The following is a 55519-nucleotide window of genomic DNA, read 5'->3' as shown; positions in this document are numbered from 1 at the left end:
ATTCCGCGGTGGGGGGATGTCAGGTTAGATGTGGGGCAGAGCGTGGAATTAGCTTCGAAGTACCAATGGGTTCAGGGTTCAAGTCCCTGGGGGTGCACGGACAGGCTCCGGATACTCTCGCCAGTATCCGGGGCCTTTCTGCTTCTTCGGCTCAGAGGCCTTGCGCCATGAGTGCAGCGGCATCCTCCACGGTGTCGACCAGGTGCACGTGCGGCTGCATGGCACGGCCACGGGCGAGCGCCTTCAGCAGCGGCCAGGCCGGGTATGTCCGCGTCCAGTACTCCTTGCCCACCAGCACCATCGGCGCGGTGGAGGACTCGTCGGCGTAGTAGTTCTCGCAGGCGTCCTGGAAGATCTCCTGCACGGTGCCGCCCACGCCGGGCAGGAACACGATGCCCGCCTGGCAGATCTCCAGCAGGATCGCCTCGCGCTGCGCGTTGCGGAAGAACTTCGCGATCGCGCTCGCGAACGCGTTGGGCGGCTCGTGGCCGTAGTGCCAGGTGGGAATGCCGAGCGAGTCCGCGCCGTGCGGGAACAGTTCGCGCACGGAGAATGCCGCCTTCACCCAGTCGTCGATGCTGGGCCTGAAGGCCGGCGCCCGGGCCAGCACGCGCAGGGCCTCATCCACGGCATCCGGGCTCTCGCGCGCCAGATAGGCGCCGAGGTTCACCGCCTCCATCGCGCCGGGGCCGCCGCCGGTGGCGACCGTGTGGTTCTGCGCGAGCATCCGCCCCAGCCGGGCGCCGTCGGCGTAGCCGACGCCGCCGCGCACCGCGTCGTGCCCGCCCATCACTCCCACCAGGCGCCTGCCGTGGATCCACCGCTCCAGCGACAGGCCGATGCTGTGGTCGTGCAGGGACTCCGCCAGTGCTCCATCGCCGTCGGCTCCCACGCGCTGCGACCAGGCGTAGACGCGGGCGTCGAAGCTCTGCGCGTAGTCGGCTGCGTCGTACAGCTCGTCGGGCGTGTACAGCGCGGCGCGATACGTATCCACGGGGGAGTCGGGCACGGTGGGGAAGACCACCGCGCCCCGCGCACGCACGAAGTCTTCGTCGTCGTCCTGCAGCCTGCACCCCAGGAACAGGGCGCCGGCCACCTCCACCGAGCGCAGGGCCCGACCACGGGCGCTCAGGTCCAGGGATCGCAGCCGCCAGCCCGACAGCGATCGCGCACCCGAGGAGAGCCGTCGGTCGAAGTCCTGCAGGGAGTCGACGTTGATGACCTGGCCGCGTGTACGCCTCATGCCTCGAGATTACGGGCGGGACTCTTCCGCCTGCCGCGACGCGGTGACATCATGGCGAAGAGGAGGTTGTCATGATCGAGCTCGAGGATGTCGACACCGACGAGGACGGCGCGCTGACCGCCGACGTCGAACTGCCCGGTGGCCGCCGCGTCACCGTCGAGTACGAGTTCGACGAGGAGTTCGAGCGCGACGACGATGACGACGAAGGCGACGACGAGGAGGACGACTACGTCGAGCGCGAGGACCTGCCGGACCTCGAGACCATGCGCGCGACCGTGCAGCACGCGCTGTCGCGCCTGAGCAGGGAGATCCTCGACGCACGAGAAGGCGAGGTCGTCGACGAACTGGTGGAGGCTTCGGCCGAGGACGACGACGAGGTGGACCTCGAGCAGGCCCGCCGCGCGCTGGCCGAGGACATCGCGCTGGATGGCGTGGTGGTGTTCGGAGACGGCGGCATGACGCTGCTGTACATCGCTCCGGAGGAGTACCCGGACCTGATCATCTACTGCCTGCTCGACGAGGACCTCGAGATCGACGACCTCATGGTCGAGTAGCGCTCATGCGACGCGGATGACTTCTCCGCCGGTCAGCGAGCACAGCTGCGCGAAGGTCAGCGGCATGACGGTGTGCGGCGTGCCACCGGCGGTCCACACCTCGTCGTAGGCTCGCAGGGCTTCATCCAGGTAGGTGCGCAGCGGAGCCGGATGCCCGACCGGTGCCACGCCGCCGATGGCCTGGCCGGTGGCCTCGCGGACCATCGAGGCAGACGCCATGGACACGGCATCCGCTCCCACGCTGTGCGCGAGCACCGCGAGGTCGACGCGGTGCGCGCCGCTGGTCATCACGAGGATCGGCTCGTCGTCGGCCGTCAGCACCAGGCTGTTGGCGATGGCTCCCACCTCGCAGCCGATGGCGGATGCCGCGAGCGCCGCCGTGCGGGCGGAATCCGGCAGAACCCGGATGCCGCTTTCGATTCCGGCTGCCACCAGGTGCTCCTGGACGATGCGACTGCGCGCGGGCAGCTCCTCGGCTGTGGTCATCTTCGACTCCTCGACTCGGGCGCCGCTCAGGCGGCGTCACCCACGAGGATAGCGGCGGCGTCGTCCACCTCGGGGGAGCCTGCGTCGTCGATGTGCGCGAGTGCCCGGCGGCCCAGCAGGATCGTGAGCGCCGCGACCAGCACGGATGCTGCGGCGAACAGGTACGGCACGGTGTCGCCGTAGGCGTGGGCGAAGGCAGCCGCCACAGGGGGTGCCATCGCCCCGCCGACGAAGCGCACGGCGGAGTACGCCGACGAGGCGACAGCGCGGGGCAGGTCGGTGGACTCCATCACGGCCTCGGTCAGCACCGTGTTCATCACACCCAGCAGCAGGCCGCCGACGATGATGCAGATCACCAGCGCCATGGCGCTCGCCACGACCAGCCCGGCGACGACGAGGTCGATGGCGAGCAGCGGGAGGACGACGAGCATGACGGCGGTGCGGGAGATCCGGCGCATGAGGGCGGGAGCCACCCACACGCTGGTGATGGCGAGTGCCACTCCCCAGCCGAAGAACGTGAAGCCGATACCCATGGCGCCGAAGCCCAGCGGGAACGGCGAGAACGCCAGCAGCACGAAGAAGCCGATGTTGTAGAACAGCGCGGCGACGGCCAGGATCGCCAGTGCAGGGCGGCCCAGGGCGCGGAACGGAGCGGAGAACGGCATCGGCTCACGCTTCTCGCCGTCGCCTCGGACCAGCGCCAGCACGGCGATGAAGCCGATGGCCATCAGCACCACCACGCCGAAGAACGGGCCGCGCCAGCTCATCTCGCCGAGGAACCCGCCCAGCAGCGGGCCGACCGCGATGCCCAGGCCGAGGGCCGCCTCGTACAGCACGATGGCCGCGCCGCTGCCGCCGGTGGCGGCGCCGACGATGGTGGCCAGTGCCGTGGAGATGAACAGCGCGTTGCCCAGGCCCCAGCCGGCGCGGAAGCCGATGACGCCGTCCACGCTGCCACTCATCGCGCACAGCAGGGCGAACACGACGATCAGGCCGAGACCGGCCAGCAGCGTGGCCTTGGCGCCGATGCGGCTGGAGACCCAGCTGGTGATGAGCATGGCCAGGCCCGTCACCAGCAGGTAGCTGGTGAACAGCAGTTCGGTCTGCACAGGGGTGGCCTGCAGCGACTCCGCGATGGCGGGGAGGATCGGGTCGACCAGGCCGATGCCCATGAAGGCGACGACGCAGGCGAATGCGACCGCCCAGACCTGTGCGGGCTGCTTCCAGACCGATCCCTGTGGTGTTCCGCTCATGCGGGTGCTCCTGTCGTGGTGGGTTCCTGTGCGTGTGCGGCGAGGATGCCGGCGGCGCGCCGCAGCACGGCCCACTCCTCCTCGTCGAGGTCTGCGAAGCGCGGTGCGAGCGTGTCGCGCATCTCGGCGCGCCATGCCCGCAGGTGGGCGAGGCCCCCGTCGGTCGCGTCGACGAGTGTCGCGCGGGTGTCGGCAGGATCGGTGGAGCGGGAGACGAGGCCCGCCTGCTCCAGCATGCCGACCAGCCGCGTCATGCCCGGCTGCGTGGTGCGGGCAGCCAGCGCCAGGGCGCCGATCCTCATCCCGCCCTGCCGCTCCAGGATGCTGAGGGCGCGCCACTGCGCGGACGGCGCGTCGTTGCCGGCATCCTGCGCGGCGAACCGCGCGAGAGCGTGGGCGGCCATCACGATCGAGGGGATCACATCCGCGTTTTGCATACCAACGAGTATATATCAAACGGTATGTATTGAGGTCGGGGAGTCGCGGCCTTCGCGACGTCCACCGCGCGGCCTCGCGTCGTATCCGACCGGGCCGGGACGGCCGGCGATGCTGGAACCGTGTCACCGGCGTATCGTCGATGGTGTCGGTAGCTGTCGCGCAATGCAGCGGGATCGCGAGGTCGCGGCTGAGCTGGACGCCGAGGTGGTCGCCGGGGAGCCGAAGAGCGCAGATGAGCTGATCGGCCTTCGGGACCTGCTCCGCGGAAGGACGGCCGCGCCGCCCGTGCGCCGAGATCGGCCCATCGTGCTCGACGGCACGCATCCATCACCCGGGCACTGCACCCGGACGCCACGGAAGGGGCCGCACGATGATCGAACAGGATCTCGCCGGACGGCGGGCCATCGTCACGGGAGGAGCGAGCGGAATCGGCCTCGCGTGCGCGCAGGAGTTCGCGCGCCGCGGCGCGCACGTGACCATCGCCGATCTGAACGCGCAGGCGGCCTCGACCGCGGCCGAGGAGATCGGCGGCAAGGTGTGGGAGGTCGACCTCTCCGACACGAGCGTGCTGGAGGGCGGCCCGCACGGTGTCACCAGCAACTGCATCAACCCCGGGTACGTGCGCGCTCCGCTGGTCGAGAAGCAGATCGCCGACCAGGCGCGCGTGCACGACATCCCGGAGAGCGAGGTGGTGGAGCGGGTCATGCTCACCGAGAGCGCCATCAAGCACCTGGTGGAGGCGACGCAGGTCGCGTCCCTGGCCGGCTGGCTGGTGTCGGATGCCGCAGGCATGGTCACCGGCGCCTCGTACACGATGGACGGCGGATGGAGCGCCCGGTGACTGGCGCACGTCCGTCGCGCGATCGGCATCCCGCCTGCGGCTGGTCGCGTACGCGGGCGACTGCCGGGTCGGCGGGATGGCGCCGCTGATCCGCGCCGAGCCGGGGCTGACTCAGCGCCGCGCGCCGGCGATGCGCGACGACAGCTGGTGCGCGTGCGCGAGCAGGGTGCGGCCGAGCTGCGGCATCCGGTCGGGGCCGAAGCGGAACTCCGCACCGGTCAGACTCAGAGCCCATTCGGCGCGGCCCTCCCGGTTGAACACCGCGGCGCCGATACCCCAAGAGCCCTCCACGATCAGGCCCGGGTTGATGGCGTAGCCGCGGGCCTTGGTCTCGGCCAGGCGCCTGCGCAGCGGGGCAGGGCCGTGCGGGGCTCCCCAGCGCTGTTCCAGCTCGGGGTGGCGCTCCAGATAGGCATCCATATCGTGGGCGGGCAGGAACGACAGGATCGCGATGCCGGCACTGGCGACGCCGAGCGGGAAGCGGATTCCCTCGCTGAGCACGAACGAGCGGATCGGGAACGGGCCCTCCTCGCGGATCAGGCACACGGTCTCGTCCGCCCGCCGCGCGGAGAGGAACGCGCTCTCCTCGGTCTGCACAGCCAGCGACCGCACGATGTCGCGGGCGAGCTCGGTCACGTCATAGCGCGAGGCCGCGACGGTTCCCATCAGGTACAGCTCCGGACCGGGGGTCCAGCGCGAGGTCACCGGGTCCTGGTCCACCAGCCCCTCCACGCGCAGCGCGGTCAGCAGCCGATGAGCCGTGGAGCGGCTGAGTCCGGCATCCGCCGCCAATCGGTGCAGGGCAGCGCCGTCGGCCGTGGCCGAGACCAGCCGCAGCAGCGACGATGCGCGGGCGATGGCCTGCGCGCCGGGTACCGTGCGGCGACTGGGGGAGGATGATTCCATAATGTGGACGCTAGTCGGATCTGTGACCACATCGCAAGCATCCGCTTGCCGCTCCCACGCGATGCGACGGATGCTGGAGGGGAACCATCACGAAGGAGTGACCTGTGATCGACAAACAGTTCGCAACAGCGGCCGAGGCCGTCGCCGACATCCCCGACGGCGCCTCTCTCGCCGTCGGAGGCTTCGGACTCTCGGGCAACCCGATGATCCTCATCGAGGCGCTGCTCGCCCAGGGGACCACGGGCCTGAGCGTCGTCAGCAACAACTGCGGCGTGGACGACTGGGGGCTGGGCGTGCTGCTGGGCGCGCAGCGCATCCGCAAGATGACCTCGTCGTACGTCGGCGAGAACAAGGAGTTCGAGCGGCAGTTCCTCGAGGGCGACCTCGAGCTCGAACTCACCCCGCAGGGCACCCTGGCCGAGAAGCTGCGCGCCGGCGGTTCCGGCATCGCCGCGTTCTACACGCAGACCGGCGTCGGCACGCAGGTCGCCGAAGGGGGTCTGCCGCGCCGGTACAACGCCGACGGCACGATCGCCGTCGCCTCCCCGGTCAAGGAGACCCGCACCTTCGACTTCCACGGCCAGCCGCGGGAGTTCGTGCTGGAGGAGTCCATCACCACCGACTTCGCGCTCGTGCACGCGCTGAAGGGCGACCGGCACGGCAATCTCGTCTTCAACATGGCCGCCCGCAACTTCAACCCGCTGGCAGCCATGGCCGGCCGCGTGTGCATCGCGCAGGTCGAGCAGCTGGTCGAGCCCGGCGAGCTGCCGCCGGATGCCGTGCACCTGCCGGGCGTGTTCGTGCATCGCGTCGTGGAGGTCGGCTCCGGCATCGAGAAGCGCATCGAACGGCGCACCGTCAAGGGAGGGAACTGATCATGGCACTCACCCGTGAGGAGATGGCGGTCCGCGCCGCGCAGGAGCTGACCGACGGCTCGTACGTCAACCTCGGCATCGGACTGCCCACCAAAGTGCCCAACCACGTGCCCGACGGCGTCACCGTCGTGCTGCAGTCCGAGAACGGCATCCTCGGCGTCGGGCCGTACCCGACCGAGGAGGATGTCGACGCCGACCTGATCAATGCGGGCAAGGAGACCGTCACGCTGCTTCCCGGCGCGGCGTTCTTCGACTCCGCCACCAGTTTCGGCATGATCCGCGGCGGCAAGATCGACACCGCCATCCTCGGGGCCATGCAGGTGTCCGCGACCGGCGACCTGGCCAACTGGATGATCCCCGGCAAGATGGTCAAGGGGCCCGGCGGTGCGATGGATCTCGTGCACGGGGCCGGACGCGTGATCGTCCTGATGGAGCATGTCGCCAAGGACGGCTCCGCCAAGATCGTGAACGAGTGCTCCCTGCCGCTGACCGGGCGAGGAGTGGTCGACCGCATCATCACCGACCTCGCCGTGATCGACGTCACCCCCGAGGGACTCGTGCTCATGGAGACAGCACCAGGGGTGAGCGTGCAGGATGTCATCGACGCCACCGAGCCGGCGCTGACCGTCTCGGAGAATCTGGAGGAGAAGTCATGAGCGACATCGTCATCGTCGCAGCAGCCCGCACCCCGCAGGGGCGACTCAAGGGACAGCTGGCATCGTTCACCGCGCCGCAGCTGGGATCGTTCGCGATCCGCGGCGCCCTGGAGCGGGGCGGAGTCGCGCCGGGCGACGTGGATGCCGTCATCATGGGTCAGGTGCTGGCGGCCGGCTCCGGCCAGAACGCCGCGCGCCAGGCCGCCATCGGGGCAGGCATCGGCTGGGATGTTCCCTCCAGCTCGGTGAACAAGGTGTGCCTGTCGGGCATGACCGCCGTCATCGACGCCTACCGGATGATCAGCCTGGGAGACGCCACGACGGTCGTCGCCGGCGGCATGGAGTCCATGACCCGCGCGCCGCACCTGCTGATGGGCTCCCGCGACGGGTGGTCGTACGGCACCGTCGAGGTGCTCGACCACATGGCGTACGACGGGCTCACCGACGCCTACGACCGCGAGAGCATGGGCGCCTCCACTGAGCGGCAGAACCCGCGCTACGAGATGACCCGCGAACTGCAGGATGCCGTCGCGGCGCTCTCGCACCAGCGCGCGGCCGTCGGGCAGTCCTCAGGGGCCTTCGACGCCGAGATCGTGCCGGTCACCGTGCAGCCCCGCAAGGGCGATCCGGTCGTGCTCACCAAGGACGAGGGCGTGCGGCCGGACACCACCGTGGAGACGCTCGCGAAGCTGCGCCCGGCCTTCGCCGAGGGCGGCACCATCACCGCCGGAAACTCCTCGCAGATCTCCGACGGCGCGGCTGCGGTCATCGTCACCACCCGTACGAACGCCGAGGCGAAGGGGTGGCCGGTGCTGGCGGTCATCGGCGCCAACGGACAGGTCGCCGGCCCCGACAACTCGCTGCAGGCGCAGCCGGCCAGGGCCATCGAGAAGGCGCTGTCCAAGCAGGGCATCACTGCCGCCGACCTCGACCTCGTCGAGATCAACGAGGCCTTCGGCGCCGTGGTCGCGCGCTCGCAGCAGGAGCTGGGGCTGTCGAGCGACATCGTCAACGTGCACGGCGGCGGCATCGCCATCGGTCATCCGATCGGCGTCAGCGGCACGCGCCTGATCGTGCACCTCGCGCACGAGCTCGCGAAGCGCGGCTCGGGCACCGCGGTCGCGGCCCTCTGCGGCGGCGGCGGCCAGGGCGAGGCGCTGGTCCTCACGCGCTGAGACGACTGCGACGCTTCGACGGGCTCAGCGACCCAGTCATAGCGGTCCCTGAGCCTGTTGAAGGGTCGTCGCCCCGTCAGTGCCTGGCGGCCTTGGCGGACTTCTCGGTCTCCTTGGTGGCCTTCTCCGCGGCCCTCAACTGCTTCTTCGCCCGCTTGGACTGCTTCGGAGCCAGCGGCGAGTCCGGCGCCACTGCGATGCCGTGTGCGTCGCGGCGGATGTCCACGGCGGCGCCGATGGCCAGGGCGAGGGTGATGCCCCAGCTCAGCCACGCCAGCACAGCGCGCCAGGTGATGGGGGCGTCGCGGGTGCCGCGCAGCAGTGACATTCCGGCCGTGATGGCGCCGATGAGTCCGGTGCTGAAGAGATACCGCATGGAATCACGTTAGCCGAGGTCCTCGCCCGCACGGGTAGACTGTCCGCAGTTCCGACTGTGTATCTACCGGCCGCCGGCTTCCCGGCGGACAGCGGCGGCACCCGACCCGGCGTCGGTCAGACGCCCGAGAGCCATGACACAGATCTCCTCCTCACCGAGCCTGCTCCGACTTGCGGGCCTGCCGTACTTCCTCATCGCGTTCGTCGCGAGACTGCCGTTCGCGATGATGGTCGTGGGCGTGCTGACGATCGTCGTCAGCGTGCGCGAGTCCCTCGCCCTGGGCGGTCTCACCTCCGCCGTCGTGGGTCTCGGCACCGCGCTGGTCGGCCCGTTCCTGGGCGCCGCCGCCGATCGCTACGGCCAGCGACTGGTGCTGGTGGCCGCGGCCGTGCTGAACTCGACGATGCTGGCAGCGTTCGCCCTGGTCGTCTACAGTCCGGCCGGCGACGCCCCGGTGCTGCTGGTGGCGTTCGCGATCGGCGCCACCGCGCCGCAGGTCTCGCCGATGTCCCGTTCGCGACTGGTCACCATCATCGACGAGCGGATGCCGGAGTCCCGGCGCGCGCGCACGACTTCGGCCACCATGTCCTACGAATCCGCCGCGGACGAGTCCGTGTTCGTGTTCGGCCCCTTCCTGGTGGGCGCGCTCGCGTCGTTCATCGCTCCCTGGGCGCCGATGGTGCTGGCATCCGCACTGACGCTGCTGTTCGTCGGCGCGTTCGCGCTGCATCCCACCGGCAGGCACGTGTCCATCACGCGAGCCGCAGACGGCAGCGCGCCCTCGGCGGCATCCGAGCTGTTCCGGCCGGTGCTGCTGGTGGTGGTCGCCGGCATCTTCGGCGTGGGGCTCTTCTTCGGCTCCACGCTCACCGCGCTGACCTCGTTCATGGCCGATCGGGGACTCCCCGAACAGGCGGGTCTCCTGTACGGCGTGATGGGCATCGGCTCCGCGATCCTCGCGCTCGGCGTGGCATGGCTGCCGCCCCGGTTCACGCTGCACGCCCGGTGGGTGTTCTTCGGCAGCATCCTGTTGATCGGCTCCGTGCTGGTGGCCACGGCATCCGAGGTCTGGATGATCGCGCTGGCACTGGCCATCCTGGGCATCGGCGTGGGCCCCGTGCTGGTCACGCTGTACAGTCTGGGCGCCGCACGCAGCCCGCTGGGCCGCTCCGCCACGGTGATGACCATGCTGGGGTCGGGCGTCGTCGTCGGCCAGGCCGCGGCAGCGGCCGTCACCGGCGCGCTGGCCGAGGGCGTCGGAACGTCCGCGTCGCTGCTCATGCCGTTGGCGGCATCCGTCGTGGTCGTGCTCTGCGGCATCCTCAACCGTTTCCTGTCAGCCGTCCGGCGCTGAGCATCGGATGCCTCTGTAGCCTGGAGGCACTGAGCAGAGGAGCCCTATGGTTGCCGCAGAATTCGTCGTCGTCGCCAACAGGCTGCCCGTCGACCGAGTCGTCACCGCTGACGGCGAGGAGATCTGGCGCACGTCGCCGGGCGGACTGGTGGCGGCATTGGAGCCGATGATGCACAGTGTCGACGGCGCATGGGTGGGCTGGGCGGGCATGCCCGACCTGGAACTCGCGCCGTTCACGGCCGACGGCATCCGCCTGCTGCCCGTGCCGCTGTCCGCGAGCGAGATCCAGCTGTACTACGAGGGCTTCTCCAACGACACGATCTGGCCGCTGTACCACGACGTGATCGCCCCGCCTCAGTTCCACCGGGAGTGGTGGGATGCGTACGTCACCGTGAACCTGCGCTTCGCCGAGGCCGCAGCAGCGGCCGTCGCGAAGGGCGGCACCGTCTGGGTGCACGACTACCAGCTGCAGCTGGTGCCGGAGATGGTGCGCAACCTGCGGCCCGACGTCACGATCGGATACTTCCACCACATCCCGTTCCCCGCGCACAGCCTGTACGCGCAGCTGCCGTGGCGGGATCACGTGCTGCGCGGCCTGCTGGGCGCCGATGTGATCGGCTTCCAGCGCGCGCAGGACTCCGCCAATTTCATCGCCGCCGTCAAACGCAGACTGGGATACGAGACGAAGGCGGCGCTGGTCGCCATTCCCGGCGGCCGCCACGTGCACGTGAAAGCCTTCCCCATCTCCATCGACACCACGCCGTACCGTGAGCTGGCGCGCCGCCCGGACATCCGCGCGCGCGCCGCCGAGATCCGTGCCGGCCTGGGCAACCCGAAGCACATCCTGCTGGGCGTGGACCGGTTGGACTACACCAAGGGCATCCGCCACCGGATCAAGGCGTACGGCGAGCTGCTGGATCAGGGGCGCATCTCGGTCGAGGACGCGACGTTCATCCAGGTCGCCAGTCCCAGCCGGGAGCGCGTGGACGCCTACGTGCACCTGCGCGACGAGGTGGAGCTGGCGATCGGACGCATCAACGGCGATCACGACACGCTGGGGCACACCGCCATCCGCTATCTGCATCAGGGCTTCCCGCGTGAGGAGATGGTGGCGATGTACCTGGCCGCTGACGTGATGCTCGTCACAGCCCTGCGGGACGGCATGAACCTCGTCGCCAAGGAGTACGTCGCCACGCGCGCCGACAACCGCGGAGTGCTCGTCCTCAGCGAGTTCACGGGGGCGTCCGACGAGCTCAAGCAGGTGGTGCGCGTGAACCCGCACGACATCGAGGGAATGAAGGACGCCATCGTCGCAGCGCTGGAGATGCCTCGAGAGGAACAGGCCAGGCGCATGCGATCGCTGCGCAAGCGCGTGCTCGAGCACGACGTCGACGCCTGGTCGCGCTCGTTCCTGAAGGCGCTCGAGCACGCCGCAGCCCACCGCCAACACCCCCATGAGCAGGAGCAGGCATGACCCGCCGCTGGATCGCTTCCACGCCTGATGCCGCCGTCAGCGCCATCGCCCGCACGCCCGTGCTGCTGGTGGCGCTGGACTTCGACGGCACCGCATCCCCGCTGGTGCCCGATCCGATGCAGGCCAGGGCGCTGCCCTCCGTCGCTGCCGCGGTGGCGCGGCTGGCCCTCCTGCCCGACACCGTGGTCGCCTACGTGTCCGGTCGCAGCCTGGTGCATCTGCGGGAGATCGCCGAGCACGACGACGACTCGCCGGTGATCCTGGCGGGCTCCCACGGCGCGCAGTACTGGTTCCCCGGCGAGGGCGAGGCGGATGCCGGTGAGACGACCCAGGAGCGCGAGCTGCGCGAGTCGCTGTTCGACGAGCTGGAGCCGCTGCTCGAGCAGTACCCCGGCGTGGAGCTGGAGCGCAAGACGTTCGGCGTGGGAGTGCACGGCAGACCCGCCGATCCGGCCGTGGAGCGGGCGGCGTTCTCCGCCGTCGATGAGGTGATGGCCCGCAGAGCGGCGCGGTGGCGGCGGCGCACCGGGGACCGCATCCTGGAGTTCTCCTCGAGGCAGGAGGGCAAGGACGCCGCGATCCGGGCGCTGCGCGATCGCACCGGCGCAACCGGCATCCTCTTCGCCGGGGACGATGTGACGGACGAGGACGCCCAGCGCGTGCTGGAGGACGGCGATCTCGGCGTGCGCGTGGGGGAGGGGCAGACCGCGGCGACGCTGCGCGTGGATTCCCCGCAGCAGATCGCCGAGCTTCTCGGCGTCATCGCGGCCGAACGCGCCACGGGGCGGGAATAGACTGCCGTCATGTCCACCCGAGAAGACCCCTCCGGCGCGCCCGGCGCGCATCCCGAAATCGACATCAAGCCGCGCAGCCGCGTCGTCACCGACGGCATCGAGGCCACCACATCCCGCGGAATGCTCCGTGCCGTCGGCATGGGCGACGCGGACTGGGACAAGCCCCAGATCGGCATCGCGTCGAGCTGGAACGAGATCACCCCGTGCAACCTGAGCCTGGACCGGCTCGCGCAGGCGGCGAAGGAGGGCGTGCACTCCGGCGGCGGCTACCCGTTGCAGTTCGGCACCATCTCCGTCTCGGACGGCATCTCGATGGGCCACGAGGGCATGCACTTCTCGCTGGTGTCGCGCGAGGTCATCGCCGACTCCGTCGAGACCGTGATGATGGCCGAGCGCCTCGACGGCAGCGTGCTGCTGGCCGGCTGCGACAAGTCCATCCCCGGAATGCTGATGGCCAGCGCGCGCCTGGGCCTGTCCAGCGTGTTCCTGTACGCCGGCTCCATCGCCCCGGGCTGGGTGAAGCTCTCGGACGGCACCGAGAAGGACATCACGATCATCGACTCCTTCGAGGGCGTCGGCGCGTGTCGTGCCGGCCGCATGACCGAGGAGGACCTCAAGCGCATCGAGTGCGCGTTCGCTCCCGGCGAGGGCGCCTGCGGCGGCATGTACACCGCCAACACCATGGCGTCGATGGCCGAGGCGCTCGGTCTCAGCATCCCCGGCTCCGCCGCCCCGCCTGCGGCCGATCGCCGTCGCGACTACTTCGCGCACCGCTCCGGTGAGGCCGTCGTCAACCTGCTCCGTCTGGGGATCACCACCAAGGACATCCTCACCAAGGAGTCGTTCGAGAACGCCATCTCGCTGCTGATGGCACTGGGCGGTTCCACCAACGCAGTGCTGCACCTGCTGGCCATCGCCAACGAGGCGGGCGTCGAGCTGAGCCTGCACGACTTCAACCGCATCGGCGACAAGGTCCCGCACGTGGGCGACCTCAAGCCCTTCGGCCAGTACGTCATGAACGACGTCGACCGGCACGGCGGCATCCCGGTGATCATGAAGGCGATGCTCGACGAGGGCTACCTGCACGGCGACGCGCTGACCGTCACCGGGAAGACGCTCGCCGAGAACCTGAAGGAGCTGGACCCCGACCCCATCGACGGCGAGGTCATCCGCACCTTCGACAACCCCATCCACGGCACCGGCGGCATCACGATCCTGCACGGCTCGATGGCTCCCGAGGGCGCTGTCGTGAAGACCGCAGGCTTCGACGCGGCGGTGTTCGAGGGCCCGGCACGCGTGTTCGAGCGCGAGCGCGCGGCCATGGATGCGCTGGCCGATGGCGACATCAAGGCCGGCGACGTGGTCGTCATCCGCTACGAGGGCCCCAAGGGCGGCCCCGGCATGCGCGAGATGCTGGCCATCACCGGAGCCATCAAGGGCGCGGGGCTCGGAAAAGATGTACTACTCTTGACGGACGGACGATTCTCAGGCGGCACAACCGGCCTGTGCATCGGCCACATAGCACCCGAAGCGGTGGACGCAGGTCCCATCGCCTTCGTGCGCGATGGTGATCTGATACGGGTCGATATCGCGGCTCGCTCCCTCGAGCTACTCGTCGAGGAGGCAGAGCTGAGCTCCCGCCGTGAGGGATGGGAGCCCCTTCCTCCGCGCTATACCCGTGGCGTCCTCGCCAAGTTCGCTCGCCTCGTGCGCTCTGCCTCGCAGGGCGCCGTCACCGGCTGATCCTCGGATCGGACCGGGTCGCTCTGCCTCGCAGGCTTGGAACTCATCAGATCATCTAGGAAAGACATGACTCCTCCCGATTCCGCAACCGCCGTGCCGCGGCCGCCGGCTCGTACCGCGTCCGCTCCCGAGATCTCGGGAGCGGAGGCGGTGGTCCGGTCGCTCGAGAACCTGGGCGTGACCGATGTATTCGGTCTGCCCGGCGGCGCGATCCTCCCCGTGTACGACCCGCTGATGGATGCCTCGAACCTGCGGCACGTCCTCGTGCGGCATGAGCAGGGCGCCGGTCACGCGGCGGAGGGATACGCGTCGGCATCCGGGAAGGTCGGCGTGTGCATCGCCACCTCCGGTCCTGGAGCGACCAACCTGGTCACCGCGATCGCCGACGCGTACATGGACTCCGTGCCGATGGTCGCGATCACCGGCCAGGTCTTCTCCACGCTGATGGGAACGGATGCCTTCCAGGAGGCCGACATCGTGGGCATCACGATGCCGGTCACCAAGCACTCCTTCCTGGTCAAGCGCGCGGCCGACATCCCCGGCGCCATCGCGGCGGCGTTCGAGATCGCCTCGACGGGCCGTCCCGGCCCGGTGCTCGTGGACATCACGAAGGACGCGCAGCAGGCGCTGGCGCCCTTCCACTGGCCGCCGAAGATGGACCTGCCCGGCTACCGCCCGGTGACCAAGGCGCACGGCAAGCAGATCCAGGCCGCGGCCGGCCTGCTCGCCGAAGCCAAGAAGCCGGTGCTGTACGTCGGCGGCGGCGTGATCCGCGGCCGCGCCTCCCAGGAGCTGCGCGTGCTGGCGGAGTCCACCGGTGCACCCGTGGTCACCACGCTGATGGCCCGCGGTGCGTTCCCCGACTCGCATCCGCAGCACCTGGGCATGCCCGGCATGCACGGCACCGTCCCCGCCGTGCTCGCGCTGCAGGAGGCCGACCTGATCGTCTCACTGGGAGCGCGGTTCGACGACCGCGTCACCGGCAAGGTGAAGCTGTTCGCCCCGCACGCGAAGATCGTGCACGTCGACATCGACCCGGCCGAGATCTCCAAGATCCGCACGGCCGACGTGCCGATCGTGGGCGATGTGCGCGACGTGCTGGTCGACCTGGACACCGCGTTCCGCGGCGTGATCGGAGGCGGCAGGCCCGACACCGAGGAGTGGTGGTCGTACCTCGACGGGCTGAAGTCGGAGTTCCCGCTGGGATTCACCGCCCCGACCGATGGCCTGATGTCGCCGCAGTACGTGATCCAGCGCATCGGCGAGCTGACCGGACCCGAGGCCGTGTATGCGGCGGGCGTCGGCCAGCACCAGATGTGGGCCGCGCAGTTCATCAAGTACGAGCGCCCCAACTCCTGGCTGAACTCCGGCGGCGCCGGCACCATGGGCTACTCGGTGCCCGCCGCGATGGGCGCGAAGGTCGCCGAGCCCGACCGAGTGGTGTGGTCGATCGATGGCGACGGATGCTTCCAGATGACGAACCAGGAGCTCGCGACCTGCGTCATCAACAACATCCCCATCAAGGTCGCCATCATCAACAACTCCTCGCTGGGCATGGTGCGCCAGTGGCAGACGCTGTTCTACAACGGACGCCATTCCAACACCGACCTGAACACGGGAGCAGGAACGGTCCGCATCCCCGACTTCGTCAAGCTCGCCGAGGCGTACGGCTGCCTCGCCATCCGCGTGGAGAGCGAGGACGAGGTGGATGCCGCGATCAAGCTGGCATTGGAGACGAACGACCGCCCGGTGGTGATCGACTTCGTCGTGAGCGCGGATGCCATGGTGTGGCCGATGGTCCCCCAGGGCGTCAGCAACAGCTACGTCCAGTACGCGCGCGACCACGCGCCGGCCTTCGACCAGGAGATCTGAATCATGGCATCGCATGTGCTGAGCCTGCTGGTGGAGGACACTCCCGGCATCCTGACCCGCGTGGCGGGGCTGTTCGCCCGCCGCGGGTTCAACATCGAGTCGCTCGCCGTGGGCGTGACCGAGGTGCCCGGCATCTCGCGCATCACGGTCGTCGTCGACGTCGAGGACCTGCCGCTCGAGCAGGTCACCAAGCAGTTGAACAAGCTGATCAACCTGATCAAGATCGTCGAGCTCGAGCAGACCTCGTCGGTGCAGCGCGAGCACATGCTCATCAAGGTGCGCACCGACAACAACACCCGCTCGAACGTGCTCGAGGTCGTCAACCTGTTCCGCGCCTCGGTCGTCGACTACGCGCCGGACGCGCTGGTGATCGAGGTCACCGGCGACCAGGGCAAGGCGCAGGCGCTGCTGCGCGCGCTGGAGCCGTTCGGCATCAAGGAACTGGCCCAATCGGGACTGGTAGCCATCGGCCGCGGCGGCAAGAGCATCACCGAGCGCGTGCTGCGCGGCTGACCGCACCGTTCAAGACAACTGAACTTCTGGGTCCCTGAGCTTGTCGAAGGGCCCCGAAAAAACCACAACCAAGGAGAAACAACACCGTGAGCACCGAGATCTTCTACGACGACGACGCCGACCTCTCGATCATCCAGGGCAAGAAGGTCGCCATCGTCGGCTACGGCTCCCAGGGGCACGCGCACGCGATGAACCTGCGCGACTCGGGCGTCGAGGTCGCCGTGGCCCTCAAGGAGGGCTCCAAGTCCATCGCCAAGGCGGAGGAGGCCGGCTTCCCGGTCAAGACCGTCGCCGACGCCGCCGACTGGGCCGACGTCATCATGATCCTCGCGCCGGACCAGACCCAGCGCACGATCTACACGGAGTCCATCAAGGATCACCTCAAGCCCGGCAAGGTACTGGCCTTCGCGCACGGCTTCAACATCCGCTTCGGATACATCGAGGCGCCTGAGGGAGTCGACGTCATCCTCGTCGCCCCGAAGGCCCCCGGCCACACGGTGCGTCGCGAGTTCGTCGCCGGCCGCGGCACCCCCGACATCGTGGGTGTCGAGCGCGACGCCTCCGGCAGTGCCTGGGCCCTGGCCCTGTCATACGCCAAGGGCATCGGCGGCACGCGCGCGGGCGTCATCAAGACGACGTTCACCGAGGAGACCGAGACCGACCTGTTCGGCGAGCAGGCCGTGCTGTGCGGCGGTGTGAGCCACCTGGTCCAGGCCGGCTTCGAGACGCTCGTCGAGGCGGGCTACCAGCCGCAGATCGCCTACTTCGAGGTGCTGCACGAGCTCAAGCTCATCGTCGACCTCATGTGGGAGGGCGGTATCGCCAAGCAGCGCTGGTCTGTCTCCGACACCGCCGAGTTCGGCGACTACGTGTCGGGTCCGCGCGTCATCGACGCCGGAGTCAAGGCGCGCATGAAGGAGGTGCTGGACGACATCCAGTCCGGTGCCTTCGCCAAGCGATTCATCGACGACCAGGACAACGGCGCCAAGGAGTTCCTGGCACTTCGCGAGAAGGAGCAGGGGCACCAGATCGAGGCCACCGGCAAGGAGCTGCGCGCGCTGTTCGCCTGGAAGCAGAACGACGAGGACTACGTGGAGGGCTCGGCCGCGCGCTGATCCACGCACCTCGCCGAAGGGCGCACCGGAATCCACCGGGGCGCCCTTCGGTGTTCTCGGAGCTGCGGATGCCGTGATGGGCTACTGCAGCACGACGCCCTCGCCGACCACGCGCAGCGCCACGCGGCGACCGGGGCGGGTGAGCGCCGTGTTCCAGTGCCTGATCGTGATGCTCGGCGCATCCGGAGGCAGTCGGGGATCGGCATCGGCGCGGGGCTCCAGATGGATGCGCACCGAGCTCTCCGCACCGAAGTAGATGCCGTCCTCGACGGTGCCGCGCACGGGCGAGTTCGCGACGATCTGCACCTGTTCGGGGCGAAGCATAAGCTGCACGTGCCCCTGTGCGGGAGGGTTGCGCACCGGTACGAAGCCGAGCGCGCACGACGCCAGAGAGCCGTCCAGCCACGCATCCAGCACGATGGCGTCGCCGAGGAACTCCGCGACGCCGCGATCGACGGGGCGGGTGTACACGACGAACGGATGCCCGGTCTGCACGAGCTCCCCGTCGCGCATCACCGCCACCTGGTCGGCGAAGCTGAGCGCCTCGGACTGGTCGTGGGTGACGAGGATGGCCGTGGTGCCCGCCTGGGCGAGGATCTCCGACACCGCACGGCGGGTGGCGGCGCGCAGCCCGGTGTCCAGCGCGGAGAACGGCTCGTCCAGCAGCATCAGCTCGGGCTCGCGGGCCAGCGCGCGGGCGATGGCCACACGCTGCTGCTGCCCGCCGGAGAGCTGGTCGGGGCGGCGGGTGGCGAAATCCTGGGGCAGGGAGACGAGATCCAGCAGATCGCGGACGCGATGTCGGCGCTCAGAGCGGCTCAGATACTCCAGTCCGAACGCGATGTTGCGCGCGACGGTCAGATGCGGGAAGAGCCCGCCGTCCTGCGTGACGTAGCCGATGCCGCGGCGGTGCACGGGAACCCACGGCGCGCCGGGGCCGGCGACCTGCGTGTCGCCCAGGCGCACCTGCCCGCTGTCGGGTCGCGCGAAGCCGGCGATCACCCGCAGCAGAGTCGTCTTGCCAGACCCGGAAGCGCCGACGATCGCGGTGGTGCCGCCCTGCTGCACGGCCAGGTTCACGCCGTGCAGCACCTCGCGACCGCCGTAGGAGGCGGTGACGCCCTCGACCAGCAGGTGCGCGGTCGGGATGGAGCCGGTCCCCGGTGCGGGCACGGCGCCGATGGATCCGAGGTTGCGCGCGGTCATCAGCTGGTCGCCTTCGTCTTCGAGATGGTCGTGGACTGCCGGAACAGCAGGTATGTCATGGGCGCCGACAGCAGGATGAGCAGCAGCGCGTACGGCGCGGCGCCGGCGAAGTCGATCTCGCTGGACAGGCTCCAGAACCTGGTGGCCAGGGTCTGCACGCCGATGGGGGACAGCAGCAGCGTGGCGGTCAGCTCGCCGGCGATGGCGAGGAACACCAGCGCCAGTGCAGCGGCCGTCGAGGGGGCGACCAGGCGCAGCGTCACGCTGAAGAACGCCCGCGCCGGTGTGCGCCCCAGTGCCTGCGCGGCCTCCTCCAGCTGCGGCGGCGCCTGCGCGATGCCGGCCTGCAGCGGCACCAGCGCCCGCGGCAGATACAGCAGCGCGTAGGCGATCATCAGCAGCAGAGCGGTCTGGTACACCACCGGCACGAACGCCAGCGACACCGTCACCAGGGCGAGGGCCAGCACGATGCCGGGCATCGAGCTGGTGAAGTAGTTGGTGCGCTCCAGCATCCTGCTCATCCGTCCGGGATACCGCACCGCCAGCCACGAGAGCGGGAAGGCCGCGATGACGGTCAGGATGCCGCCGCCGAGGGCGAGACCCAGCGTCTGCATGAGTGAGGTGATCAGCTTGGGCGCCTGCCAGACTCCGGCACCGCCGAAGACCAGCCACCCGCCGATGACCACGGCCGGCACCCCCAGCGAGAGGCCTGCGACGGACGCCATCGCCAGCTGCGCCGGAGCATGCCACGGGCCGAGCCGGACGAGCGTGGGCGGCGCCACCGTGCCGGAGCCGATGCGGGCATACCGCGCGCGCCCGCGGGCCCGGCCCTCGAGTACGAGCAGCGCCAGGCACAGTACGGTGAGCACGCCCGCGAGCATGCTGCCCGCCGAGCCGTTGAACGTGGAGCGGTACTGATCCATGATCGCGGTGGTGAAGGTGTCGAAGCGGATCAGCGCGAACGCGCCGTACTCGCTCAGAAGGTGCAGGCCCACCAGCAGCGCGCCACCCAGCAGCGCGAGGCGCAGCTGGGGGATGACGGTGCCGAAGAACACCCGGACCGGGCCGCGGCCCAGGCTCGCGGCGGTCTGCTCGAGCGCGGGGTCCAGGCCCGCGAGGGCCGCACGCACGGGAAAGTACACCAGCGGGAAGTACGACAGCGTCGACAGCAGCACGCCCGAGGCCAGTCCCGCCATCGACGGGATGACGCTCACCCACGCGTACGAGTTCACGAACGCGGGGATGGCCAGGGGCATGGCGAGCACCGCTCCCCAGATCTCGCGCCCGGCGAGATCCGTCCGCTCGACCAGCCACGCTCCGCCCACCCCCAGCACGATCGACAGCGGCACCGCCAGCGCGACCAGCAGTGCGGTGTTCGTCAGCAGTTCACCGACCCTCGGGCGGAAGATCAGCGCGATCGACTCGTCCCAGCCGATCTGCATGGCCGTGGTGACCACGAACGTCAGCGGCAGCAGCGACAGTGCGGCGATGGCGATGCCGGCGAGGACGACGCCGAGGGGCGGGCGGTGCACTCGGGCGCCGCCCGCCCTCCCCGCGGTGGTGGTGATGATGAGCGGGCGCCTAGATCAGACCGGCCTGCGTCATCAGGTCGGTCACCTGCTTGGAGTTCAGTGATGCCGGGTCGATCTTGGGGGCATCCAGGTCGGCCAGCGGCACGAGCTGGGAGTTGGCGGGCACATCAGAGCCGACGGGGTATTCGAAGGACGTGCCGTTCTCCAGCACCTCCTGGCCCTTCTTGCCGGTGATGAACGCGAGAAGCTTCTGCGCGGCAGCCTTGTGCTGACTGGACTTCAGCACACCGCCGCCCGAGATCGAGACGAAGGCGCCCGGGTCCTGGTTCTTGAAGTAGTGCAGCTTGACGTTGTTCGAGTTCTCGCCGGTGGCCGCCTGGTCGCCGAACCAGTAGTAGTGGTAGATGATCGCGCCGTCGACCTCGCCGGCGTTGACGGCCTTCATGGCGGTGGAGTTGCCCTTGTAGGCGACGGAGTTCGTCTTCATGGCCTTCAGCCAGCTCTCGGCGGCGTCGGCGCCCTTCAGCTGCACCAGTGCGGACACGATGGCCTGGAAGTCGGCACCGGAGGGGGATGCCGCCCAGCGCCCCTTCCAGGCCGAGTCGGCCAGATCCATCATCGAGGCCGGCAGCTGCGCCTCGGTGAGCTTGGTGGTGTTGTACGCGAACACCGTGGAGCGGGCGGCGATGCCGACCCACTTCTCGGACGATGGGCGGTACTGCTCGGGAACGTTCTTCAGTGCCGTGGCGCCGGGTGAGGTGAACAGGCCGGCCTTCTCGACGGCGGTCATCGACGGCGAGTTCTCGGTGAGGAACACGTCGGCGGGGGAGTGGGATCCCTCGGCGATGATCTGGTTCGACATCTCGGTGTCGTCGCCGTTGCGGACGTTCACGGTGATGCCGGTCTCCGCGGTGAACGCGTCGATCCACTCCTTGGTGAGGGTCTCGTGCTGCGCGTTGTAGACGGTGATCGTCTCGTCTGCCGCGGGAGCCGAGGATCCCGGGGCGGCGGGCGAGCTGCTGCACGCGGCGAGGGTCAGGGCTGCGACGGCTGCCGCAGTGGTGGCGGAGAGCATGCGAAGACGACGGTTCACGTTTTTCCTTCGATGAGGGGATCGGCGCGATTGCACCGTATCAAGTGTAGGTAAGGCAAGCCTAAACCCGAAAGCCGTCGCTTTCGGAATCCTCGCACACGGGAGCGCGCCTCCCGGATCCCCGGGAGGCGCGCTCGTCGTCCGGCGACCGCCGGGCTCGAGGATGTCAGTTCGACGCGGGAGCGGCATCCTTCACATCGATCGGCGGGGTCACGCCCGCACCCCACACGGGAGCAGGCAGGGTCGTCGTCGTGCCGCCCTGGATCTGGCGCAGCGCGTCGGTGATCTCGGTGACGTTCTCCGGCACCGGCAGACCGCACTTCTCCAGCTCGCTCTTCAGCTTGAGCGTCAGGCGGGTCTTGCCGGCCTCGACGGCCTGCGCCGTGGTGCCGGTCTCGATGGCACTGCCGGTCTGGATGTCGGAGACCTGATCGCACACGTGGTACACCGAACCGCCTGCGACCCAGGAGACCTCGTCGTGGCCGAGCAGTTGGACGACGGCGGACTGGTCGGCGGTGTACTTCTCCACGGACGGCGGGTTGAAGTCCACGCCGACGTACGTGGCAAGCAGCGCCAGCACGATGCCGACGACGCCGGCGGTGGTCTTCTGGCCCTTGCTCATGTCCTTGTTGAGGAAGACCAGGACGATCAGCGGCACGAAGGCGATGATCGCGATGATGGCGCCGAGCTGGTTCTGCACGAAGAACCGCACGGTGTCGGACCTGCGCGCCGGGTCGAGGCGGTTGGCCTTCTTCCACAGGATCGAGCCCGTGATCGACAACGCGGCGATGACCACCAGCAGTACCAGCAGGCTGACGAATGCCCACTGCGGGAAGGTCGTGGTGACGCCGGTCTCCTCGAGGCGCCCGGTGTCGGCGTCCCGGACGAGCTCGCCGGCCTTGCCGGTGACGACGCGCTGGCGCAGCAGCCAGAAGATCCCGACCGCCTCTCCGGCGATGGCCAGCGCCCACAGCGCGATGGCCGTCCACCGGAACGTGGTGGCCTTCTGCTTGGCCTCCGCCGTCGGCACCCAGCTCGCGGCCGGCTCGGCGGATTCCCCGGCGCCCGCCTGCACGGCCTTCTTCTTGCTCTCTGCCACGATTACCTCCCGATGTGGTGTCGCCCCCGAGCCTAGTGGGGAGGCTCCCGCCGTCTGGGTACGCTGGAAGCATGATTTCCGATGGCGACGACGACGCCCTGAGCTGGGATGGTGACGACGCGCTCGAGGCTCGGCGCCCCGAGGTGCGCCCCCGCGAGTCCGCACCGGTGTCGAAGCCCGCAACCCCACCATCCGCGCGCGCTGCCGCCGGCGCCGAGGCGGAGGTCGAGGCGGAGGTCGGTGATGCGCCCGGTGGCGTGGGAACGGTGACGCTCCTGCTGCTGGGCATCCTCGGCGGCATCTATCTGCTGTTCACGATCGGCTGGATCATCGGCGGCGTCCGCATGCAGGCGCCCGTGATGTTCACGCTTCCCGCCTTCCTGTACCAGGGCGCGCTGTGGCTGGCGGTGCTGGCCCCTGCACTGTGGTTCGCCGCCGTGCTGGTCGCTGCGCGTCGCTCGAAGGATTGGGTGCGCATCGTCTGGCTCATCGCGGGCGCTGCGCTGCTGGTGCCATGGCCGTTCGTTGCGGGAGGAGCGGCATGAGCGCCGACATCATCGAGCCGAAGCCCCTCGCCCGTGTGCTGCGCGGGTTCCTGACGGGGTTGGCGGGCCTGCTGTACGCCTTCCTGATCTGGACCGCTGTGTTCTACGCCATCCAGCTGTCCTCGGGCGACATGACGCCGTACGGCTGGGCAGTCCTGCTGCTTCCGGCCGTGGTGACCGCCGTCGTGTTCGCCGTGGCGTTCGTGATCGCACGACGCCGCGCCATCGGGGCCTTCGTGCTGGTGCTGCTGGCGGGGCTGGGGCTGAGCGCGGTGTTCCTGCTGAACACCTTCAGCTTCGTCATCCGCAACCTCTCCTCTCTGACCGGATCCTGACCGGCGTCACACGGTCGGGAGAGCCTGCTGCGCTCGGGTAAAGTGTGTCCCGATCGCGCCCCCGACGGCGTGCGGCGCATCGACTGCCCATCCACCGTGCGCTGCCCCGAAGGATATCTGTGTCGAACCAGTCCGCAACAAAGCCCGTCGTCCTCCTCGCCGAGGTCCTCTCACCCGCGACGGTCGAGGCTCTCGGGCCCGACTTCGACGTGCGCAGCGTGGACGGCACCGATCGTCCCGCGCTGTTCGCCGCCCTCGCCGAAGCGGATGCCGTGCTGGTGCGCTCCGCGACGAAGGTGGACTCCGAGGCGCTGTCGCACGCGCCGAAGCTGAAGGTCATCGCCCGCGCCGGCGTGGGCCTGGACAACGTGGACATCAAGGCCGCCACGGCCGCCGGCGTCATGGTCGTCAACGCGCCGACGTCCAACATCGTCTCCGCGGCCGAGCTCACCATCGGCCACATCATCAGCCTGGCGCGCCGCATCCCCGCCGCGAATGCCTCGCTGTCCTCGGGCGCGTGGAAGCGCAGCTCGTTCACGGGCGCCGAGCTGTTCGAGAAGACCATCGGCATCATCGGCCTGGGGCGCATCGGCGCGTTGGTCGCCACCCGCCTGAACGCCTTCGACATGCGCGTGATCGCGTACGACCCGTACGTCACCAGTGCCCGGGCTCAGCAGCTGGGCGTGCAGCTGGTCTCGTTGGACGAACTGGTCGCACAGGCCGACTTCGTCACCATCCACATGCCCAAGACGCCCGAGACCACGGGCATGATCGGCGCTGCGCAGTTCCGGGCCATGAAGCCCTCCGCCTACGTCGTCAACGTCGCTCGCGGCGGCCTGATCGACGAGGCCGCGCTGCACGACGCGCTGGTCGCGGGCGAGATCGCCGGTGCGGGCATCGACGTGTTCACCTCCGAGCCGCCCGTGGAGGGCTCCACCGCGCACGCGCTGCTGGGCCTGCCGAACATCGTCGTCACCCCGCACCTGGGCGCCAGCACCGCCGAGGCCCAGGAGAAGGCGGGCGTCTCCGTGGCCCGCTCCGTGCGGCTCGCGCTGGGCGGCGACCTGGTGCCGGATGCCGTGAACGTCGCCGGCGGCGTCATCGACCCCTACGTGCGCCCCGGCATCTCCCTGGTCGAGAAGCTCGGCCAGATCTTCTCCGCCCTGGCGCAGTCGCCGCTGACCAGCCTCGACGTCGAGGTGCACGGCGAGCTCAACGACTACGACGTGAGCGTGCTCAAGCTCGCGGCCCTCAAGGGCGTGTTCACCAACATCGTCAGCGACAACGTGTCGTACGTGAACGCCCCGCTGCTGGCCGAGCAGCGCGGCGTGGCCGTGCGGCTGCTGAAGGACGAGATCAGCGAGGAGTACCGCAACGTCATCACGCTGCGCGGCGCCCTCTCCGATGGCACGCAGGTGTCGGTCTCGGGCACGCTCACCGGGCCCAAGCAGGTCGAGAAGCTGGTCGGCATCAACGGCCACGCCATCGAGCTTCCCATCGAGACCAACCACGTCGTGATGACCTACACCGACCGCCCCGGCATCGTGGCGGTCTTCGGCCAGAAGTTCGGCGATGCGGGCATCAACATCGCCGGCATGCAGGTGGCCCGCGAGGCCGCCGGCGCGCAGGCGCTCAGCGTGCTGACGCTGGACTCCCCGGTCACCGACGAGCTGCTGGCCGATGTGGCCGGCGCCATCGACGCCGACCTGTTCCGTCAGGTGGAGATCACCGAGGCCTGAGGCCCGAGCTTCTTGGCGCGGGCTCTGGATCCTCCAGAGCCCGCGCCGTCGCGTTCAGCACCAGCGAGATCAGTTCGTCGAGTGCGGCGCCGGTGGGTACGAACTCCTCCCCTGCGCCACCAGGCGAGGACAGCGAGTTGTTGAAGTAGAGCCCGTCGCCGAGCAGCATCACGAGCTCCAGGGCGGTGTCGTCGCGGACGTGCGGACGGATCTCTGCGGCCCAGCGTCGGCGGACATCGCTGATCGCCTGCGCTGCGGCGTGCGAGCCGGCCTGCACGAGTCGAGTGTTCGCGACCAGGGCGCGATCCAGAGCGTCATCCTCCATCACGGAGGTTCGCACGTAGTAGGCGACAGGTCCTTCCGGGGCATCGCGCATGCGCTGCAGATCCGCATCCGTGAGCTCTGACAGCCGCTGGGCGAGCCCCGCGGCAAGGGCGTCCTTCGAGTGGAAGTGGTAGAGCAGGCCGCCCTTGGAGACGCCGGCGGCTGCGGCGACCGCCTCCAGCGTCGCGGCGCGCTCGCCGTCGGCGATGAGGAGGGACTCATAGGCGTCCAGCACGCGCTCGCGTGCCAGGGGAGGTCGCGGCATCTCGTCTCCTTGCTGGTCTGAGGCGTCGGCTGCACAGCGTCCGATCAGGCGGACATCTGTTACTGTACCAGCCGGACGGTTAAGTAACGGGAGGAATCATGTCGGCCACCGCGCCCATCGAACTCACCGGGGTCGACGGACCCCGCGTCGGGGCACGCGGCTGGGCCGCGCTGGTCGTGCTGATGCTGCCCGTGCTGCTGGTGTCCGTCGACAACACGGTGCTGGCGTTCGCCCTGCCGGAGATCTCGCTCGCGCTGCAGCCCAGCGGCGCCGAGCAGCTGTGGATCATCGACGTGTACTCGCTGGTACTGGCGGGACTCCTGGTGACCATGGGCGTGATGGGGGACAGGTTCGGCCGTCGGCGGATGCTGATGATCGGAGCAACCGGCTTCGCCGTGGTCTCCGCACTGGCGGCGTTCGCGCCGACCGCAGGTCTGCTCATCGTCGCACGCGCTGCCCTGGGGCTCTTCGGCGCGATGCTGATGCCCTCCACGCTGTCGCTGCTGCGCTCGGTGTTCCTCAATCGTGACCAGCGCCGCCTGGCCATCGCCGTGTGGGCGTCGGCTTTCTCGGCGGGGTCCGCGCTGGGACCCATCGTGGGCGGCTTCCTGCTGGAGCACTTCGGCTGGGGGTCGGTGTTCCTCATCGCCGTGCCGGTGCTGATCCCGCTGCTGATCGCAGGGTTCTGGCTGCTGCCCGAAAGCGGCGACCCGAACCCGGGTCGTATCGACCCGCTCGGCATCGCGCTGTCGATGGCTGCGATGATTCCCATCGTGGCCGCCATCAAGTCGTTCGCCGTGGACGGCCCGAGGCTCTCCGCTGCGATGTTCCTGCTGATGGGCGTGTGCGCCGGCTTCCTGTTCGTGCGGCGGATGCGGCTCGCGGACGCGCCGATGCTGGACATGTCGCTGTTCCGTCGTGGCGGCTTCAGCGGCGCCATCGTCGTGAACCTGCTCAGCGTGATCGCGCTGGTGGGGTTCCTGTACTTCGTCCCGCAGCAGCTGCAGCTCGTCATCGGCCTCTCGCCGATCGTGGCCGGCTTCGTGCTGGTGCCCGGCATGGCGGCGATGATCGTCGCGGGTCTCGCCGTCGTGCCCGTGTCCCGGCGCGTGCCGGCGCACATCGTCGTTCCCGTCGGCCTGTCGCTGTCGGCACTGGGCTACGTCATCGTCGCGGCGACGACGGGGCTGAGCGGCGTGGGCTGGTTGATGGTGGCGTTCGCGGTGCTGGGCGTGGGCATCGGCGCCGCCGAGACCATCTCCAACGAGCTGATCCTCGCGCACGCCCCGGCCGAGAAGGCGGGAGCGGCCAGTGCGGTCTCCGAGACGGCGTACGAGCTCGGGGCGGTGCTGGGCACCGCGGTGCTCGGCGGCATCATCACGGCGTTCTATCGCGGCGCGCTGGTGGTGCCGGAAGGGGTGCCGGCGGCATCCGCTGCGCACGCGCGCGAGACGCTGGCCGGCGCCTGGACGGCAGCCCACGATCTGCCCGCCGGTATCGGCGGTGCACTGTGGGATGCCGCTGCCGCAGCCTTCGGAGCGGGCGCGTTGACCACCTCGATCATCGGCGCGGTGCTGGTGATCGGCGCGATCGTCGTCGCGGCGACGACGCTGCGGCCGAGCGGGAGGCGCTGACGCCCGACACGCGGGCAGGCGGCTCCGCGCGCGCCGGTACGCTGGATGTCAGTGTCCGCGACGACCCGCGCTGCGGACGAGCAGTGCCTGCAAGGAGACTCATGTCGCGCGTCGTGAAACTGGCTGTCATCCCCGGCGACGGGATCGGCCGTGAGGTCATCGCCCAGGCCGAGCGCGTGCTCGACGCCGTCACCGCGTCCAGCGACGTGACCTTCGAGAAGACCCGGTTCTCGCTGGGTGCGGCCCGGTACCTGGAGACCGGCGACACGCTGACGGATGCCGATCTCGCCGCGATCAAGGCGAACGACGCCATCCTGCTGGGCGCGGTCGGGGGAGTGCCCGGCGACCCGCGGCTGAAGGACGCCAACATCGAGCGCGGACTGCTGCTGAAGCTGCGCTTCTCGCTGGACCACTACGTGAACCTGCGCCCCTCGAAGCTGTTCGCAGGAGCGCCGGGCCCGCTGTCGAACCCCGGCGATGTCGACTTCGTGGTCGTGCGCGAGGGCACCGAGGGCCCGTACGTCGGCAATGGCGGAAGCATCCGCGTGGGCACCGCGCACGAGGTCGCCAACGAGACCAGCGTCAACACCGCCTACGGCGTCGAGCGCGTCGTGCGCTACGCCTTCGACCTCGCCGAGCGTCGGCGGAAGAAGCTCACGCTCGTGCACAAGACCAACGTGCTGGTGAATGCCGGCGCGCTGTGGAAGCGCGTCGTCGACCTGGTCGCCGCCGAGCATCCGGATGTGACCGTCGACTACCTGCACGTCGACGCCGCCACCATCTTCTTCGTGACGAATCCCGCGCGCTTCGACGTGATCGTCACCGACAACCTCTTCGGCGACATCCTCACCGACCTGGCCGGCGCCGTCACCGGCGGCATCGGTCTCGCCGCCTCCGGGAACATCAACCCGTCAGGCGAATTCCCCTCGATGTTCGAGCCCGTGCACGGCTCGGCTCCGGACATCGCGGGCCAGCAGAAGGCCGACCCCACGGCTGCGATCCTGTCGGTCGCCATGCTGCTGGATCATCTGGGCCTGAGCGACGAGGCAGCCCGCGTCCAGCGGGCCGTCGAACAGGACATCGCGACCCGTTCCGGGGCCCGCGCCACCAGCGAGACCGGCGACGCCGTGATCGCTCTTCTTCAGGCGTAATCTGGCACCTGAGCGTGCAAAGCCGCCGCCTTCGACCGAGGACAGACATGACCGACACCACCACCGCCCCTCTGACGTTCGCCGTGACGAAGAACCTCGCGGCCAAGAGCCCCGCCGCGCGCGAGGAGATCCTCCAGCACCCCGGCTTCGGCGTGCACTTCACCGACCACATGGTCGACATCTGCTGGTCCGAGCAAGGCGGCTGGCATCGCCCGCGCGTGCAGCCCTACGGCCCGATCACACTCGACCCGGCGGCCGCGGTGCTGCACTACGGGCAGGAGATCTTCGAGGGAATCAAGGCCTACCGGCACGCAGACGGCTCGGTGCACACCTTCCGCCCCGACCGCAACGCCGCTCGCCTGCAGCGCAGCGCACGTCGGCTGGCGCTGCCCGAGCTGCCGACCGAGTACTTCATCCAGGCGATCCGCGAGCTCGTAGCCGTCGATGGCGCCTGGGTGCCGTCCGAGGACGACGAGAGCCTGTACCTGCGTCCGTTCATGTTCGCCAAGGAGGCGTTCCTCGGCGTCCGCCCGGCCAGGAAGGTCGCGTTCTACCTGATCGCCTCGCCCGCCGGTGCGTACTTCTCCGGCGGCGTCAAGCCCGTGCGCATCTGGCTCAGCGAGAACTACGCCCGCGCGGGCAAGGGCGGCACGGGAGCTGCCAAGACCGGTGGCAACTACGCGTCCAGTCTGCTGCCGCAGGCCGAGGCGTACGAGAAGGGCTGCGACCAGGTGGTCTTCCTCGACCAGCACCGCAATGTCGAGGAGCTCGGCGGCATGAACGTCGTGTTCGTCTTCAAGGACGGGCGCATCGTCACACCGGAGTCGGACTCGATCCTCGAGGGCATCACGCGCGATTCGATCCTGCAGCTGGCCGAGGATCGCGGCCTCACCGTCGAGCGCCGCGCCGTCTCATTGGACGAGTGGCGAGCGGGAGTGGCCTCGGGTGACATCGTCGAGGTGTTCGCGTGCGGCACCGCCGCGGTGGTCACCCCGATCGGCACGCTGGTCGGGGAAGGCTTCGAGGACGCTCAGCCTCTCGGCGAGCTGGCCCTGTCGCTGCGCGAGGAGCTCACCGACATCCAGTACGGCCGTCGCGAGGACAAGCACGGCTGGCTGCTCCGCCTGGACGCCTGACTCCTCTTTCGTCGACACCCCGGCTTCTCGCCCACACCCCGCCCTGCGGACGCCGTACCCCGGGCTGTGGACGGCAGGTCGGGGTCTCGGCGGATGTGCGCGGGGCGGATAGGCTTGCCGGGTGAAGATCGCGCGTTTCAGCCACAGTGACGGCATCCGGTTCGGCATCGTCGACGAGGGCGACCTGGTCGTGCTCGAGGGCGACCCGATGTTCGCCGGTTTCGACACGACGGGGGAGCGCGTCCCGCTCGCGGGCGCCACATTGCTGGCGCCGGTGATCCCGCGCTCGAAGGTCGTGTGCGTGGGCCGCAACTACGCCGAGCACGCCGCCGAGTTCGGCAACGTCGCGCCCGAGGAGCCGCTGCTGTTCCTCAAGCCCAACACCGCGGTGATCGGCCCGGGCGACGCCATCGTGCGCCCGGTCATCTCGGAGCGCACCGAGTACGAGGGCGAGCTGGTGGTCGTCATCGGCCGCATCGCCAAGAACGTCAAGGCCGAGGACGCCCTGGACTACGTCTTCGGGTACACGGTCGGCAATGACTTCACCGCCCGCGACATCCAGCGCAAGGACGGGCAGTGGACCCGGGGCAAGGGCTTCGACACGTTCTGCCCGTTGGGCCCGGTGATCGAGACCGAGTGGGACGCGACGGATGCTCGCATCCAGACTCGCGTGAACGGGGAGGTGCGTCAGCAGGCGCCCATCTCCGACATGATTCACTCCGTCGCGGACATCATCGCGTACGCCTCCGCGGCCTTCACGCTGCTGCCCGGCGACGTGATCATGACCGGCACACCCGCGGGCGTCGGCCCGGTCGTGGCTGGAGACGTCATCGAGGTCGAGGTCACCGGCATCGGCAGTCTTCGTAATCCCGTGCGCGACGCCGCACCCGTCGGTTGAGCGAGTTCAGCCCGGACCGGCTCGCCGCCGTCCAGCGTCGCACCGTCCGCATCCTCTCGCTCGGGCAGGTGCTCGGCGGCATCGCGTTCGGCGCGACCGTGTCACTCGGAGCCCTGCTGGCGGCCGATCTGTCCGGCAGCGATGCGCTGTCGGGATTGGCCACGGCATCCGTGACCCTGGGCGCCGCGGCGTTCGCGATCCCGCTCGCACGCTACGCCAGTGGCCACGGTCGGCGCCTGTCCCTGACCGTCGGCAACGCCCTGGCGCTGGTCGGCATCGCCATCGTGATCCTGTCCGCGGCCCTGCGGATCTTCCCGATGCTGCTGGTGGGCGTGATCCTGATCGGCATGGGCAATGCGGGCAACCTGCAGTCCCGGTTCGCCGCGACCGACTTGGCATCGTCCGAGCATCGCGCGCGCGACCTGTCAGTGGTGGTGTGGTCCACGACCGTCGGCGGCGTGTCCGGTCCGCTGCTGATCACCCCCGGCGAGATCGTCGGGCATGCGATCGGGATGCCGCCGTTCACCGGCTCGTTCCTGTTCTCCCTGGTCGCGCAGGTCGCCGCCCTGATCCTGTACCTGGTGGCGCTGCGACCGGATCCGCTGCTGACGGCGCTGCACCTGGCGAGGAACGCGGCATCGGCGTCGCCGCTGGGCACGGGCGTCGACCGGCCGGTCGTCGCGCGCTACGCCATCTTCGCCGTCGCAGGCTCCCACGCGGTGATGGCCTCCGTCATGGCCATGACGCCGATTCACCTGAAGCACATGGCGATGGACATGCATGGATCGATGACCAGCGACACCGACATCACGCTGCTGGTCGGCATCACCATCGCACTGCATGTGGCGGGCATGTACGGGCTGTCACCGGTCTTCGGCATCCTGTCCGACCGCTGGGGGCGGCTGCGGGTCGTGCTGCTGGGCCAGGGCATCCTGCTGGCATCGCTGCTGACCGCGGTCTTCGCCAGCGGCAGCGCGATCGGCGTGGTGATCGCGCTGATCCTGCTGGGGCTCGGCTGGAGCGCCGCGACCGTCGCCGGCGCCGCACTGCTCACGGAGTCGTCGACCGTGATCATGCGGCCGCGTCGCCAGGGCATCAGCGACTCGCTGATGAGCCTCACCGCGGCCGCCGGCGCCGCCGCGGCGGGCTGGGTGCTGACCGAGTTCGGCTACCCGGGCCTCAGCATCGTGGCCCTGGTGTTCGTCGTCGCGATCGTGGTGCTCGCGCCGTTCGGGCGGATCCGCGATCACACGCCTGCATCCGTCGCCTGAGCAGTCTCAGCGCGAGCATCCGTCGCCGGTAGAATCGAGGGGATATGGCTACTGTGCACCCTCTCACCACCACCGCCACCGGATCCGACATCCGCGTGCGCTTCTGCCCCTCGCCGACCGGCCTGCCGCATGTCGGCATGGTGCGCACGGCGCTGTTCAACTGGGCCTACGCGCGGCACAACGGCGGCAAGCTCGTGTTCCGCATCGAGGACACCGACGCCGCCCGCGACAGCGAGGAGAGCTTCCGCCAGCTGGTGGATGCGCTCACCTGGATGAAGATCGACTGGGACGAGGGCGTCGAGGTCGGCGGCCCGGACGGACCCTACCGCCAGTCGCAGCGCCAGGACATCTATCGCGACGTGATCGCCCAGCTCGTGGCATCCGGCGCCGTGTACGAGAGCTTCTCCACGGCGGAGGAGATCGACGCCCGCAACGAGGCGAACGGCCGTGCCAAGCAGTTGGGCTACGACAACCACGACCGGAATCTCACCGACGAGCAGAAGGCGGCGTTCCGCGCCGAAGGCCGCCGGCCCGCCCTGCGGCTGCGCGTGCCCGACGAGGACCTGACCTTCGTCGACCTCATCCGCGGCGAGATCACCTTCCCGGCCGGCTCGTTCCCCGACTACGTGCTGGTGCGGCCCAATGGGCAGCCGCTGTACACATTCGTGAACCCCGTCGACGACGCGCTGATGGGCATCACCCACGTGCTGCGCGGCGAGGACATCATGCCCTCCACCGCCCGCCAGCTGGTGCTGTACGACGCGCTGACGAAGATCGGCGTGGCGAAGTTCGTGCCGCGCTTCGCGCACATGCCGCTGGTGCTGGGCGCCACCGGCAACAAGAAGCTGTCCAAGCGCGACCCGCAGGCCGACCTGTTCCTGCACCGCACGAACGGCTTCATCCACGAGGGCCTGCTGAACTACCTGGCGCTGCTGGGCTGGTCGATCGGTCCCGATCGCGACGTGTTCTCGCTCGAGGAGTTCATCCGGGCGTTCGACATCGCCGACGTCAACCCGAACCCGGCCCGCTTCGACGAGAAGAAGGCCATCTCGATCAACGGCGACCACATCCGTCGGCTGGACGCCAAGGACTTCGCCGAGCGGATGCTGCCGTATCTGGCGGATGCCGGTGTCTTCGGCGCTCCCGAGCCCACGCACGAGCAGATCGTGCTGGCCTTCCGTGCGGCCCCGCTGGTGCAGGAGCGCATGCAGCTGCTGGGCGAGGCGCCCGACCTGCTCGGTTTCCTGTTCACCGATGAGATCGAGTACCAGGCCGACGCCATGAAGGGCCTGCCGGCGAACGCGGTCGAGGTGCTCAGCGCCTGCGTCGCAGCGCTCGAGCCGGTGGAGGAGTTCACCCCGGAGAACGTCAAGGAGGCCCTCTCGGCATCCCTCGTCGAGAACCTGGGCCTGAAGCCGCGCGTGGCCTTCGGCCCGCCGCGCGTCGCCCTCAGCGGTCGTCGCGTCTCGCCGCCGCTGTTCGAGTCGATGGAGCTGCTCGGCAAGGACGAGACGCTGCGCCGACTGCGGGCACTCGCCGACACCCTGGGCTGACTTCGGTGACGGATGCCGCGATGCCGGCAGCCGAGACGGATGTCATCCTCGGCGACCTCGGCGTGCTGCTGCTGGAGTGCGGCATCTCGGTGACCGACGTGCGCGGCTCGCTGGAGCAGGTCGGCAGGCGCGCTGCGCCCGAGGCCGCGCACGAGTTCGCGATCCTGCCTGAGATGGTGATGGTCAGCCGGCCCGGTGCGTCGTCGGCGACGACGACCGTGATCGGCAAGGGCGAGGCGCGCACGTTCCGGCAGTCCGCCAGGGCCAGCAGGCTCGTGCACGAGCTGGAGTCCGGTGCGGTGCCGCTGGCTGCGGCACCGGCCCGGATGGCGTCGATTCGCGCGACCCCGAGGCATCACCCCTGGCTGCAGAGCGTGATCGGATGCGGGTTGCTGTCGCTGTCGCTGGCGTGGCTGTACCGGTGCCCGTGGTGGGCCGTGGCACTGGCGCTGGTCGTGGGGCTGCTGGTGGGCGGGCTCACGATGCTGATGATGCGTGTGCGCGCGGCGGCTGCCGTGGCGCCCTTCGTGTCGGCGTTCCTGTCCACGCTGCTCGTGGGAGCGGTGGCGGGCTGGCTGGACCTCGGGCCGGTTCCGCTGTTCGCGGTGTGTGCGCCGGTGGCGATCCTGGTGCCGGGGGCGCTGATCACCAACGCGCTGCTGGAGCTGACATCCACCGACATCGTCACGGGGGCGTCCCGGCTGATGTACGGATTGATCATGCTGGCGTTCATGGCGGCCGGCGTCTACTCGGGGGCCTACCTGACCGGGCTGCGCGTGGATTCGGAATCCGCTGCTCTGGTGGGGGAGGCCGTGCAGCTGACCACCCGGAGCAGCGGCTGGGAGGCGCTGCCGCCGCTGTGGTCCGCGTGGGGCGCCGTGATCGTCCTGGCCGTCGGGATCGGCCTGGCCTTCGGGTCGGGCTTTCGTCTCACGCTGGTGTGCGTGGTGGTCATGGCGGGCACCTATGCGGTGCTGGCACTGTTCAGCCCGTGGGTCGGCAGCATCGTGGCCATGGGCGTGACGGGAGCGGTGCTCTTCGTCGCCGCCCGCGTGCTGGAGAGGCTGACCATCGCCATCCCCGCCACCGTCTCGTTCCAGCCGGCGTTCCTGCTGCTGGTGCCCGGCACCATCGGCCTGGTGTCGCTGGCCAGCTTCGACGCGCAGGCGCTGGTCTCGGCGCCGATGATGTTCCTGAGCCTGTGCATCGGCACGAAGGTGGGCGCACTGCTGGCGGATCTCGCGCGCATCACCCGCTCGACGGTGTTCCAGCGCTGGACGCGTCCGGCGCGGATGGGGGAGCTGTGAGCACGCCACGCCCGGGCAGTGCGCCTCGATTCGCGCTGAACGTCTCGCTCCGGTAAGCTTGACTCTCGGTGCGAGGCTCCGGTTTCGCTCTTGGGGTATGGTGTAATTGGCAACACAGCGGTTTCTGGTACCGCCATTCTTGGTTCGAGTCCAGGTACCCCAGCCAGACGGTTCTCACTCGAACCATAGTCAGATGAACGAGCTCTTGACTTCCCTGAACTCCCTGCCTTCGGGCGGGGAGTTCTTGTTCTCCGCTCCTCGATTGCGCGCCGCCCCTGGGGTTCGCGGAGCTGGCGGTCGGCCTGGTCGCGCTCGCTCGTGATCTGCACGCGATCGCCTTCTAGGCGGATGATCGGGCTTCGCGATCGGAAGAGTGCCGGTGGCGGCGCGCTCTGGTGCGTCCTTTGATTGAGTTTCAGGTCGGCTCCTGATCGGTCCTGTCTGCTGTCTGCGCGCGTACGCTCGGGGGATGCGGACACAGCGTGCGGCGGTCGTGTACAACCCGGTCAAAGTGCGCCTTGACCGGGTCCGCCGCGCTGTTGGCGAGCAGGAGCGTGCGCACGGCTGGGAGTCGTCTCGCTGGTATGAGACGAGCAGCGAGGATTCCGGGGTTCGTGCCGCCGAGGACGCGCTCGCCGGCGACCCGACGTTGGTGATCGTCGCCGGTGGAGACGGCACGGTGCGGACGGTCGCCGAGGTCGTGCACGGGACTGGTGCGCCGATGGCGCTGCTGCCCGCCGGAACCGGGAATCTCCTGGCCCGAAACCTCGGACTACCGTTGAATGACGTCGATGACGCGGTCGCTACGGCGTTCTCGGGAGCGACCAGAGCGATAGACGTGGGCGTGGCCGAGCTCGAGAACGAGACCGGAGAGCGGCGCACGCACCTGTTCCTGGTCATGGCCGGCATCGGACTCGATGCAGAGATGGCTGAGAACACGACCGCGCTGGCGAAGAAGCGCCTGGGATGGATGGCGTATGTGGCGCCGATCGCGCGATCGGTCATCGCGAACCGTCTGTTCCATCTGGACTATCGCGTCGACGCCGGGCATGTGCGGTCGACGCGTGCGCATACGGTGATCGTCGGCAACTGCGGGACTCTTACGGGCAACATGCTGTTGATCCCGAATGCGAAGGTCGACGACGGACTGCTGGATGTGGTGATGTTCCGTCCGAAGGGTCGACTGGGGTGGGCGGGGATCGGGACCCGCCTGACCCTTCACGGCCTCGCGAGCCGGTCTCGGTTCGGTCGGAACGTGCTCGGCCTCGCACCGGACCTGAAGGCGCTGGGGTACGCGCAGGGCACGAGATTCGACGCCCGGTTCGACACTCCGCGCGGGATCGAACTGGACGGAGACGGTTTCGGGCTGGTCACGCGCGCGCGGATCACCGTCAGAGCAGCAGCTCTCGACATCTGCACCCGGGCGGATGCTGCCTGACGAGACTCAGGCTGCCGTGCGCTTGGCCCGGTGACGGAGGATTCCGAAGATGAGCGTGCCGATGAAGAGCACGATTCCGATGATGGCCAGCCACAGCAGACCCTGGAATACGAATCCGACGACTGACAGCACCACCCATGCCACAAGCAGGATCACGAGTACTGTCCACATAGTCCTCACCGTACGCGTCATTCCAGGCAGATGGCCAGAACGGGACAGATTCACAGCAAGAGGGTCTCCGACCGTCTCGAACCTGTGAGCGCATACATGTCGGACGCGTACGGTCCAGCAGATGAACAGTGAGAGTCTGCCCGAAGAGGATGCCGACCGCGAAGCGACCACACCGGCGAGTGACGGCGGGGTCACGCGCCGTCCGCGCGCCCCGGGCGAGGGGGAGACCAGCTGGGATCGTGCCGTGGGGCTGCACTGGCATCCGTACTCGGCAACCGCGGAGACTGCGGCGCGTGCGGATCTCGAGGATCGCGTACGGGCGTCGAAACCGAAACCCATCGACTCGCAGCGCCCTGACGAGGGCGGCTGAGAGGAAGACTGTCGGCGAAGCAGCGACCGGTGTGGTCTCGCGACTGAGCCACCGACTCTCGCGAGGAACTGGTGGCTCATCGTGGGGTGAGGGCTCTCACCGTGATGACGGTCGATGGGGACACGCGCGATCCGGTGGGGGCTCTTCGACATGTCCCACCGGGCGATGCTGCCTGTGAGCGCACACATGTTCGAGGCGTACCGTCGGTTCATGAACACACAAGTGAAGATCGCAGGGAACGACCCTGGACTGCTGGGACTGGGATCCGTCCTCGTCGGCTCGCTTCCCGCGACGCTTCTGACGGCTGAGGCGCCGGACCGCTACACCGTGGAAGCGGTGTTCACCCGCAAGACGGATCGCGACGAGGTCACGGCGATCCAGGGAAGCCGGACGCGCGCGTACCTGTCAGCGAACGGATTCCCGACCGTCGAACTGCACGTCGCTGATCGGCGACTGGAGATCGCGAATACGAACCTGGAAGAACTCCGGGACGGGCTCGGCGCGGTGCTCGCCACTCTGCTCGCCGAGATCAGCGCCGGCCTTCAAGCCGAGCGGATGATCGCAGCGCACCGGTACCAGGACGCCTCGGACCGAGAACAGCAGCGTGCAGCATCCGTCGCCGCCCTCGCCGATTCCGTCACCTTCGTCCGTCGTCCGGTCGAGACTCCGTCCGATGACGATGCGCGCATCGCCGATTGGTTCGACGAAGGAGGCGCCGTCCGCATGTAGGACGACGCCGGAGAGAAGCCATCATGGACGGCGTCCGTCCGACGATCCGCACGCGGCCCCGCGAAAGCGGGACGCACGGGTCGAGCCCATTCACCGAACTGGCCCAGCAGGTCCGCGACCGCGGGCTGCTGCGCCGCCGGTACGGCTACTACTGGTCGAAGCTCGTCGGCGCACCTCTCATGCTGGCCGTCTGCCTCGGAGCCTTCGTGTGGATCGGGGACACCTGGTGGCAGCTCTTCACCGCCGCGGTCCTCGCCATCGTCTTCACGCAGATCGCATTCCTCGGCCATGATGCCGCGCATCGGCAGATCTTCGTCTCCGGCAGATGGAACGACTGGATCAGCCTGGTCCTCGGCGACCTGCTGGTCGGCATGAGCTATGGATGGTGGCAGCACAAGCACACGCGACATCACGCGAACCCGAACAAGCTCGGCTCCGATCCCGACATCGAACTGCCGGTCATCGCTGTCACTGCCGAGACGGCGGCCCAGCAGCACACCCCGCTGATCACCTGGATGCGCGCGCACCAGGGGGTGCTGTTCTTCCCGATCCTGTTCCTCGAAGGGATCTCCCTGCACGCGTCGAGCGTGCGGCGCGTCTTCGCCCGCGGACGCCTGGAACGGCGCTGGGTGGAGATCACGTTCCTCGCGCTGCGGATGGTCGGGTACCTGGTGCTGGTGTTCATCGTGCTCTCGCCGGGAATCGCGTTCGTCTTCCTGTCGGTGCAGCTGGGGCTGTTCGGGTTCTACATGGGAGTGTCCTTCGCGCCCAACCACAAAGGAATGCCCGTCGTGCCACGTGAGATGAAGCTGGATTTCCTGCGGCGGCAGGTGATGATGAGCAGGAACATCCGAGGCGCCCGGTTCCTCGACATCGCCATGGGCGGGCTGAACTACCAGATCGAGCATCATCTGTTCCCCTCGATGCCCCGCCCGCACCTGCGCCGCGCCGCGCCGATCATCGCGGATTACTGCCGCGCGCATGACGTGCCGTACACCGAGACCGGACTGTTCGCCTCCTACGCGATCGTCATCAGATACATCAACCGCGTCGGACTCGGAGAACGGGACGTCTTCACCTGCCCGCTGATAGAACAGCGCGCACACCTCACCGCGAACTGATCGGGCTCCTTCCCACGGTTCGACCAGGGCCCCTTATATCAGCGAGGCGGAAACCCCCGCGATCGCGGAGGCTTCCCGTTTCCTGAGGGATGCCGCGATCAGACGCCGGCCTGTTCGATCACGGCGAGCGCATCCGCCGGCTGCTCGACGAACGTGCAGAACTGGTCGAGGGGGATCGGCAGGAAGCCCTCCTCGTCCATGCGCACGAACTGCTGCTTCAGGCCGTCGTAGAAGCCGTCGGTGTTGAGCACGACGACCGGTTTGGAGTACAGGCCGTGCTTGCGCAGCTCGAGCACATCGGTCGCCTCGTCGAGGGTTCCGCTGCCTCCGACCATCACCACCACGGCGTCGCTGCGCATGAGCAGAGTCGCCTTGCGCTCGGCGAGGTCGGGGGCGATCGCCAGCTCGTTCGGCGCCTGCAGCGCGCGGGCCCTGTCAGCGAGGAATTCCACCGAGATGCCGATCAGCCGGCCGCCGGCGTCGTCGACGGCATCCGCCAGCACCTTCATGAGTCCTGACTCGCTCGCGCCCCAGACCAGAGTGTGCCCGCGCCCGGCGATCAGCCGGCCCAGTTCACGCGCGGCGCTGGTGTAGCGCTCGTCGAGATCGGATGCGGACAGGAAGACGCAGATGTTCACGCCTCCAGCTTAGGAAGCCGTGCCAGGCTGGAAGTGCAACCCCTGCCCGTAGAAGGAGGTTCACCCGTGTCCGTGGTGAAGATCAATGTCCTCGGTGTTCCCGCCGGTGCCGGCCCCGAGCTCGAAGCCCGCTTCGCGGCACGCAAGCACTCGGTCGATCAGGAACCCGGCTTCGAGGGCTTCCAGCTGCTGCGGCCTGCGGGCAGCGGCGATCGCTACTTCGTGCTGACGACCTGGGCGACCGAGAAGGACTTCCAGACCTGGCGGGCCAAGCGCACACCGCACGCTCCGGCCGGACCGAACAGCCCGACGCTCTCGACAGCGGCGGATCTGCTCGAGTTCGAGATCGTCGACCTGGGCTGAACCGGCCAGGAGTCCGCAGGCCAGGACTCCCTGATGGCCGGCGCGTCATCGAGACGTGCTCCGGCTTCCCAGGATCTCGACGGCCCTCGGAACGCCGCTACCGGCTGGAGACAGCACCGAGCACGCGCACCAGCATCCGTGCGGCGGCTGAGCTGGGGACCATCACGTCGGAGTGCCGGCGCAGGACAGCGGCCTGAGCGGCAAGGCTCGCCTTCCCGCGTCGGTGCAGCTCATCCAGGCAGCGGAAGAGCGACTCGACCCGTCCCGCGGGCGTGCTGATCCAGCGCACCGTAGCTGGCTCATCACCGGCGTTCCACATGTGATGAGCGATGCCTGCGCCGATGTCGAACGACTCGCCTGCGGTGTAATCGTGCTCGCTGTCCGCCAGGCCGACCCGGAGAGTCCCGGTCAGCACGGTGAACTGCTCGGAGTGATTCGGATGCAGGTGCATCGGCGGCCGCGCACCGTGCGGGGCGTACGTGGCCTCGACCTCGAAGCGGTCCGGCGTGCTCTCGACGACGACGATCTGCTCGGAGCCGTTGAGCGTCAGCGTTTCGTTCATGAAGTCCTCCAGAAAGCTCGTGCGCAAGTTACTTCCGATAAAGCTAGTTGAGGAGCAACTCGTGTGCAAGCTAATATTCGAGCGTGGATGACAACGAGAGGATCGACACCGTGGTGGGGCAGTGGGCTGCGGAGCGGCCCGATGTCGACCTCGCGGCGATGACGCTGATGGCTCGCCTCAGTCACGCCGCGGACCTCGTGAACGCGCGCATCGAGCGCCTCGCGAAGGAGTATGGCGTGAGCCGTGCCGACGGTGATGTCGTGCTCACGCTGCGTCGCTCCGGCGAGCCGTACCGGCTCTCTCCGACGGCTATCGCCCGATCGCTGCTGATGACGACCGGCACCATGACGGGCCGGCTCGATCGACTCGAGAAGCGAGGTCTCGTCGCCCGGGTGCCCAACGACACCGATCGTCGCGGCGTCGACATCCAACTCACGCCGGAGGGCCTGCGTCAGTCGGACATCGCCATCGCCAGGCACAACGACCTGCTGAAGGAGATCTCGGGCCTGCTCACTCCCGCCGATCGCATCGAGCTCGATCGGCTGACGCGGCAACTGGTCTCAGGGATCGGTGCGCTGGAACCGTGAGCGCACCTGAGGCTGTCGCGCATGCTGGCGTGTGCGGGTGCTGACGCCCTCATGGGCGCACTGACGTCCACACGATCGTGACGCAGACCATCAGCCCGACCAGCGCGACGACGGCCATGGCGAGCATGCATGCCGCCAGCAGGCGCAGACGGCTCTGCTGGGAGGTGACGGCGAAGCGCACCGCGAACATGGCCGCGAGCAGGCACACCAGCAGCGCCACCGCGACGATCGCAACGGGCGCCGGTGCGCCGCCCGTCACGATGACGCCGACGAGAGGGATCAGGCACACGACGACGAAGACGCACGAGCACACCAGCCAGATCGTGCCGGGCGAGCTGCGCAGCGCAGGCTGGTTCGTCACCATGGTCGGATCCGATCGCGAACCGGGAACAGCAGGCTGCCGTTCCCGGCGCAGAGACTCTTTCTCACTCATGCGAGGCAGTATCCGGCCGGAGTGTCCGACTGCGCCACGGGCTGGACAATGAAGCCGAACCATGTCACGGGTGGCACTGGCGCTCTGCGCGCGTCAGTTCTGTCAGCCGCCACCGGAACGGCGCGATGCGACACGGAAGCCGCGGGTGCGAAGCCGTCGGATGCGGAAGACTGGGCCATCATGAGCGCGCCCGTCATCGTCCGGTACTCCGACATCGTCCCCACCCCGTGGAAGAATGGGCGCGGCATCACCCGCAACCTTTTCGACGACGCCGACGCCACGGGGGAGTGGACATGGCGCGTCAGCATCGCCGAGATCACCGGGACCCAGCCGTACAGCCCCTACCCGGGCGTGCGCCGCGGGCAGGTCGCGCTGGGGCCCGGCGCCGTCGATCTGCGCATCGGCGGACGTGAGAGAGTGCTCGAGGAGGAGGCCGTCATCTTCTTCGACGGGGAGGATGCCGTGGATGCCACGCCTCGGGCATCCGGATTCCTCGATCTCAATGTGATGGCCCGCCGTGACCGTTGGACGGGCGCCGTCGAGATCATCGACGGGCCGGGACGTGTCAGCGCGGATGCCGGGATCGTCGTGCTCGTCGCCCTCGGCGACACGGCATCCGTCGACGGCGACGGCCTGCGCCGTCTCGACGGCGTGATGCTCGAGCCGACCGCATCCGCCACGCTCACGGGGCGGTTCGTCGTCGCTGCGCTCGCGCGCAACTGACATGATCGGGGCGCCGGATGCCGCAGTATCCGACGCCCCGCCAGAGATCGCGTTGGCTCAGACCATCTCGCGGTCCTGGGCGATGATCCCCAAGTCGGCGGGCGCGCCGACCTTCAGGGCGGACTGCTCCAGCCCGATGACGCCCACGAGATCGAGCCCGGCTTCCAGCAGTTCGATGACCCGGCGGACGACCGACAGATCGTCCCCGCTGCAGCGGCGTGTCCCGCCCGGAGTGCGGCTCAGCTCCAGCAATCCCCTGCGCTCGTGCAGCCGCGGCGGTGATGCCGTACACGCCGCGTGAACTCTCGCTCGCCGCTCGCGACTCCTCGGACAAGATCTGCGGCCACCGACTTGCTTTTTCTGTGATCAGTGATGTATAAAATCTGTATCACACGACACAGATCGTCGAGTGATCCGCAACCGACAAGTGAGATGGAGGAGTTTCAGAGATGCTGTTGCAACATGACCCATTCCGTGACCTCGACCGGCTCACTCAGCAGGTGTTCGGCACCGCCGCCCGGCCGTCGAGCATGCCGCTGGACGCATGGCGCGACGGAGACGAGTTCGTCGTCGAGCTGGATCTTCCCGGGGTCGATCCGGACAAGCTGGACATCGACGTGGAGCGAAACGTCCTGACGATCAGGGCCGAGCGCCTCAGCCATGTGCCGGACGCCGCAGACGCCGTGGCCACCGAGCGCTCCTGGGGCGTCTTCAGCCGCCAGCTGGTGCTCGGCGATGCACTCGACACCGACAAGGTCGACGCCGACTACACGGCCGGTGTCCTGCGCCTGCGGATTCCCATCGCCGAGCGCGCCAAGCCGCGCAGGATCAGCATCAGCAGCGGCGACAGCGCCAGCGGTCAGGAGAAGCAGAAGAGCATCAGCGCCTGACGCACGCATCCGGCGAAGCGGAGAGAATCCGCTCGGCAACGGAGAGCCTGCTCTGCAACCGAGAGCCTGCTCTGCAACGGAGAGGAGGTGCAGACATGATCCTCGACGCCGGAACGAGGTGCGCGGATGATCCGACAGCGGTGAAGTCGGCCGACCTCGAAGTGCTGCTGCAGGATCCCGATTGGGTCGCGACGCAGTTCGCGGCGATCATCGAAGGTGCGGGATGGGACGATCGCGCCATGGCTGTCGGGGCCGCGCACGCGCCGGAGGCCGGCCGGCGAGGGCGGGGCGGCGACGGTTCACGACGCAGACCCGCCGCGGCGCGTCGGCGAACGCGGATCACGGAGAGGGTGCGCTCGCCCCCGCTCACGCCCCGCACGTGCACGTGAGGTCGCCCGGAGCCCCGCTGGAGGGCTCCGGGCAGGTGCCGGACCCCGACCCTCGGCACGGCTCGTCCTCAGACGCACCGCGTAGATTCGAGGGGTGAGCACGTCAGCATCCGTCAGTCCCTCGCAGGCATTCCGCGTCGTCGGCGCCATCGCGATCATCGCGGGCGGCATGCTCGCCGCCGTCACCGGCCCGCTGCAGCTGGAGGCGGGCAGCTGGGCCGCGGCGTACCTCGTGCTGGTCGCCGGCGTCGCGCAGTACGTGATGGGCATCGCCGTGCAGCACTGGCACCGCACCGGACCCGCGCAGAACTGGTGGTGGTTCGCACTGTGGAACCTGGGGCACATCGGCGTGGTCGGCGGCACGGTCGCGCACTCGACGATCCTCGTCTTCGTCGCCTCCGGCACCCTCGTCGTGGCGCTCGTGCTGGCGTTCCTGGCGACGTTCCGCACCTCCGACGTCGCGCACCGGATGCTGCTGATCGGCTACCGCATCCTGCTGGTGCTGCTCGCGATCAGCATCCCCGTCGGAATGGTGATCTCCGCGATCCGGAACGCCTGAGCGGCGGTTACGCTGTCAGGCATGAGCAACCAGGAGTCGAACCCGACCGAGAGCGTCCTGGAGCCGGGGCGGCTGTGCACGGATGTCGAGGTGCTGACGCCCCGCGAGGTGCCGCTGGGCGGCATCCGCGCCATGACGGTCTACCGCACGCTGCCGCAGAGGCAGCGGTCACTGGTGGGCGCCTGGTGCTTCCTCGACCATTACGGCCCCGACGACGTCGCGCAGACCGGCGGCATGGAGGTGCCCCGCCACCCGCACACCGGCCTGGCGACCGTGTCGTGGCTGTTCACCGGCCGCATCGATCACCTGGACTCCCACGGCGTGGACGCGGCCGTGCTGCCCGGCGAACTGAACCTCATGATCGCGGGACAGGGGATCACCCACCAGGAGATCAGCACCCCCGACACCACGGTGCTGCACGGCGTGCAGCTCTGGTACGCGCTGCCGGAGTCCACCCGGTTCTCCGAGCACGACTTCGCGCACTACGCGCCGGAGCCCGTCGAGCTGCCGGGCGCGAGCCTGCGCGTGTTCATCGGATCGCTGGCCGGCTCCACCTCACCGGTCGCGACCCGCACGCCCGACCTGCTGGGCGCCGAGCTGATGCTGGAACCCGGCGCGGAGGTGAGCCTCGAGGTGCGCAGCGACTTCGAGCACGCCGCGCTCGCCGAGTCCGGCACGATCACCCTCAACGACACCGTCGTCCGGCACCGCGAACTGGGCTACACGCCCATCGGCGCCGACACCGTGCGCATCGCCGCCGGCCCCGAGGGTGCGCGGGTGATCCTACTGGGCGGGGTGCCGCTGGGGGAGCAGATCGTGATGTGGTGGAACTTCATCGGGCGCAGCCACGATGAGATCGTCGAGTTCCGCCGCCGCTACCAGGCCGAGCTGGGCTTCGAACCGGCCGACCCGCGGGATGCCGGCAAGCCGGAGCTGTTCGGCCCCTACGCGGAGGGACAGCTGGCGCCGCTGCCCGCGCCGCCGCTGCCGACCGTGCAGCTGCGTCCGCGCGGTTAGGCGATGCCTCGACTCAACCCGGCAGCATGGTCCCATCGGCTCCGCGCGGGCGCACCGGGTGCTCACTGAGGATCGAGAGCCGGTTGAACGAGTTGATCGTCAGTGCGACCCACTCCGCAGCCGCGAACGCGGCCTCGCCCAGCACGGCGAGCGCACCGGACAGATCTGCCTGGGACTCCTCGCTCAGCGGCATCCGGGTCGCCGCCTCTGCGACTGCCAGCACGGCCTTCTCACGCTCCGTGTAGACCGCGCTCTCCCGCCACGCCGGCAGCAGATCGAGCTTCTGCTGCACGATCCCGGCCTCGCGGGCGTCTCGGGAGTGCACGTCGAGGCAGAACGCACACGCATTGATCTGCGATGCTCGCACCTTGATGAGCTCGGACTCCTGCGCGGACAGACCGCTCAGCTCCGCGTGCTGCTTGACGGACGCGGAGAACGCGCCGATGGCCTTCCAGACCTCCGGCGCGGACTTGTCCAGGTACGGACGCATGACTCTCCTCGAATGCCTCGGGCGGGCGTGGACACCCGCGTTCTCCCACCAACCTAGAGCGGATCGCCCGCATTCCCCAGAACGAGAGGAGAATGGAAGCCGATCCCGACGAACCGACCCAGGAGCACAGCAAATGACCAGCGGCCTCAGCGACACCGGAACCATCACCCGCCAGGAGGGTGCCGAGACGGCGGTGCTCGCCGGCGGATGCTTCTGGGGCATGGAGGATCTCGTGCGTCGCCAGCCCGGCGTGCTGGCCACCCGGGTCGGCTACACCGGCGGCCAGAACGACCACGCGACCTATCGCAACCACCCTGGCCACGCCGAAGCACTGGAGATCGTCTTCGATCCTGCGAAGACCACGTATCGCGACATCCTGGCGTTCTTCTTCCAGATCCACGACCCGTCCACGCTGAACCGCCAGGGCAACGACATCGGCTCCAGCTACCGCTCCGCGATCTTCCCCCTGGATGCCGAGCAGGAGCGCGTGGCGCGCGAGACCATCGCCGACGTCGACGCCTCAGGCCTGTGGCCCGGCAAGGCCGTGACCGCCATCGAGCGGCCGGGCGCGTTCTGGGAGGCTGAGCCCGAGCACCAGGACTACCTCGAGCGCTACCCCGACGGCTACACCTGCCACTTCCCGCGCGCCGGCTGGGTGCTGCCCCGCCGCGATGCCGGGGCGAACGCCTGAACGCGTGACGGGGGAGGGCCAGCCCGACCGCATCGTCGTCCGCGGCGCCCGCGTGCACAACCTGCGCGGGGTGGACGTCGACATCCCGCTGCGCCGGCTGGTCGGGATCGCGGGCGTCTCCGGATCCGGCAAGTCGTCGCTGGCGCTCGGCGTGCTGTATGCCGAGGGCTCTCGCCGCTACCTGGAGGCCCTGTCCACCTACACGCGGCGGCGGATGGCGCAGGCGCCGCACGCCGCCGTCGACTCCGTCGAGCACGTACCCGCCGCCCTCGCGCTTCGCCAGCGCCCCGGGGTGCCGGGTGTGCGGTCGACGTTCGGCACCTCCACCGAGCTGCTGAACGTGCTGCGCCTGATGTTCTCGCGCCTGGCCTCGCACGTGTGCCCGAACGGGCACCACGTGCCTCCCACTCTCGACGTCGCCGCCGAGACGCCGTTCTTCTGTCCCGAGTGCGGGGAGCGGGTGCACGCACCGGGTGCCGAGAGTCTGGCGTTCAACTCCGAGGGTGCGTGTCCGACCTGTCAGGGAACCGGAGTGGTGCGCACCGTAGACGACGCGGCGCTCGTGCCGGACCCCTCCAAGACGCTGGACGGCGGGGCTGTCGCTCCCTGGCGGATGTTCGGCTTCAACGTGCAGCCCGACATCGCCCGCGAGTTCGGCGTGCGCACTGACGTGCCCTGGTCGGATCTCTCGGATGCCGAGCGTGGAATCGTGCTGAGCGGGCCCGAGGAGAAGAAGCACATCACGGTCACCAGCCGCAAGGGCGTGCACGAGCTGGACTTCACGTTCCGCAACGCCAGGCTCACCGTGACCGAAGAGCTCAAGCGCGCTGTCGACGAGAAGCGCCTCGCCCGCGTGAGCAGGTTCCTCACTGAGAGCGTCTGCCCCGACTGCGACGGCACGCGGCTGAGCCCGGCGGCGCGGGCGCCCCGGGTCGGGGATGTCGGCCTGGCGGACGTCACGGCCATGACGCTGGACGAGGTGGTGGCCTGGGCGCCTGGCGTGGCCGAGGGCCTGCCGCGAGAGATGCGGCCCCTGGCGTCCGATCTCATCGACACGTTGCTGGCCATGGCGCGTCGGCTGGTCGAGCTCGGTCTCGGCTACCTCTCTCTCGACCGCGCCGGCGCCACGCTCTCCACGGGTGAGCGGCAGCGTGCGCAGCTGGCCCGCGCCGTCCGCAACCGCACCACCGGGGTGCTCTACGTACTCGATGAACCCTCTATCGGCCTGCATCCGGCCAACGTCGAAGGGCTGATCGGCATCATGCGGGACCTGCTCTCCGACGGCAACTCGGTCGTGTTCGTCGATCACGACGTGCAGATCCTCCGCGAGGCGGACTGGTTGGTCGAGATCGGCCCGGGTTCGGGGACGCTCGGCGGGCGGGTGATCGCCGAGGGCGCCCCGGATGCTCTGGGGAGGGCGTCCCGGCTGGCAGGATTCCTCACCGGCGCCGAGCCGGTGGTGGTGCGTGAGCGCAGCGTGGCGAAGGATGTCTTCGCACACGGCTCCATCGAGATCGCGACGGATGCCATCCACACGGTCCATCCGCTGCACGCGGCGTTCCCCGTCGGCCGGCTCACCGCCGTCACCGGCGTCTCCGGCTCGGGCAAGACCACGCTGGTGCTGGAGTCGCTGGTGCCGGCGCTGAAGGCCGATGGCGGTCGGTTGCCCGCGCACGTGCGGACGTTCACCGGTCCCGCGCACCTGAAGGCCCATGCCGTGGATGCCACACCGATCGGCGTCAACGTGCGCTCGACCGTCGCGACGTACTCCGGTGTGATGGACGAGCTGCGCACGGCCTATGCCGCGACGGATGCCGCCGCGCAGGCGGGCCTTTCGGCATCCGACTTCTCGTACAACACGGGGTCGCTGTCCTGTCCGCGCTGCGAGGGCACCGGCGAGATCTCGCTGGACGTGCAGTTCCTCCCCGATGTCGACATCGTCTGCCCGGAGTGCGAGGGCAGCCGCTTCGCGCCGGCGGCCGACGCGATCGCCCGTGGGGGCATCTCCCTGCCCGCACTGCTGAGACTGAGCATCGGCGAGGCGCTCGCGCACACGTCCGACCTGCCTCGCGTGCACAAGCGCCTGAAGGCCTTCGACGACCTGGGCCTCGGATACCTGACGCTCGGCGAGTCCACGCCCGCGCTGTCCGGGGGAGAGGCGCAGCGGCTGAAGCTCGTCAGCCAGATGCACCGCGATCAGACGGATGCCGTGTTCGTGCTCGACGAGCCCAGCGTCGGCCTGCATCCGCTGGACGTGCGCACGCTGCTGGCCGTCTTCGACCGGCTGGTCTCCCGCGGCGCGACCGTCATCGTCATCGAGCACGATCTGGACCTCATCGCCAACGCCGACCATGTGATCGACCTGGGTCCGGGCGGCGGCGCGGAGGGCGGCCGCATCGTCGCGACCGGCACACCCGAGCAGATCGCCGCGGACCCGGCATCCGTCACGGGCGCTCACCTCGCTCATCACCTGCGGGGCTAGCATTCCGTCGTGACTCTCGAACCCCTGCTGCGCCGCCTCGACCGGATCGCCGGGGGACGGCACGCCGACCTCGAGGTGCCGGCCTCGATGCTCGAGCATCGCAAGACCAAGCGCGCGTTCACCTGGATCACCTGGCTGCTGGCGGTCGAGGTGGTGCTCGGCTTCGCGGCCGTGGCCGTCGCCGTCGTCATCGCGCTGAACCACGGACAGGTTCCGTTCGCCGTCTGGATGCGCAGCGTGGTGGTGCTCGGCATGACGGTGACGCTGTTCTACTTCTCGTGGCGCGCGTCACGGGGCTGGTACTGGGCGTATCAGCGGCTGCGCCTGTTCGCGCAGATCTTCCCGATCATCACACTGGTGATGGCCGCCATCCCGAACCTCTACCCGGCATGGATGGTCACCGAGCAGATCGTCTTCAGCCTCATCATGATCGGCGTCGCCGACATCCTCATCGGCGACCACATGCGCACGGCGTTCCGCAGGCCCGACCGGCCCGGGGCGCGTGACCCGGCGACCGCCTAGCGCGAGATCGACGCGAGCACGCCCATGCCCTCGCGACGCTCGAAGACCAGCTGCGTCTCCGTCGCGCGCACCACATCGTGCACGGTGATGTGCTCCAGCACGATGTCGCGCAGGGCCGTGGCGTCGGCGACGGCGACGTGCACGATGAAGTCGTCGGCGCCGGCGATGTGGAACACCTGCAGCACCCCGGGTGTGGCCGTGAGAGCGTCGAACAGGGCGTCGACCCCGCTCTTGCTGTGGCTGGCCAGGCGCACGCGGATCATGGCCTGCACAGCGGCGCCGAGGGCTGCGGGATCCAGCTGCACCCGCAGACCCTCGATCACCCCGCGCGAGCGCAGGGAGCGCAGTCGGAACGCGCAGGTGGACGCCGGGATGCCGAGGGCGGCGGCCAGTTGCTTGACCGGCGCCTCCGGTCTGGCAGACAGCGCTGCCAGCACGCGCAGATCCAGCTCGTCCACTCCCGGGGGATGCGCTGCAGTCAACTCTCGCTCCTTCGCGGCCTCGTCTGTTGCTCTGCGGACAACGCTAGCCTCTGATCTCGGCATGCACGACAAGGATGCTGGAAACCAGTCGTTCCATGGCGCATCCTGGTTTCATGTCCGATCTGCCGTTGCATCCTGACACCGTCGCCGTCCACGCCGGACGCGGTGACTTCGCCGCGCTGGGCGTGCACGCCGCGCCCATCGACCTGTCGTCGACCAACCCTCTGCCCGACATCCTGCACGGCGGCGACTCCTACGAATCGATGGCGACCGGCGGGCATCCGCTGCCCGAGGGCGGCAACGTGTACGCACGCCTGTGGAATCCCACCGTGGCGCGCTTCGAGGAGGCTCTGGCCGAGCTCGAGCACGCGGAGGCGGCCGTGGCGTTCAGCTCGGGCATGGCCGCGACCACGGCGGCGATCCTGTCGCACACCACTGCGGCCGGCAAGCACCACGTCGTGGCCGTCCGCCCGCTCTACGGCGGCACCGATCACCTGCTGGACTCCGGACTGCTGGGCAGTGAGGTCACCTTCTGCCACGAGGCGGAGGTCGGCGCGAGCATCCGCGACGACACCGGCCTCATCGTGCTGGAGACACCCGCCAACCCGACCCTCGACCTCGTAGACATCGCGGCCGTCGTCGCGCAGGCGCAGGGCGTGCCGGTGATGGTCGACAACACGTTCGCGACCCCGCTGCTGCAGAACCCGCTCGACCTGGGGGCGGCCATGTCGCTGCACAGCGCCACCAAGTACATCGGCGGCCATGGCGACGTGATCGCCGGCGTCATCGCCTGCTCCGAGGAGACCGCGCGCGCTCTGCGCAGCGTGCGCGCCATCACCGGTGCACTGCTGCACCCGCTGGGCGCGTACCTCCTGCACCGCGGGCTCGCGACGCTGCCCGTGCGCATGCAGGCGCAGCAGGCCGGTGCGCACGAGCTCGCCCTGCGCCTGCAGCAGAACCCCGCCGTTGCCGAGGTCTTCTACCCCGGCTTCGGCGACGCCCGCGGGATCGTCGGCGGGCAGATGCGCGGCGGTGGCGCGATGATCTCGATCCGCCTCGCGGGAGGCTACTCCGCCGCCGAGGCGCTGACCGGCGCCGTGCGGCTGTTCACGCATGCGGTCTCGCTGGGCGGCGTGGACTCGCTGCTGCAGCATCCCGCCGCGCTCACCCACCGTCCGGTCGCACCGGAGGCGCGCCCCGGCGCGGACATCGTGCGGCTGTCGATCGGACTGGAGAACGTCGAGGACCTCGCCGCAGATCTCGAGCAGGCGCTCGCGAAGGCGGCATCCGTCGCCGCGATGGCCTGAGCGGGGATCCGGACGAGCCCGCACGGCCGCGGCCGACGTGCCACCATGGAGCAATGAGTTCTGCGAACGTGACAGCCAACCTCAGCCGTGAAGAGACCGCCGATCGCGCGTCGCACATCACGGTGCACGACATCCGCGTGGAGCTGGATCTCAGCGGTGCGCCGGAGCAGGCGCGCACCGGCTTTCCGTCGGTCACCATGCTGAGCTTCGACGCCGATGTCGATGCGACCTGGATCGACTTCATCGGCGAGGCGGTCACCTCGGTGACGGTCAACGGCGAGCAGCAGGACGTCGACTACGACGGCGCGCGCATCCGCGTCACCGGCCTCGTCCAGCGCAACGAGGTGCGGGTGGAGGCCGTGGCGGCGTACAGCCGCTCGGGGGAGGGTCTGCACCGCTTCGTCGACCCCGTCGACGGCGAGACCTACCTGTACACGCAGTACGAGCCCGCGGACTCCCGGCGCGTGATGGCGTGCTTCGAGCAGCCCGACATGAAGGCGTCGTACACGTTCGAGGTCACCGCGCCCGCCGGCTGGCATGTGCTCTCCAACCAGTCGCCGGTGCGCGTGCGCGAGGGCATCGGCGTGCAGTGCGTGGAGTTCGCGCCCACGCTGCCGATCTCCAGCTACATCACGGCGGTCGCGGCCGGACCCTACGCGCGCATCGACGGGGAGTGGACGCGCGGCGACCAGCGCATCGCGCTCGGCGTGCTGTGTCGCACGTCGCTGGCCGAGCATCTGGAGGCCGACGAGATCCTCGAGGTCACCCGGCAGGGGCTGGACTTCTTCAGCGATTCGTTCGCCTACCCGTACCCGTGGGGAAAGTACGACCAGATCTTCGTGCCGGAGTACAACCTCGGCGCCATGGAGAACCCGGGCCTGGTGACCTTCACCGAGGCCTACATCAGCCGTGGTGCTGCGACCGATGCTCAGCGCGGGGCCCGCGCCAACACGATCCTGCACGAGATGGCCCACATGTGGTTCGGCGACCTCGTCACCATGAAGTGGTGGGACGACCTGTGGCTGAAGGAGTCGTTCGCCGACTACATGGGTGCGCACGCATCCGCAGCGGCCACCCGGTTCACCGACGCCTGGGCGCGGTTCGCCAACGGACGCAAGGCGTGGGCGTACCGCCAGGATCAGTTCCCGACGACGCACCCGATCGTGGCCGACATCCCCGATCTCGAGGCCGCGAAGCTGAACTTCGACGGCATCACGTACGCCAAGGGCGCCTCCGTGCTCAAGCAGCTGGTGGCCTACGTCGGCGCGGACGCGTTCTTCGAAGGGGCCCGCCGCTACTTCGCCGCGCACGCCTTCGGGAACACCACCCTGGACGACCTGCTCGCCGAGCTCGAGGCGGTCTCCGGCGAGGACATGCACGCCTGGTCGCGCGCGTGGCTGGAGACCAGCGGCGTCGCGGCGCTGTGGCTGGAGACGGATGCCGAGGGGCGCCGCTTCCTCGTGCAGGACGGCGGCGAGGCGGGGCCCCGACCGCACCGCCTGCGCATCGGCCTGTACGACCTGGTCGACGGACGCCTCACGCTGCAGGACCGCGTCGAGCTCGGCATCCAGGGGGAGCGGATCGAGGTGGAGCTGCCCGATGCCGACCTCGTGCTGCTCAACGACGACGACCTGACCTACGCGAAGGTGCGGCTGGACGAGCGCTCGCTGGCGGCGGTCTCCGATTCGCTCTCGACGCTCGAGGACGACTTGGTGCGCGGTCTGGTGTGGTCATCGCTGTGGAACGCCACTCGCGACGGCGAGCTGAGCGCCGAGCGCTACCTGGACATCGTCCGCCGGCATGCTCAGGCCGAATCGAACGTCGCCCTGCTGGGCGCCGTGCTGGCGAACGCGGCATTCGCCGTGCACCACTACGTCGCCGACGACGCCCGCGAGGGCCAGACCCGGGCGTGGGCCGACTCGACCTGGGCATCGCTGCAGTCGGCCGACGCCGGCAGTGACGCGCAGCTGGCCTGGGCGCGGGCGTTCGCCGCAGCATCCGCATACGACAGCGGGCACAAGGATGCCGTCCGCGGCATCCTTGACGGCGACACCCCGCAGGGTCTGCCTGTGGATGCCGATCTGCGCTGGCTCATGCTGACCGCGCTGGCCACGACTGGTGATGCGACGGCCGCCGACATCGGCGCGGAGCGCGCATCCGACGACACCGCCAACGGACGCACCGCGGAGATCCGTGCGCTGGCGTCGCTGCCGGATGCCGAGACGCGGGCCGCCGCGTGGGAGTCCGCCTGGAACGATCGGACTCTCAGCAACGAACACCTCTCCGCCACGATCGAGGGCTTCCGCGCCGGCGGGCGTCGTGACCTGATCGCGGCGTTCGACGACGAGTACTTCTCGCGCATCCGCGAGGCATGGCGGACTCGGTCGATCGAGCTGGCGAAGCGGCTGGTCGTCGGACTGTTCCCGGACACGACCGACACCGAGCTCGCGGACGCGTGGCTGGAGCAGAACGCGGATGCTCCGGGTTCGCTGCGCCGTCTGGTGATCGAGGCGCGCGACGACCTGGCTCGCGACCTGCGTGTGCGGGCCGCGCAGCCAGGACTCAGCTGAGCGCGTCCGTCCTCAGACGTCCAGGCCGTCGCCGGGATCGAGCGACAGGAACGTGCCGCCGCAGCTCTCCACCATGCGCTTCAGATGCCCGCGGTGCATGTCGCGACCGATTCCGGACAGCGTCATGTCGTGCGTGCCGAACACGCGGCGGGCGCGGACGGCAGTGACGAAGTCGATGGCGTCGCCGATGCGCAGCCACGGGGCGCCCAGCGGCGCAGCCAGCACATCGACGTCGACGCCCTCGGGCACCGCGTACGAGTCACCGGGGTAGTAGACGCTGCCGTCGACCAGCACCCCGACGTTGTCGACCACGGGCAGCGACGAGTGGATGACCTCGTGACGGCCGCCGAAGAAGCGCAGCGTGAACGGGCCGGTGGTGACGGTGTCGCCCGGGGAGACCACGGTGATGTCGTGGCCGGATGCGGCGGCGGCCACGCCGGCCGGCGCGTAGACCGGGGCGTCGGGCGCGGCGGCCCGAACGGCGTCCAGGTGCGCGGGCGTCCAGTGGTCTGCGTGCTCATGAGTGATCACCACGGCGACGACCCGGTCGAGTCCATCGATCGGCGCGGTGAACGATCCCGGATCGATCAGCAGGCTGGCATCCTGCTCGTCGATGCGGAGGGCGGCGTGCTCGAACTTGGTGATGCGCATGCCTCCGAGTCAACCGCACGTCTGCGCATGGCGGCAAGCGGATGCTGCGACACGCCCGCTCGCGCGGAGGAACCCGCCTGATTTGGAATCGGGGGAGAGCTCATGACAGACTTGCGAGGTTGCCAGGACGTCCTCCAGGACGGAACGGCCCCATCGTATAGCGGCCTAGTACGCCGCCCTCTCACGGCGGTAACGCGGGTTCGAATCCCGCTGGGGTCACCGCGACACGAAGGCCCTCCGAGGAATCGGAGGGCCTTCGCCTTGTCTGCTTCGACCGCATAATCCATTCATTGGAATGAAATCCTCGAGGCGGAGGTTGTGCCCATCATGACGGACATCGAATTCGGCCTGGACACCTTCGGCGGCGTGACGCACGACGCCAGCGGGGCGCTCGTGCCGCACCCGCAGGTGGTGCGCGACATCATCGACGAGGCTGTCCTGGCCGACAGCGTCGGACTGGACTTCTTCGGGGTGGGCGAGCACCACCGTCCCGACTTCGCGGTGTCCGCGCCGGAGGTCGTGCTCTCGGCGGTGGCTTCGCGCACCGAGCGCATCCGGGTGGGATCCGCCGTGACCGTGCTGAGCTCCGACGATCCCGTGCGCGTGTTCGAGCGCTTCGCGACCCTGGATGCCGTCTCGAAGGGCCGCGCCGAGATCGTCGCGGGACGGGGATCGTTCATCGAATCATTTCCGCTGTTCGGCTTCGATCTGCGCCAGTACGAGGAGCTCTTCGAGGAGCGCCTCGACCTGCTCTCGCAGCTGCTGAAGGAGCAACCCGTCACTTGGCAGGGGAACACGCGTGCAGCACTGGAGGATCAGCGGGTCTTCCCTACCACCGCGAACGGTCTGCGCACCTGGGTGGGCGTGGGTGGCAGTCCCGACTCGGTGGTGCGCACCGCACGCTACAACTTCGGCCTGTTCCTGGCGATCATCGGCGGGCCGGCCAAACGGTTCGCGCCGTACATCGATCTGTTCGAGCGCGCGCAGGACCAGTTCGGGGTGGAGCGCAAGCCCGTCGCCGTGCACTCCCCGGGGCTCGTGGCCGAGACCGACGAGCAGGCCCGTGCGCTGACCTACGACGGCTGGCTGGCCATGCGCACCAGGATGGGCCAAGAGCGCGGTTGGGCTCCGCCGGCTGTGGGGGATTTCGAACGTGAGATCGAGAGCGGCGCGCTGTACATCGGCTCACCCGAGACCGTCGCGCGCAAGGTCGTGGAGACCCTGAAGACGCTGCCCGTGAACCGATTCGACTTCAAGTACGACCAGAGCCAGATCACCCATCAGTCGATGATGGACTCCATCGGGTTGTACGGCGAGAAGGTCGTGCCGATGGTCAAGGACATGCTCGGCTGACCGGAATCCGGCTCGATCTCGACTGCCTCGGCCCGATTTGGCGGGGCAGGATCGTCATGGCATACTTGAACGGTTGCAGTGACGGCCCCATCGTATAGCGGCCTAGTACGCCGCCCTCTCACGGCGGTAACGCGGGTTCGAATCCCGCTGGGGTCACTGACATGAAGGTCCTCTGGGTTCTCCCGGAGGACCTTCTCGCTTTTCCGGAGCGGCCGGTCACCTGTC

The 55519-nt window shown here is 69.2% G+C and carries 57 protein-coding genes and 3 tRNA genes; 41 read left to right on the top strand and 19 right to left on the bottom strand.

Annotation, left to right across the window (positions count from 1 at the left end; all coding sequences use genetic code 11):
• Positions 1-151: 151 nt before the first annotated feature.
• Positions 152-1243 (bottom strand): LOG family protein, encoded by a 1092-nt coding sequence (locus WA967_RS14380; protein ID WP_424423961.1) that lies wholly within the window; start codon positions 1241-1243, stop codon positions 152-154.
• A 71-nt stretch (positions 1244-1314) separates the two neighbouring features.
• Here WA967_RS14380 and WA967_RS14375 point away from each other — a divergent pair, with 71 nt between their 5' ends.
• The gene (locus WA967_RS14375) at positions 1315-1797 is read left to right on the top strand and encodes a hypothetical protein (protein WP_424423958.1); all 483 of its coding nucleotides are present in this window, start codon (positions 1315-1317) and stop codon (positions 1795-1797) included.
• A 3-nt stretch (positions 1798-1800) separates the two neighbouring features.
• Here WA967_RS14375 and WA967_RS14370 read toward each other — a convergent pair whose 3' ends face one another.
• From WA967_RS14370 to WA967_RS14360, 3 genes are read right to left on the bottom strand one after another with little or no spacing between them, the layout of a single operon-like run.
• The gene (locus tag WA967_RS14370) at positions 1801-2283 is read right to left on the bottom strand and encodes a YbaK/EbsC family protein (RefSeq protein ID WP_424423955.1); all 483 of its coding nucleotides are present in this window, start codon (positions 2281-2283) and stop codon (positions 1801-1803) included.
• Between the two features lie 26 nt (positions 2284-2309).
• Positions 2310-3536: an MFS transporter gene (locus WA967_RS14365; protein ID WP_424423952.1), complete on the bottom strand. Its 1227-nt coding sequence runs from the start codon at positions 3534-3536 to the stop codon at positions 2310-2312.
• A complete protein-coding gene (locus WA967_RS14360) occupies positions 3533-3973 on the bottom strand; it encodes a MarR family winged helix-turn-helix transcriptional regulator (protein ID WP_424423949.1) in 441 nt (146 codons plus the stop codon). The genes WA967_RS14365 and WA967_RS14360 overlap by 4 nt, the downstream gene beginning before the upstream one ends.
• Before the next feature lie 371 nt (positions 3974-4344).
• Between WA967_RS14360 and WA967_RS14355 the strand changes: the two genes are divergently transcribed.
• A complete protein-coding gene (locus WA967_RS14355) occupies positions 4345-4815 on the top strand; it encodes an SDR family oxidoreductase (RefSeq protein ID WP_424423947.1) in 471 nt (156 codons plus the stop codon).
• 111 nt (positions 4816-4926) lie between these two features.
• Here the strand turns inward: WA967_RS14355 and WA967_RS14350 are convergent, their stop codons facing one another.
• Complete coding sequence (locus WA967_RS14350) at positions 4927-5721, bottom strand: IclR family transcriptional regulator (RefSeq protein WP_424423944.1); 795 nt, start codon at positions 5719-5721, stop codon at positions 4927-4929.
• Positions 5722-5825: 104 nt separating this feature from the next.
• Between WA967_RS14350 and WA967_RS14345 the strand changes: the two genes are divergently transcribed.
• Genes WA967_RS14345 through WA967_RS14335 form a run of 3 tightly spaced genes read left to right on the top strand, consistent with a single transcriptional unit; the run spans position 5826 to position 8427 of the window.
• The gene (locus WA967_RS14345) at positions 5826-6596 is read left to right on the top strand and encodes a CoA transferase subunit A (RefSeq protein WP_424423942.1); all 771 of its coding nucleotides are present in this window, start codon (positions 5826-5828) and stop codon (positions 6594-6596) included.
• Between the two features lie 2 nt (positions 6597-6598).
• Positions 6599-7252, top strand: a complete 654-nt coding sequence (locus WA967_RS14340; protein WP_424423939.1) for a CoA transferase subunit B — start codon at positions 6599-6601, stop codon at positions 7250-7252.
• Positions 7249-8427 carry an acetyl-CoA C-acetyltransferase gene (locus tag WA967_RS14335; RefSeq protein ID WP_424423936.1) on the top strand — a complete coding sequence of 393 codons (1179 nt, stop codon included), beginning with the start codon at positions 7249-7251 and terminating at the stop codon, positions 8425-8427. Before WA967_RS14340 ends, WA967_RS14335 begins: the two co-directional genes overlap by 4 nt.
• 76 nt (positions 8428-8503) lie before the next feature.
• Here WA967_RS14335 and WA967_RS14330 read toward each other — a convergent pair whose 3' ends face one another.
• Positions 8504-8803 carry a hypothetical protein gene (locus WA967_RS14330; RefSeq protein ID WP_424423934.1) on the bottom strand — a complete coding sequence of 100 codons (300 nt, stop codon included), beginning with the start codon at positions 8801-8803 and terminating at the stop codon, positions 8504-8506.
• A 133-nt stretch (positions 8804-8936) separates the two neighbouring features.
• Between WA967_RS14330 and WA967_RS14325 the strand changes: the two genes are divergently transcribed.
• The 7 genes from WA967_RS14325 to ilvC all read left to right on the top strand — a co-directional run bounded on the left by WA967_RS14325 (position 8937) and on the right by ilvC (position 17668).
• Complete coding sequence (locus WA967_RS14325) at positions 8937-10157, top strand: MFS transporter (protein ID WP_424423931.1); 1221 nt, start codon at positions 8937-8939, stop codon at positions 10155-10157.
• A gap of 46 nt (positions 10158-10203) precedes the next feature.
• A complete protein-coding gene (locus WA967_RS14320) occupies positions 10204-11631 on the top strand; it encodes an alpha,alpha-trehalose-phosphate synthase (UDP-forming) (RefSeq protein ID WP_424423928.1) in 1428 nt (475 codons plus the stop codon).
• Positions 11628-12425: a trehalose-phosphatase gene (gene otsB, locus WA967_RS14315; protein WP_424423926.1), complete on the top strand. Its 798-nt coding sequence runs from the start codon at positions 11628-11630 to the stop codon at positions 12423-12425. Before WA967_RS14320 ends, otsB begins: the two co-directional genes overlap by 4 nt.
• Positions 12426-12434: 9 nt before the next feature.
• Positions 12435-14168, top strand: coding sequence for a dihydroxy-acid dehydratase (gene ilvD, locus WA967_RS14310; protein WP_424423924.1), 1734 nt, complete (start codon positions 12435-12437; stop codon positions 14166-14168).
• A gap of 66 nt (positions 14169-14234) precedes the next feature.
• Entirely contained in the window at positions 14235-16040 is a 1806-nt protein-coding gene (locus WA967_RS14305; RefSeq protein WP_424423921.1) for an acetolactate synthase large subunit, read from the top strand.
• 3 nt (positions 16041-16043) lie between these two features.
• The gene (gene ilvN / locus WA967_RS14300) at positions 16044-16553 is read left to right on the top strand and encodes an acetolactate synthase small subunit (protein WP_424423919.1); all 510 of its coding nucleotides are present in this window, start codon (positions 16044-16046) and stop codon (positions 16551-16553) included.
• 86 nt (positions 16554-16639) lie between these two features.
• Complete coding sequence (gene ilvC / locus WA967_RS14295; protein WP_424423916.1) at positions 16640-17668, top strand: ketol-acid reductoisomerase; 1029 nt, start codon at positions 16640-16642, stop codon at positions 17666-17668.
• A gap of 81 nt (positions 17669-17749) precedes the next feature.
• On the opposite strand, the gene WA967_RS14290 is transcribed toward ilvC, so the two are convergent.
• The 4 genes from WA967_RS14290 to WA967_RS14275 form a co-directional block, all read right to left on the bottom strand.
• Entirely contained in the window at positions 17750-18874 is a 1125-nt protein-coding gene (locus WA967_RS14290; RefSeq protein ID WP_424423914.1) for an ABC transporter ATP-binding protein, read from the bottom strand.
• On the bottom strand, positions 18874-20406 hold the full coding sequence (locus WA967_RS14285; protein ID WP_424423912.1) for an ABC transporter permease: 1533 nt from the start codon (positions 20404-20406) through the stop codon (positions 18874-18876). Before WA967_RS14285 ends, WA967_RS14290 begins: the two co-directional genes overlap by 1 nt.
• A gap of 49 nt (positions 20407-20455) precedes the next feature.
• Positions 20456-21481, bottom strand: coding sequence for an iron ABC transporter substrate-binding protein (locus WA967_RS14280; RefSeq protein WP_424423987.1), 1026 nt, complete (start codon positions 21479-21481; stop codon positions 20456-20458).
• 184 nt (positions 21482-21665) lie between these two features.
• Positions 21666-22598: a hypothetical protein gene (locus tag WA967_RS14275; RefSeq protein WP_424423909.1), complete on the bottom strand. Its 933-nt coding sequence runs from the start codon at positions 22596-22598 to the stop codon at positions 21666-21668.
• Between the two features lie 71 nt (positions 22599-22669).
• Between WA967_RS14275 and WA967_RS14270 the strand changes: the two genes are divergently transcribed.
• The 3 genes from WA967_RS14270 (at position 22670) to serA (ending at position 25217) form a co-directional block, all read left to right on the top strand.
• Complete coding sequence (locus tag WA967_RS14270; RefSeq protein ID WP_424423906.1) at positions 22670-23143, top strand: DNA polymerase III subunit gamma/tau; 474 nt, start codon at positions 22670-22672, stop codon at positions 23141-23143.
• Entirely contained in the window at positions 23140-23478 is a 339-nt protein-coding gene (locus WA967_RS14265; RefSeq protein WP_424423903.1) for a hypothetical protein, read from the top strand. Before WA967_RS14270 ends, WA967_RS14265 begins: the two co-directional genes overlap by 4 nt.
• 119 nt (positions 23479-23597) lie before the next feature.
• A complete protein-coding gene (gene serA, locus WA967_RS14260) occupies positions 23598-25217 on the top strand; it encodes a phosphoglycerate dehydrogenase (protein WP_424423901.1) in 1620 nt (539 codons plus the stop codon).
• On the opposite strand, the gene WA967_RS14255 is transcribed toward serA, so the two are convergent.
• On the bottom strand, positions 25204-25806 hold the full coding sequence (locus WA967_RS14255; protein WP_424423898.1) for a TetR/AcrR family transcriptional regulator: 603 nt from the start codon (positions 25804-25806) through the stop codon (positions 25204-25206). The genes serA and WA967_RS14255 overlap by 14 nt on opposite strands.
• A gap of 98 nt (positions 25807-25904) precedes the next feature.
• Here WA967_RS14255 and WA967_RS14250 point away from each other — a divergent pair, with 98 nt between their 5' ends.
• From WA967_RS14250 to WA967_RS14210, 9 genes are all read left to right on the top strand, one after another.
• On the top strand, positions 25905-27440 hold the full coding sequence (locus WA967_RS14250; protein WP_424423895.1) for an MFS transporter: 1536 nt from the start codon (positions 25905-25907) through the stop codon (positions 27438-27440).
• Between the two features lie 101 nt (positions 27441-27541).
• Entirely contained in the window at positions 27542-28591 is a 1050-nt protein-coding gene (locus WA967_RS14245) for a 3-isopropylmalate dehydrogenase (protein ID WP_424423892.1), read from the top strand.
• A gap of 47 nt (positions 28592-28638) precedes the next feature.
• Positions 28639-29727: a branched-chain amino acid aminotransferase gene (locus WA967_RS14240; protein ID WP_424423889.1), complete on the top strand. Its 1089-nt coding sequence runs from the start codon at positions 28639-28641 to the stop codon at positions 29725-29727.
• Positions 29728-29848: 121 nt separating this feature from the next.
• Positions 29849-30625: a fumarylacetoacetate hydrolase family protein gene (locus WA967_RS14235; protein WP_424423886.1), complete on the top strand. Its 777-nt coding sequence runs from the start codon at positions 29849-29851 to the stop codon at positions 30623-30625.
• Complete coding sequence (locus tag WA967_RS14230; protein WP_424423884.1) at positions 30622-31896, top strand: MFS transporter; 1275 nt, start codon at positions 30622-30624, stop codon at positions 31894-31896. Before WA967_RS14235 ends, WA967_RS14230 begins: the two co-directional genes overlap by 4 nt.
• Positions 31897-31940: 44 nt before the next feature.
• The gene (gene gltX, locus WA967_RS14225; protein WP_424423882.1) at positions 31941-33449 is read left to right on the top strand and encodes a glutamate--tRNA ligase; all 1509 of its coding nucleotides are present in this window, start codon (positions 31941-31943) and stop codon (positions 33447-33449) included.
• Between the two features lie 20 nt (positions 33450-33469).
• Positions 33470-34756, top strand: a complete 1287-nt coding sequence (locus WA967_RS14220) for a threonine/serine exporter family protein (protein ID WP_424423879.1) — start codon at positions 33470-33472, stop codon at positions 34754-34756.
• Between the two features lie 91 nt (positions 34757-34847).
• A tRNA-Gln gene (locus WA967_RS14215) sits at positions 34848-34922 on the top strand.
• Between the two features lie 303 nt (positions 34923-35225).
• The gene (locus WA967_RS14210) at positions 35226-36194 is read left to right on the top strand and encodes a diacylglycerol/lipid kinase family protein (RefSeq protein ID WP_424423876.1); all 969 of its coding nucleotides are present in this window, start codon (positions 35226-35228) and stop codon (positions 36192-36194) included.
• Between the two features lie 6 nt (positions 36195-36200).
• Here the strand turns inward: WA967_RS14210 and WA967_RS14205 are convergent, their stop codons facing one another.
• A complete protein-coding gene (locus tag WA967_RS14205; protein WP_298864192.1) occupies positions 36201-36365 on the bottom strand; it encodes a hypothetical protein in 165 nt (54 codons plus the stop codon).
• Positions 36366-36486: 121 nt separating this feature from the next.
• Between WA967_RS14205 and WA967_RS14200 the strand changes: the two genes are divergently transcribed.
• From WA967_RS14200 to WA967_RS14190, 3 genes are all read left to right on the top strand, one after another.
• Positions 36487-36735: a hypothetical protein gene (locus tag WA967_RS14200; protein ID WP_424423873.1), complete on the top strand. Its 249-nt coding sequence runs from the start codon at positions 36487-36489 to the stop codon at positions 36733-36735.
• Between the two features lie 210 nt (positions 36736-36945).
• Positions 36946-37464 (top strand): hypothetical protein, encoded by a 519-nt coding sequence (locus tag WA967_RS14195; RefSeq protein ID WP_424423870.1) that lies wholly within the window; start codon positions 36946-36948, stop codon positions 37462-37464.
• 23 nt (positions 37465-37487) lie between these two features.
• On the top strand, positions 37488-38585 hold the full coding sequence (locus WA967_RS14190; RefSeq protein WP_424423868.1) for a fatty acid desaturase family protein: 1098 nt from the start codon (positions 37488-37490) through the stop codon (positions 38583-38585).
• A gap of 98 nt (positions 38586-38683) precedes the next feature.
• Here the strand turns inward: WA967_RS14190 and WA967_RS14185 are convergent, their stop codons facing one another.
• Entirely contained in the window at positions 38684-39223 is a 540-nt protein-coding gene (locus WA967_RS14185) for a TIGR00730 family Rossman fold protein (RefSeq protein WP_298864203.1), read from the bottom strand.
• A 66-nt stretch (positions 39224-39289) separates the two neighbouring features.
• Between WA967_RS14185 and WA967_RS14180 the strand changes: the two genes are divergently transcribed.
• Entirely contained in the window at positions 39290-39586 is a 297-nt protein-coding gene (locus WA967_RS14180; RefSeq protein WP_424423865.1) for an antibiotic biosynthesis monooxygenase family protein, read from the top strand.
• A 97-nt stretch (positions 39587-39683) separates the two neighbouring features.
• On the opposite strand, the gene WA967_RS14175 is transcribed toward WA967_RS14180, so the two are convergent.
• Entirely contained in the window at positions 39684-40148 is a 465-nt protein-coding gene (locus WA967_RS14175) for a cupin domain-containing protein (protein WP_424423863.1), read from the bottom strand.
• 83 nt (positions 40149-40231) lie between these two features.
• Between WA967_RS14175 and WA967_RS14170 the strand changes: the two genes are divergently transcribed.
• A complete protein-coding gene (locus tag WA967_RS14170; protein ID WP_424423860.1) occupies positions 40232-40735 on the top strand; it encodes a MarR family winged helix-turn-helix transcriptional regulator in 504 nt (167 codons plus the stop codon).
• A gap of 49 nt (positions 40736-40784) precedes the next feature.
• Here WA967_RS14170 and WA967_RS14165 read toward each other — a convergent pair whose 3' ends face one another.
• Complete coding sequence (locus tag WA967_RS14165) at positions 40785-41099, bottom strand: hypothetical protein (RefSeq protein WP_424423858.1); 315 nt, start codon at positions 41097-41099, stop codon at positions 40785-40787.
• A 249-nt stretch (positions 41100-41348) separates the two neighbouring features.
• Here WA967_RS14165 and WA967_RS14160 point away from each other — a divergent pair, with 249 nt between their 5' ends.
• Positions 41349-41891: a HutD family protein gene (locus WA967_RS14160; RefSeq protein ID WP_424423855.1), complete on the top strand. Its 543-nt coding sequence runs from the start codon at positions 41349-41351 to the stop codon at positions 41889-41891.
• Between the two features lie 57 nt (positions 41892-41948).
• Here WA967_RS14160 and WA967_RS14155 read toward each other — a convergent pair whose 3' ends face one another.
• Positions 41949-42143: a hypothetical protein gene (locus WA967_RS14155; protein ID WP_424423852.1), complete on the bottom strand. Its 195-nt coding sequence runs from the start codon at positions 42141-42143 to the stop codon at positions 41949-41951.
• Between the two features lie 197 nt (positions 42144-42340).
• On the opposite strand from WA967_RS14155, the gene WA967_RS14150 reads away from it, so the two are divergent.
• From WA967_RS14150 to WA967_RS14140, 3 genes are all read left to right on the top strand, one after another.
• Complete coding sequence (locus tag WA967_RS14150) at positions 42341-42781, top strand: Hsp20/alpha crystallin family protein (RefSeq protein ID WP_424423850.1); 441 nt, start codon at positions 42341-42343, stop codon at positions 42779-42781.
• Positions 42782-43264: 483 nt separating this feature from the next.
• On the top strand, positions 43265-43729 hold the full coding sequence (locus WA967_RS14145; RefSeq protein WP_424423848.1) for a hypothetical protein: 465 nt from the start codon (positions 43265-43267) through the stop codon (positions 43727-43729).
• A 21-nt stretch (positions 43730-43750) separates the two neighbouring features.
• Positions 43751-44746 carry a pirin family protein gene (locus WA967_RS14140; RefSeq protein WP_424423845.1) on the top strand — a complete coding sequence of 332 codons (996 nt, stop codon included), beginning with the start codon at positions 43751-43753 and terminating at the stop codon, positions 44744-44746.
• Positions 44747-44759: 13 nt separating this feature from the next.
• Here the strand turns inward: WA967_RS14140 and WA967_RS14135 are convergent, their stop codons facing one another.
• Positions 44760-45236, bottom strand: coding sequence for a carboxymuconolactone decarboxylase family protein (locus WA967_RS14135; RefSeq protein ID WP_424423842.1), 477 nt, complete (start codon positions 45234-45236; stop codon positions 44760-44762).
• A 133-nt stretch (positions 45237-45369) separates the two neighbouring features.
• Here WA967_RS14135 and msrA point away from each other — a divergent pair, with 133 nt between their 5' ends.
• Genes msrA through WA967_RS14120 form a run of 3 tightly spaced genes read left to right on the top strand, consistent with a single transcriptional unit; the run spans position 45370 to position 48931 of the window.
• Positions 45370-45927, top strand: coding sequence for a peptide-methionine (S)-S-oxide reductase MsrA (msrA, locus tag WA967_RS14130; RefSeq protein ID WP_424423839.1), 558 nt, complete (start codon positions 45370-45372; stop codon positions 45925-45927).
• A gap of 4 nt (positions 45928-45931) precedes the next feature.
• A complete protein-coding gene (locus WA967_RS14125) occupies positions 45932-48409 on the top strand; it encodes an excinuclease ABC subunit UvrA (protein ID WP_424423836.1) in 2478 nt (825 codons plus the stop codon).
• Between the two features lie 9 nt (positions 48410-48418).
• Complete coding sequence (locus WA967_RS14120; RefSeq protein ID WP_424423833.1) at positions 48419-48931, top strand: hypothetical protein; 513 nt, start codon at positions 48419-48421, stop codon at positions 48929-48931.
• Here WA967_RS14120 and WA967_RS14115 read toward each other — a convergent pair.
• Positions 48928-49413, bottom strand: a complete 486-nt coding sequence (locus WA967_RS14115) for an Lrp/AsnC family transcriptional regulator (protein ID WP_424423831.1) — start codon at positions 49411-49413, stop codon at positions 48928-48930. The genes WA967_RS14120 and WA967_RS14115 overlap by 4 nt on opposite strands.
• Before the next feature lie 113 nt (positions 49414-49526).
• Here WA967_RS14115 and WA967_RS14110 point away from each other — a divergent pair, with 113 nt between their 5' ends.
• Complete coding sequence (locus tag WA967_RS14110) at positions 49527-50720, top strand: trans-sulfuration enzyme family protein (RefSeq protein ID WP_424423829.1); 1194 nt, start codon at positions 49527-49529, stop codon at positions 50718-50720.
• A gap of 53 nt (positions 50721-50773) precedes the next feature.
• Positions 50774-53290, top strand: coding sequence for an aminopeptidase N (gene pepN, locus WA967_RS14105; RefSeq protein WP_424423826.1), 2517 nt, complete (start codon positions 50774-50776; stop codon positions 53288-53290).
• 12 nt (positions 53291-53302) lie between these two features.
• Here the strand turns inward: pepN and WA967_RS14100 are convergent, their stop codons facing one another.
• Positions 53303-53941, bottom strand: a complete 639-nt coding sequence (locus tag WA967_RS14100; RefSeq protein ID WP_424423823.1) for an MBL fold metallo-hydrolase — start codon at positions 53939-53941, stop codon at positions 53303-53305.
• 146 nt (positions 53942-54087) lie between these two features.
• On the opposite strand from WA967_RS14100, the gene WA967_RS14095 reads away from it, so the two are divergent.
• The 3 genes from WA967_RS14095 (at position 54088) to WA967_RS14085 (ending at position 55450) form a co-directional block, all read left to right on the top strand.
• A tRNA-Glu gene (locus WA967_RS14095) sits at positions 54088-54160 on the top strand.
• 108 nt (positions 54161-54268) lie between these two features.
• The gene (locus WA967_RS14090; protein ID WP_424423821.1) at positions 54269-55294 is read left to right on the top strand and encodes an LLM class flavin-dependent oxidoreductase; all 1026 of its coding nucleotides are present in this window, start codon (positions 54269-54271) and stop codon (positions 55292-55294) included.
• 83 nt (positions 55295-55377) lie between these two features.
• Positions 55378-55450: transfer RNA gene (locus tag WA967_RS14085), tRNA-Glu, on the top strand.
• The last annotated feature ends 69 nt before the right edge of the window (positions 55451-55519 follow it).

The organism is Microbacterium sp., from assembly GCF_049650565.1.
In the GTDB taxonomy this organism is placed as follows: domain Bacteria; phylum Actinomycetota; class Actinomycetes; order Actinomycetales; family Microbacteriaceae; genus Microbacterium.
The sequence above is the reverse complement of the archived record's forward strand: the minus strand, read 5'-3'. Positions and strand labels throughout refer to the sequence as shown.

Coding starts and splice junctions, on each gene's coding strand:
- gltX (WP_424423882.1), top strand. CDS start 31,941: ATGGCTACTGTGCACCCTCTCACCACCACCGCCACCGGATCCGACATC.
- pepN (WP_424423826.1), top strand. CDS start 50,774: ATGAGTTCTGCGAACGTGACAGCCAACCTCAGCCGTGAAGAGACCGCC.
- WA967_RS14200 (WP_424423873.1), top strand. CDS start 36,487: ATGAACAGTGAGAGTCTGCCCGAAGAGGATGCCGACCGCGAAGCGACC.
- WA967_RS14220 (WP_424423879.1), top strand. CDS start 33,470: ATGCCGGCAGCCGAGACGGATGTCATCCTCGGCGACCTCGGCGTGCTG.
- WA967_RS14335 (WP_424423936.1), top strand. CDS start 7,249: ATGAGCGACATCGTCATCGTCGCAGCAGCCCGCACCCCGCAGGGGCGA.
- WA967_RS14340 (WP_424423939.1), top strand. CDS start 6,599: ATGGCACTCACCCGTGAGGAGATGGCGGTCCGCGCCGCGCAGGAGCTG.
- WA967_RS14270 (WP_424423906.1), top strand. CDS start 22,670: ATGATTTCCGATGGCGACGACGACGCCCTGAGCTGGGATGGTGACGAC.
- WA967_RS14360 (WP_424423949.1), bottom strand. CDS start 3,973: ATGCAAAACGCGGATGTGATCCCCTCGATCGTGATGGCCGCCCACGCT.
- WA967_RS14280 (WP_424423987.1), bottom strand. CDS start 21,481: ATGCTCTCCGCCACCACTGCGGCAGCCGTCGCAGCCCTGACCCTCGCC.
- WA967_RS14135 (WP_424423842.1), bottom strand. CDS start 45,236: ATGCGTCCGTACCTGGACAAGTCCGCGCCGGAGGTCTGGAAGGCCATC.
- WA967_RS14150 (WP_424423850.1), top strand. CDS start 42,341: ATGCTGTTGCAACATGACCCATTCCGTGACCTCGACCGGCTCACTCAG.
- WA967_RS14380 (WP_424423961.1), bottom strand. CDS start 1,243: ATGAGGCGTACACGCGGCCAGGTCATCAACGTCGACTCCCTGCAGGAC.
- WA967_RS14365 (WP_424423952.1), bottom strand. CDS start 3,536: ATGAGCGGAACACCACAGGGATCGGTCTGGAAGCAGCCCGCACAGGTC.
- WA967_RS14175 (WP_424423863.1), bottom strand. CDS start 40,148: ATGAACGAAACGCTGACGCTCAACGGCTCCGAGCAGATCGTCGTCGTC.
- WA967_RS14250 (WP_424423895.1), top strand. CDS start 25,905: ATGTCGGCCACCGCGCCCATCGAACTCACCGGGGTCGACGGACCCCGC.
- WA967_RS14320 (WP_424423928.1), top strand. CDS start 10,204: ATGGTTGCCGCAGAATTCGTCGTCGTCGCCAACAGGCTGCCCGTCGAC.
- WA967_RS14160 (WP_424423855.1), top strand. CDS start 41,349: ATGAGCGCGCCCGTCATCGTCCGGTACTCCGACATCGTCCCCACCCCG.
- WA967_RS14140 (WP_424423845.1), top strand. CDS start 43,751: ATGAGCAACCAGGAGTCGAACCCGACCGAGAGCGTCCTGGAGCCGGGG.
- WA967_RS14370 (WP_424423955.1), bottom strand. CDS start 2,283: ATGACCACAGCCGAGGAGCTGCCCGCGCGCAGTCGCATCGTCCAGGAG.
- WA967_RS14245 (WP_424423892.1), top strand. CDS start 27,542: ATGTCGCGCGTCGTGAAACTGGCTGTCATCCCCGGCGACGGGATCGGC.
- WA967_RS14325 (WP_424423931.1), top strand. CDS start 8,937: ATGACACAGATCTCCTCCTCACCGAGCCTGCTCCGACTTGCGGGCCTG.
- WA967_RS14355 (WP_424423947.1), top strand. CDS start 4,345: ATGATCGAACAGGATCTCGCCGGACGGCGGGCCATCGTCACGGGAGGA.
- WA967_RS14190 (WP_424423868.1), top strand. CDS start 37,488: ATGGACGGCGTCCGTCCGACGATCCGCACGCGGCCCCGCGAAAGCGGG.
- WA967_RS14290 (WP_424423914.1), bottom strand. CDS start 18,874: ATGACCGCGCGCAACCTCGGATCCATCGGCGCCGTGCCCGCACCGGGG.
- WA967_RS14110 (WP_424423829.1), top strand. CDS start 49,527: ATGTCCGATCTGCCGTTGCATCCTGACACCGTCGCCGTCCACGCCGGA.
- WA967_RS14195 (WP_424423870.1), top strand. CDS start 36,946: ATGAACACACAAGTGAAGATCGCAGGGAACGACCCTGGACTGCTGGGA.
- ilvN (WP_424423919.1), top strand. CDS start 16,044: ATGGCATCGCATGTGCTGAGCCTGCTGGTGGAGGACACTCCCGGCATC.
- WA967_RS14265 (WP_424423903.1), top strand. CDS start 23,140: ATGAGCGCCGACATCATCGAGCCGAAGCCCCTCGCCCGTGTGCTGCGC.
- WA967_RS14210 (WP_424423876.1), top strand. CDS start 35,226: ATGCGGACACAGCGTGCGGCGGTCGTGTACAACCCGGTCAAAGTGCGC.
- WA967_RS14255 (WP_424423898.1), bottom strand. CDS start 25,806: ATGCCGCGACCTCCCCTGGCACGCGAGCGCGTGCTGGACGCCTATGAG.
- WA967_RS14205 (WP_298864192.1), bottom strand. CDS start 36,365: ATGTGGACAGTACTCGTGATCCTGCTTGTGGCATGGGTGGTGCTGTCA.
- otsB (WP_424423926.1), top strand. CDS start 11,628: ATGACCCGCCGCTGGATCGCTTCCACGCCTGATGCCGCCGTCAGCGCC.
- WA967_RS14165 (WP_424423858.1), bottom strand. CDS start 41,099: ATGGTGACGAACCAGCCTGCGCTGCGCAGCTCGCCCGGCACGATCTGG.
- WA967_RS14350 (WP_424423944.1), bottom strand. CDS start 5,721: ATGGAATCATCCTCCCCCAGTCGCCGCACGGTACCCGGCGCGCAGGCC.
- WA967_RS14375 (WP_424423958.1), top strand. CDS start 1,315: ATGATCGAGCTCGAGGATGTCGACACCGACGAGGACGGCGCGCTGACC.
- WA967_RS14090 (WP_424423821.1), top strand. CDS start 54,269: ATGACGGACATCGAATTCGGCCTGGACACCTTCGGCGGCGTGACGCAC.
- WA967_RS14100 (WP_424423823.1), bottom strand. CDS start 53,941: ATGCGCATCACCAAGTTCGAGCACGCCGCCCTCCGCATCGACGAGCAG.
- msrA (WP_424423839.1), top strand. CDS start 45,370: ATGACCAGCGGCCTCAGCGACACCGGAACCATCACCCGCCAGGAGGGT.
- ilvD (WP_424423924.1), top strand. CDS start 12,435: ATGTCCACCCGAGAAGACCCCTCCGGCGCGCCCGGCGCGCATCCCGAA.
- WA967_RS14305 (WP_424423921.1), top strand. CDS start 14,235: ATGACTCCTCCCGATTCCGCAACCGCCGTGCCGCGGCCGCCGGCTCGT.
- WA967_RS14240 (WP_424423889.1), top strand. CDS start 28,639: ATGACCGACACCACCACCGCCCCTCTGACGTTCGCCGTGACGAAGAAC.
- WA967_RS14330 (WP_424423934.1), bottom strand. CDS start 8,803: ATGCGGTATCTCTTCAGCACCGGACTCATCGGCGCCATCACGGCCGGA.